General features: G+C 55.3%; 41 protein-coding genes and 1 riboswitch (2 of these 42 only partly in view). Of the genes, 15 read left to right on the top strand and 26 right to left on the bottom strand.

Translation table 11 applies throughout. From position 1 onward, the window contains the following. Positions 1-2,244: the 5' portion of a S8 family peptidase gene (locus OUO13_RS16235; protein ID WP_283174940.1), read on the bottom strand. 732 nt of this gene lie to the left of the window's left edge; 2,244 of the gene's 2,976 nt are visible here — the first part of the coding sequence; it begins with the start codon at positions 2,242-2,244; its stop codon lies beyond the left edge, outside the window. Between the two features lie 571 nt (positions 2,245-2,815). On the opposite strand from OUO13_RS16235, the gene OUO13_RS16230 reads away from it, so the two are divergent. Next, positions 2,816-3,877: a TRAP transporter substrate-binding protein gene (locus OUO13_RS16230; RefSeq protein WP_283174939.1), complete on the top strand. Its 1,062-nt coding sequence runs from the start codon at positions 2,816-2,818 to the stop codon at positions 3,875-3,877. A gap of 252 nt (positions 3,878-4,129) precedes the next feature. Here the strand turns inward: OUO13_RS16230 and OUO13_RS16225 are convergent, their stop codons facing one another. The 10 genes from OUO13_RS16225 to OUO13_RS16180 form a co-directional block, all read right to left on the bottom strand. After that, positions 4,130-5,044, bottom strand: a complete 915-nt coding sequence (locus OUO13_RS16225) for a cobalamin-binding protein (protein WP_283174938.1) — start codon at positions 5,042-5,044, stop codon at positions 4,130-4,132. Continuing rightward, positions 5,044-5,649 carry a cob(I)yrinic acid a,c-diamide adenosyltransferase gene (cobO, locus tag OUO13_RS16220; protein ID WP_283174937.1) on the bottom strand — a complete coding sequence of 202 codons (606 nt, stop codon included), beginning with the start codon at positions 5,647-5,649 and terminating at the stop codon, positions 5,044-5,046. Before cobO ends, OUO13_RS16225 begins: the two co-directional genes overlap by 1 nt. Beyond that, positions 5,646-7,142: a cobyric acid synthase gene (locus OUO13_RS16215; RefSeq protein WP_346429369.1), complete on the bottom strand. Its 1,497-nt coding sequence runs from the start codon at positions 7,140-7,142 to the stop codon at positions 5,646-5,648. The genes cobO and OUO13_RS16215 overlap by 4 nt, the downstream gene beginning before the upstream one ends. 84 nt (positions 7,143-7,226) lie before the next feature. Next, positions 7,227-7,886, bottom strand: a complete 660-nt coding sequence (locus OUO13_RS16210) for a histidine phosphatase family protein (protein WP_283174935.1) — start codon at positions 7,884-7,886, stop codon at positions 7,227-7,229. A gap of 4 nt (positions 7,887-7,890) precedes the next feature. Continuing rightward, entirely contained in the window at positions 7,891-8,436 is a 546-nt protein-coding gene (gene cobU, locus OUO13_RS16205) for a bifunctional adenosylcobinamide kinase/adenosylcobinamide-phosphate guanylyltransferase (RefSeq protein WP_283174934.1), read from the bottom strand. Beyond that, complete coding sequence (cobS, locus tag OUO13_RS16200) at positions 8,433-9,374, bottom strand: adenosylcobinamide-GDP ribazoletransferase (protein ID WP_283174933.1); 942 nt, start codon at positions 9,372-9,374, stop codon at positions 8,433-8,435. Before cobS ends, cobU begins: the two co-directional genes overlap by 4 nt. Before the next feature lies 1 nt (position 9,375). Next, positions 9,376-10,473, bottom strand: coding sequence for a nicotinate-nucleotide--dimethylbenzimidazole phosphoribosyltransferase (gene cobT, locus OUO13_RS16195; RefSeq protein ID WP_283174932.1), 1,098 nt, complete (start codon positions 10,471-10,473; stop codon positions 9,376-9,378). 14 nt (positions 10,474-10,487) lie between these two features. Next, positions 10,488-11,516: a FecCD family ABC transporter permease gene (locus OUO13_RS16190; RefSeq protein ID WP_283174931.1), complete on the bottom strand. Its 1,029-nt coding sequence runs from the start codon at positions 11,514-11,516 to the stop codon at positions 10,488-10,490. 4 nt (positions 11,517-11,520) lie between these two features. Further along, positions 11,521-12,375, bottom strand: coding sequence for an ABC transporter ATP-binding protein (locus OUO13_RS16185; protein WP_283174930.1), 855 nt, complete (start codon positions 12,373-12,375; stop codon positions 11,521-11,523). Positions 12,376-12,515: 140 nt separating this feature from the next. Further along, positions 12,516-12,654: riboswitch (cobalamin riboswitch) on the bottom strand. A gap of 81 nt (positions 12,655-12,735) precedes the next feature. Then, positions 12,736-14,427 (bottom strand): AMP-binding protein, encoded by a 1,692-nt coding sequence (locus tag OUO13_RS16180; protein ID WP_283174929.1) that lies wholly within the window; start codon positions 14,425-14,427, stop codon positions 12,736-12,738. 670 nt (positions 14,428-15,097) lie between these two features. Here OUO13_RS16180 and OUO13_RS16175 point away from each other — a divergent pair. Next, entirely contained in the window at positions 15,098-15,571 is a 474-nt protein-coding gene (locus OUO13_RS16175; RefSeq protein WP_283174928.1) for a MaoC/PaaZ C-terminal domain-containing protein, read from the top strand. A 101-nt stretch (positions 15,572-15,672) separates the two neighbouring features. Here the strand turns inward: OUO13_RS16175 and OUO13_RS16170 are convergent, their stop codons facing one another. Next, the gene (locus OUO13_RS16170) at positions 15,673-17,100 is read right to left on the bottom strand and encodes a hypothetical protein (RefSeq protein WP_283174927.1); all 1,428 of its coding nucleotides are present in this window, start codon (positions 17,098-17,100) and stop codon (positions 15,673-15,675) included. A gap of 723 nt (positions 17,101-17,823) precedes the next feature. Between OUO13_RS16170 and OUO13_RS16165 the strand changes: the two genes are divergently transcribed. Further along, complete coding sequence (locus tag OUO13_RS16165; RefSeq protein WP_283174926.1) at positions 17,824-19,917, top strand: TonB-dependent receptor plug domain-containing protein; 2,094 nt, start codon at positions 17,824-17,826, stop codon at positions 19,915-19,917. A 32-nt stretch (positions 19,918-19,949) separates the two neighbouring features. On the opposite strand, the gene cueR is transcribed toward OUO13_RS16165, so the two are convergent. The 4 genes from cueR to OUO13_RS16145 all read right to left on the bottom strand — a co-directional run bounded on the left by cueR (position 19,950) and on the right by OUO13_RS16145 (position 24,937). Continuing rightward, positions 19,950-20,372, bottom strand: a complete 423-nt coding sequence (cueR, locus tag OUO13_RS16160) for a Cu(I)-responsive transcriptional regulator (protein ID WP_283174925.1) — start codon at positions 20,370-20,372, stop codon at positions 19,950-19,952. A gap of 125 nt (positions 20,373-20,497) precedes the next feature. Beyond that, positions 20,498-23,743: a DUF3427 domain-containing protein gene (locus OUO13_RS16155; RefSeq protein ID WP_283174924.1), complete on the bottom strand. Its 3,246-nt coding sequence runs from the start codon at positions 23,741-23,743 to the stop codon at positions 20,498-20,500. Between the two features lie 109 nt (positions 23,744-23,852). After that, entirely contained in the window at positions 23,853-24,611 is a 759-nt protein-coding gene (locus OUO13_RS16150; protein ID WP_283174923.1) for an HNH endonuclease, read from the bottom strand. Between the two features lie 41 nt (positions 24,612-24,652). Beyond that, positions 24,653-24,937 carry a helix-turn-helix domain-containing protein gene (locus OUO13_RS16145; RefSeq protein WP_283174922.1) on the bottom strand — a complete coding sequence of 95 codons (285 nt, stop codon included), beginning with the start codon at positions 24,935-24,937 and terminating at the stop codon, positions 24,653-24,655. Positions 24,938-25,048: 111 nt separating this feature from the next. On the opposite strand from OUO13_RS16145, the gene OUO13_RS16140 reads away from it, so the two are divergent. Further along, positions 25,049-25,588: a YaeQ family protein gene (locus OUO13_RS16140; protein WP_283174921.1), complete on the top strand. Its 540-nt coding sequence runs from the start codon at positions 25,049-25,051 to the stop codon at positions 25,586-25,588. Positions 25,589-25,677: 89 nt separating this feature from the next. Here the strand turns inward: OUO13_RS16140 and OUO13_RS16135 are convergent, their stop codons facing one another. Next, positions 25,678-28,152, bottom strand: coding sequence for a heavy metal translocating P-type ATPase (locus OUO13_RS16135; protein WP_283174920.1), 2,475 nt, complete (start codon positions 28,150-28,152; stop codon positions 25,678-25,680). Between the two features lie 96 nt (positions 28,153-28,248). Next, on the bottom strand, positions 28,249-28,446 hold the full coding sequence (locus tag OUO13_RS16130; RefSeq protein ID WP_283174919.1) for a hypothetical protein: 198 nt from the start codon (positions 28,444-28,446) through the stop codon (positions 28,249-28,251). A 338-nt stretch (positions 28,447-28,784) separates the two neighbouring features. Between OUO13_RS16130 and OUO13_RS16125 the strand changes: the two genes are divergently transcribed. Continuing rightward, complete coding sequence (locus OUO13_RS16125; protein ID WP_346429365.1) at positions 28,785-29,144, top strand: DMT family protein; 360 nt, start codon at positions 28,785-28,787, stop codon at positions 29,142-29,144. Positions 29,145-29,241: 97 nt separating this feature from the next. On the opposite strand, the gene OUO13_RS16120 is transcribed toward OUO13_RS16125, so the two are convergent. From OUO13_RS16120 to OUO13_RS16110, 3 genes are all read right to left on the bottom strand, one after another. Beyond that, on the bottom strand, positions 29,242-29,442 hold the full coding sequence (locus OUO13_RS16120) for a heavy-metal-associated domain-containing protein (RefSeq protein WP_283174918.1): 201 nt from the start codon (positions 29,440-29,442) through the stop codon (positions 29,242-29,244). Positions 29,443-29,594: 152 nt separating this feature from the next. Further along, complete coding sequence (locus OUO13_RS16115) at positions 29,595-30,965, bottom strand: copper resistance protein B (protein WP_283174917.1); 1,371 nt, start codon at positions 30,963-30,965, stop codon at positions 29,595-29,597. Continuing rightward, positions 30,962-32,830, bottom strand: a complete 1,869-nt coding sequence (locus OUO13_RS16110; RefSeq protein WP_283174916.1) for a copper resistance system multicopper oxidase — start codon at positions 32,828-32,830, stop codon at positions 30,962-30,964. Before OUO13_RS16110 ends, OUO13_RS16115 begins: the two co-directional genes overlap by 4 nt. 200 nt (positions 32,831-33,030) lie before the next feature. Between OUO13_RS16110 and OUO13_RS16105 the strand changes: the two genes are divergently transcribed. The 3 genes from OUO13_RS16105 to OUO13_RS16095 all read left to right on the top strand — a co-directional run bounded on the left by OUO13_RS16105 (position 33,031) and on the right by OUO13_RS16095 (position 38,507). After that, positions 33,031-33,711 carry a heavy metal response regulator transcription factor gene (locus tag OUO13_RS16105; protein ID WP_283174915.1) on the top strand — a complete coding sequence of 227 codons (681 nt, stop codon included), beginning with the start codon at positions 33,031-33,033 and terminating at the stop codon, positions 33,709-33,711. Continuing rightward, entirely contained in the window at positions 33,701-35,185 is a 1,485-nt protein-coding gene (locus OUO13_RS16100) for a heavy metal sensor histidine kinase (RefSeq protein WP_283174914.1), read from the top strand. Before OUO13_RS16105 ends, OUO13_RS16100 begins: the two co-directional genes overlap by 11 nt. Before the next feature lie 376 nt (positions 35,186-35,561). Further along, the gene (locus OUO13_RS16095; RefSeq protein WP_283174913.1) at positions 35,562-38,507 is read left to right on the top strand and encodes a hypothetical protein; all 2,946 of its coding nucleotides are present in this window, start codon (positions 35,562-35,564) and stop codon (positions 38,505-38,507) included. Between the two features lie 369 nt (positions 38,508-38,876). Here the strand turns inward: OUO13_RS16095 and OUO13_RS16090 are convergent, their stop codons facing one another. Beyond that, entirely contained in the window at positions 38,877-39,929 is a 1,053-nt protein-coding gene (locus OUO13_RS16090) for a CAP domain-containing protein (RefSeq protein ID WP_283174912.1), read from the bottom strand. 58 nt (positions 39,930-39,987) lie between these two features. Continuing rightward, the gene (locus OUO13_RS16085) at positions 39,988-40,485 is read right to left on the bottom strand and encodes a protein tyrosine phosphatase family protein (RefSeq protein ID WP_283174911.1); all 498 of its coding nucleotides are present in this window, start codon (positions 40,483-40,485) and stop codon (positions 39,988-39,990) included. 478 nt (positions 40,486-40,963) lie between these two features. On the opposite strand from OUO13_RS16085, the gene OUO13_RS16080 reads away from it, so the two are divergent. Further along, positions 40,964-43,201: a DUF6351 family protein gene (locus OUO13_RS16080; RefSeq protein WP_283174910.1), complete on the top strand. Its 2,238-nt coding sequence runs from the start codon at positions 40,964-40,966 to the stop codon at positions 43,199-43,201. Between the two features lie 5 nt (positions 43,202-43,206). On the opposite strand, the gene OUO13_RS16075 is transcribed toward OUO13_RS16080, so the two are convergent. After that, positions 43,207-43,626: a group II truncated hemoglobin gene (locus tag OUO13_RS16075; protein WP_283174909.1), complete on the bottom strand. Its 420-nt coding sequence runs from the start codon at positions 43,624-43,626 to the stop codon at positions 43,207-43,209. A gap of 75 nt (positions 43,627-43,701) precedes the next feature. Next, positions 43,702-44,580 (bottom strand): pseudouridine synthase, encoded by an 879-nt coding sequence (locus tag OUO13_RS16070; RefSeq protein ID WP_283174908.1) that lies wholly within the window; start codon positions 44,578-44,580, stop codon positions 43,702-43,704. A gap of 797 nt (positions 44,581-45,377) precedes the next feature. Here OUO13_RS16070 and OUO13_RS16065 point away from each other — a divergent pair. After that, entirely contained in the window at positions 45,378-48,044 is a 2,667-nt protein-coding gene (locus OUO13_RS16065) for a glycoside hydrolase family 9 protein (protein WP_283174907.1), read from the top strand. 156 nt (positions 48,045-48,200) lie between these two features. Continuing rightward, positions 48,201-51,695: a glycoside hydrolase family 9 protein gene (locus OUO13_RS16060; protein WP_283174906.1), complete on the top strand. Its 3,495-nt coding sequence runs from the start codon at positions 48,201-48,203 to the stop codon at positions 51,693-51,695. 58 nt (positions 51,696-51,753) lie between these two features. On the opposite strand, the gene OUO13_RS16055 is transcribed toward OUO13_RS16060, so the two are convergent. After that, a complete protein-coding gene (locus OUO13_RS16055) occupies positions 51,754-52,380 on the bottom strand; it encodes a LysE family translocator (RefSeq protein WP_283174905.1) in 627 nt (208 codons plus the stop codon). 660 nt (positions 52,381-53,040) lie between these two features. Between OUO13_RS16055 and OUO13_RS16050 the strand changes: the two genes are divergently transcribed. The 4 genes from OUO13_RS16050 to OUO13_RS16035 all read left to right on the top strand — a co-directional run. After that, positions 53,041-54,201, top strand: a complete 1,161-nt coding sequence (locus tag OUO13_RS16050) for an FIST signal transduction protein (RefSeq protein WP_283174904.1) — start codon at positions 53,041-53,043, stop codon at positions 54,199-54,201. Next, positions 54,198-55,655, top strand: coding sequence for a sensor domain-containing diguanylate cyclase (locus OUO13_RS16045; protein ID WP_283174903.1), 1,458 nt, complete (start codon positions 54,198-54,200; stop codon positions 55,653-55,655). The genes OUO13_RS16050 and OUO13_RS16045 overlap by 4 nt, the downstream gene beginning before the upstream one ends. A 697-nt stretch (positions 55,656-56,352) precedes the next feature. Beyond that, positions 56,353-57,432, top strand: coding sequence for a TRAP transporter substrate-binding protein (locus OUO13_RS16040; RefSeq protein ID WP_283174902.1), 1,080 nt, complete (start codon positions 56,353-56,355; stop codon positions 57,430-57,432). Between the two features lie 92 nt (positions 57,433-57,524). Then, a protein-coding gene (locus OUO13_RS16035; protein WP_283174901.1) for a TRAP transporter small permease subunit crosses the window boundary here: on the top strand, positions 57,525-57,671 show its 5' portion. The gene runs 384 nt beyond the window's last position; 147 of the gene's 531 nt are visible here — the first part of the coding sequence; the start codon lies at positions 57,525-57,527; the stop codon falls past the right edge of the window.

The raw sequence follows: 57,671 nt of genomic DNA, 5'->3' as shown, positions 1-57,671 counted from the left end.
CGGAACATCAAGGGTAACGGTAACCGGATAGCCAACCCGCGCAATACCACTGGTCTCTACGCTGTAAATTTCCGGTGCCGTGTCGATCACGCCGGGCACCGCCACCATCAGACTCATGTTGTCGGATAAGGTAGCGCTGTTACGGCTCCAGGTTTCTCCATAACCATCGTGCTGGTAACCAACCGCCACGGTGGCACCACCACTGCGGTAGCTGTCAACGGTGACATCCTGATAGTTGAAATACACCACCGGCGAGTCTTCGCTGAACACCACCTGGAAGGTCACCGTGGCATCACCGGTATACACGCCGTAGAAGTAAACATTACTGAACTCCACTACCAGTTTGCGGCTGGGAGCACTGCCCACCACCCCATAACGATATTCCGTCCCGGTTGATGGCGTCAGGTCAGCCCAGAACGGCGAGTAAAACTCCTCGGACGAATCAAATGGCATCTGCAGGTTCTGATAGGCCCTGGTGACGTCGTTTGAGCCAAACACCAGACCATTGGAGCTGGCATACAGGGTGGTAATGGTGCCGTTCGGGCTTTGTAAATCGAAATCAAGCGGAATGGCGGCATAGCTGTCATCGGTTAACGCCAGCGCGGTAGTACTGACAGGGGTTTCCCAACGGTAAGAAACCTGGGTCACCACCGGCTGCACCAGACCATTGAGGTTAAAGGTCTCTTCCTCGTCACCCTCGGGCACAAATTCCCGAGAGCCGCTCCAGTCAACATGGATATAAATCGAGAAAATTCCGTCATTGGCAACAGCATCAGCGCCCTCACCGTCATCGGTCAGGGTCAGGGTTTCGCCATTGCTGGAATGTAATACCACCGGCGAACCTGCTTCACCACAACGGGAGCTGCTGAACCGCACCAGCACCGAGGTACCAATCGATACATCGGTATGGGCGTTCAAGGGCTCAATACGTGAAATCAGAATATCGGTGCCACAGGCAATGGCACCGGAACCATCGTTATTGGCAAGACGCAAACGGCCATAGTCGGTCTGACCGGAAAAATCTGTGCGATCCACACCGGCGTTGAGCAGCAGGCTGCGCAAACCCAGCGCGGTGCTGTCGGGGTACATTGCGCGTAACAAGGCAATAGCACCGGTTACATGCGGGGTCGCCATCGACGTACCGGAGTAATAAGCGTACTGATCATCCGGAACGGTGCTGTAGATGTCCTCGCCCGGCGCGGCGATATCCACCACGCCACTGCCATAGTTACTGAAGGAGCTGAGTTCACCCGTGCGGCCGTGTGACGCCACCGCAATGATATTCGCGTTGCTGTAAGACGCCGGATAGGACGAGTATTGATTATTATTGACGGCATCGTTACCGGCTGCAGCAATAAACAGAATGCCGTTATTGGCGTGGGACTGGATTGCGTCGTACAAGGGCTGGCTGAAGGAGTAACTGCCCCAGCTGTTGTTGGTGGCAATAATGTCCAGACCCTTGTCGGCCTTGAGGGTCAGCATGTAATCCAGACAGGCGATGGCGCCGGAGTCGTAACCGCCAAACTCGTCCATAAACTTGCAGGGGATGATTTTGGTATTCCAGGTTACCCCGGCCACACCAATGTCGTTGTTGCCCACCGCTGCAATTGTACCGGCCACATGGGTGCCGTGACCGACATCGTCCTCCGGTGTGCCATCGTAGTTGAGGGTATCAACACCATGCACATCATCGACCCAGCCATTGCCGTCGTCATCAATGCCGTTACCGGCAATTTCACCGGGGTTGGTCCAGATATTGGCCGCCAGGTCCTCGTGGCTGACATCCACACCGGTATCAATTACACCCACATAAACGGTGTCGCTGCCGGTTGAGCTATCCCACGCCAGCGGCGCGTTGATGTCTACATCGTTACTCTGACTCAAGCCCCACAATTCGTCGAATGAAGGATCGTTCGGCAGCTGAAAGGGCTCGATATGATTATCGGGATATACCGCTTCAACCCCATCCACCGCCTGCATGGCCGCCATGGCATCTTTCAGGGACTGACCCGATGATTTTTCGTAAACGCCAATGGAATCGAGATGTTTGAGAGGCTTTTCAGAATTGACCTGAAACGTACGGTTGGCAGTCGCTTTGGTTTTGGCGGTGGCGTTTTTCCACACCACAATAAAGCGGGACTCGTGCGCCGTGCTGGCAACCCCCGGCGGCGGAGCGGCATAAATGAATGGAGAGGCTACCGTGCCAGACAACGCCATTAGTAAACAAATGAGGTAGCGTTTCATATTTGTGTCATCCCTGGTTCAATATTTGAAAACCAGCGCAAGGTAAATTCCTCGGTAACCGCCGTCAACTGTTCTGAATTCAAAAAAAGTGTAGGACAATCATTTATTTTGACAAATCGCATTATTCTGGGCCTTTGAGCCTTGTCGGCCAGCCGAATCTGCCCTTTTTTTGCACGGTAAAAACCTGAAAACATCCGTCAAACCACGTCGTTACCGGGTTTATGCGACATCCAGCGTCGCTGGCAGTACACCATCATTGCGTAAACACTCAGTACAAAGCGAGCCTTCAGAACGGCCATTAACTGCAGATGTTTCGTGACAGATTTGCGTTGGGTGGGCTTGGCTTGGCTGAATCAGGATATAACGGCCCAGTATTCAACGGCACAACCCGGGTATAGGAAACGCCCATTCCTTGCCAGTACTGGCATTTTTCAAACACCAATTGGAACAATTTGGGACATTCGCGTCTGACATCCACCAAGGTCTAGCCCAAACATTTAATTCATATGTTAATTTCAGCCCAGCCTGATTGTTGGGCTTATAAACAATAACGATAAGACTGGTGACCATGATGCAATTCAAGAAACTGTTAGCCACTGTTGGCCTCACCCTGGCTGCTGTTCTGCCGGCCCAGGCAGCCGAGCCCGAATTCACCTTCAAGCTCCATCATTTCCTGCCACCAATGTCGATGGCGCATCAGAAATTCTTGCAGCCATGGGCCGAAAAGGTCATGAAGGAATCAAACGGTCGTATCAAAATTGATGTATTCCCAGCCATGCAGCTGGGTGGTACACCACCACAACTGTTCGACCAGGCCCGTACCGGTGTGGTCGATATGTCCTGGACCGTAGGTGGTTATACGCCGGGCCGTTTCCCGAAAGCCGGTGCCTTTGAACTGCCGTTTATCCCGGCCAATGCAGAAGCCACCAGTATGGCGCTGCAGGAGTATGCCGAAGAGGAAATGAAGGATGAATTGAGCGACGTCCATATTCTGGCCGTTCACACTCACGCCCCAGGCTCGCTGCACTCGCGTGACAAGGAAATCCGTACCGCCGAAGACCTCAACGGCATGAAAGTACGCGCACCGAACAAGGAAATCTCGGAAGCCTTCACCCTGCTGGGTGCCAGCCCGGTCTTTATGCCAGTCACCCAGATGCCATCCGCCCTGTCCAAAGGTGTGGTTGACGTTGCTGTACTGCCGTTTGAAGTGGTCAAGCCGATGAAAATTCATCAGCTGGCTGGCAAAAACACCGAAATCGTTGGCGACCGTGGCCTGTATGTAAACTTCTTCCTGTTCAGCATGAACAAGGATTCGTACAACAAGCTGCCAGCCGATCTCAAGAAAGTAATCGACGACAACTCTGGTATGGCACTGGCGCAACACATTGGCCAGCTGTTTGATGAGTCTGAAAAAGACGGTCGTGATGCCGCAGTGGCCGAAGGCAATACCTTCTACACCCTGACCCCGGACGAAACCGCCAAATGGAAGAAAGCCATGCAGCCAGTCACAGACTCATGGATTGCCGACATGACGGCCGATGGTGAAGACGGCAAGGCTCTGTACACCAAAGCCAGCAACCTGATCCAGAAATACATCGATCAGGTTGGCCAAAAGACTACCAGCAACGAATAAACGTTACGTTATCCCGACTTGGACGTCAGTTGCCGGGTAACAGGCGTCTGCGCCCGGGCTAAAAAGCCCGGGCTTTTTATTGAACGCTTTCCCATCCAGCCCGGTATTCCGATAGATCAATCGTCCCACTACGCTTCCCACACTCACACTGGCAGAGCAGACTTTATTAAGCGCCTACACCAGTGCCTACGGACGCCAGCCCATTAACTGAACTGACGGTCCGTCGAACGGATTTGGGTATTGGCGAGAGGGTTACTGCAGCTGCTGGCGGACCTGGTCAACCTCTTCGCAGAGGATTTCCATTTCGTCCAGCGTGCGCGGGGTCATACGGTGTGATTTGTCGGAATCCGGGTGGAAAATCGCACCCATTTTTACCGCCGGAATCAGCGGCCACACGCCCCAATCCACCGCATCCGGGCTGGCACGGCTGTGTTGGTCCGGCTGGATAATCACTTCCGGCATGGTCACCAGCACCTGTTCCAGACCCACTTGCGGGTAATCATCAACACCACCGGCAAATGGGTTGTCGACGCCACAGATTTCCAGCTGCTGCTGGGGCCAGGCATTGGCCGCCACGGTGGTTAACGGTCTTGACCATAATTCGTAGAAACCTTTAACCCGGCGTTTACCCGCATAACGGGCCTTGATCTCGGCCAGATGCTGTTCGTATTGGGCGGCTTCCCGTTCTGCAGCCTGCTGGTGGCCGGTCAGCTCACCCAGCATGCGAATTTCATCACCCACATCTTTCATGTGTTTGAGGTCGGAATACACCACGCGCAAGCCGTATTCCTCGATACGGGCCAGATCAGCGACCGAGTTACCGGTTTTCCAGGCCAGTACCAGATCGGGTTGCAACTCCAGAACCCGTTCCACTTGCACGCCCGCGTAGGAGCCGATACGCGGAATAGTCTTGGCGGCTTCCGGGTAATCGGCGTATTCGGTGGTGCCAACAATAGTATCCCCCGCTCCAATCGCGTACAGCAGTTCAACGATATGCGGAGCCAACGCCACAATCCGTTTGGCCGGAGGCTGCACCGGAGGTTTGTCCTGGCTGACCGGAGGAGCATCGGCCTGCACTGACCCCGATACCGATGCCATGGCAACACCAGCCGCGGCAACCAGCATCATCACCAGCAACAAACGTCGACTGGGGATAAAACGCAGCATTACCAGTCCACTCCGCGACGTGCTTTTACACCGGCTTCGAAGGCGTGTTTAACAGCTTTGATCTCGCTGACGGTGTCAGCAATATCGATCACTTCCTGCGGGCAGTTACGACCAGTGATGATCACAGTCTGCTCCACCGGACGTTCTTGCAGATAACGGAGCACTTCCTGGGTATCCAGGTAGCCATAGGTCAGCATGTAGGTCAGTTCGTCCAGCAGCACCAGATGAATAGACGGATCTTGCAGAAACTCCTTGCAGCCCGCCCACACGGTTTCAGCGGCGGCGATATCCAGGTCACGATCCTGGGTCACCCAGGTAAAACCGGTCGCCATCACATGGAACGGCACACCGAGCTTGGTCAGCAATTCACGTTCGCCACATGGCCATTTGCCCTTCACGAACTGGGCAACACCGGTTTTCAGACCATAACCCACCGAGCGCAGCACGGTACCAAAACCGGAGCTGCTTTTGCCTTTACCGTTACCGGTCAGAACAATGATGGTGCCGCGTTTTTCGCGGGCCTGGGCCACACGGGCATCCACTTCGGCCTTAGTGGCCTGCATTTTGGCTTTGTGATCCTGATGGTCCTGATTCTGGTCGGTCATGACACAGTTCCTGCGTTCGGGGCCTGACAGGCCGTAAATGACAAAATCCGGGCGAGGTCGAGATGATCCCGACAGGCCGCGGCAATACGATTGAGTGCAGTTTCCTGCTGGTCCTGATAACCCGCTTGCAGACTGGTGTCGGCACCAGCCCAGCGCAGGATGCGCTGCAAGGCGTCAGGGGAATCAAACAAACCGTGCAAATAGGTGCCCGCGACCTGATGATCGGCGCTAAAGCAGCCATCAAAGCCTTCACCATCCAGTTCGGCAAACGGCTGGATTTCGGTATTGGCGGGCATCAGTTCCGGCAACAGCTCGGAACGTCCGGCGTGAATCTGGTAACCCTTCACGGCCACCGGCTCACCACCAAAACAGAGCTGGCCCTGACTGTTCAGCAAGGCTTTTTGTGGGTACATACGGGTACGAATGGGCAAATATCCAAGACCGGCACTGGTGCCACCCTTGCCCTCGATGGCGTCCGGGTCGGCAATTTCCTGACCGAGAATCTGGTAACCACCACAAATCCCCAACACCTTGCCGCCATAACGCAGATGGCGCGCGATGTCGTCGGCCCAGCCGCAACGGCGCAGTAGATCGAGATCGGCCCGCACGTGTTTGCTGCCCGGCACAATAATGAGGTCGGCGTTGTCCAGGCGTTCGTTCTGGCCTACATAGGTCAGTTCCACCTGCGGATGCTGGCGCAACATATCGAAGTCGGTGTGATTGCTGATACGCGACAGCACCGGCACCTTGATACGCAAGCGAATATCGTTGCGATCAACATTCTGCTGCACGTCGATGGAGTCTTCTGCCGCCGCGCCGAGATTGTGCAGATACGGCAACACCCCCAACACCGGCTTGCCGGTACGCGCTTCGAGCCAGTCGAGGCCCGGCTGCAACAAACCGATGTCACCGCGGAAGCGATTGATCACAAAGCCCATCACCCGCGCCTGCTCCAGCGGCGACAGCAGTTCCAGAGTACCGACCAGCTGGGCAAACACCCCACCCCGGTCGATATCGGCCACGATAATCACCGGACAATCGACCGCTTCGGCAAAGCCCATATTGGCAATATCACGATCACGCAGATTGATTTCGGCCGGGCTGCCCGCCCCCTCGACCACCACCAGCTCATACGCCGCCGACAGGCGCTCATGCGACTGCAGCACCGCTTTCATGGCGGTGCGTTTGTAGTCGTGATAGGCCGCCGCTTCCATATCGGTAACGGCCTTGCCGTGAATAATCACCTGGGCACCGGTATCGGTGTTGGGCTTGAGCAGCACCGGGTTCATATCCACATGCGGCGCGACACGTGCCGCCACTGCCTGTAATGCCTGGGCACGGCCGATTTCGCCGCCTTCCGGTGTAACGGCACTGTTGAGTGCCATGTTCTGCGGTTTGAAGGGCGCAACGCGCATTCCCATGTCGTTAAAACAACGACACAGACCGGCCACCAGCAAACTTTTACCGGCATCCGACGTGGTGCCCTGCACCATCAGCGTGTTGGCTGCTTTCCAGCTATTCACCTGTTATTTCCTTGAACCATGTGGCCGGCGGGTAACCATAAACCCGTCAAACCGTTATTCCGTGCGAACACCAATACATTCAACCACCGGCACCGCACCGGGCCAGTGGCCAATACGAATACGGGTACGGCTGCCGTAGGCAATATCCAGTGCCGAAAACCAGCGCCCATCGCGCCAGTCCACCGGTAACAGCTGCGCCAGAATCATCCGGATCACCCCGGCATGACAGACCAGCAGCACCTGCTCGCCCCGATGTTCATTGACCAGCTGTTGCCAGCCAGATTCCACCCGCCGATAAAAATCGTACAGATGTTCAGCACCAGGAGGTGCAAATTCAGCCGGAGCACGGCCAAAATTTTCCAGCAACTGCCAGTCAGGGCTGTGCGGATCGTACTCGCCTAACAACTGATCGAACGGAATCCCGTCCCAATCGCCAAAATCGTATTCCTGCAGCAAGGGCAATAGCTGTAACGGCAACTGACGCTGCCCGGCCAACTCACGGGCAAAGTCAGCGCACCGACGTAATGGCGAACTCAGCACTCGCGTTGGCATTAACCCCGAACAGGCACCGCGCAATTGCCGCCAGCCCTGTTCCGACAACGCTACATCGGTATGGCCGTACAAGGCCGACGCGCCATCGGGGCGACCGTGGCGCACCAGATCAATCAAGGTGGCGGATTCATTCACACCAGCAACACCAGAGTGGTCGGCCATCCGCTCAGCCCTTCAGTGCCAGTGGCAAACCGGCCACCACCAGTGTCACCGTGTCGGCACCAGCGGCGAGGGTCTGGTTCAGACGCCCGGCTTCATCAACAAAACGGCGGGTGATTTCCCCCATGGGAATAATGCCCAGCCCCACTTCGTTGGACACCAGCCAGACATCCGCAACCGAACGCCGCAAGGCGTCGAGCAGATCGGCAAACAGCGCCGGAAAATCCTGATCCGGAAAGTGATACAACTGGTTGTTGAGCCACAGAGTCAGGCAATCGACCAGAATCACCCCCGGCTGCTGGCCGTGTTCACGCAGCCAGCCCACCAGATCCAGCGGCACTTCCGCGAGGGTCCAGCCAGCATCACGTTCCTGACGGTGACGTTCGATACGGGCGTTCATTTCGTCATCGAGAATGGTTGCCGTGGCCACGAAATAACGCGGCCATTCACCGGATTGTGGCAAACCAGCCCCTGCTTCATGCGCAGCCAATACGCGGTTCAACGCCAGACGTGATTTGCCCGAACGCGCACCACCCAATACCAGATGAATCACCAGGCACCTCCTGCTGGTAACCAGCCGGTCGTTGATGCGGCCAGCAACAGAGTCAGAATCATCAACTCCTGCAACTGCTGGGCTGCGCCCAGACTGTCACCGGTAAAACCACCGATGTGACGATACATCCAGCGCTTCAGGAACTGTCGCCACAAGGCCGATGCCACCAGCACAACCAGCAATACCGGCCACGGCAACAACAGCAAACCAATGGCGCCTAACCCCAGCAAATGCGCCAGCATGGGGCGCGTCATTGGCCGCGCCAGCGGATCACTTTTGCTGTTATGGGAGGAAACATAATGAAGGTCCTGGGCATGGGTAACCGCCAACGCCCGCGACCACGGACAGGCAACCAGCAGCGCCAGCAGCAATTGCCCCTGCGCCGCCAGCTCCAGCCACAAACAGAAACGCAACATCAGCGACATCAATAACGCGCCACTGCCGTAAGTACCGAGACGGCTGTCTTTCATAATGGTGAGTTTGCGTTCGGCGTCGAAGCCGCCGTAAAAACCGTCGAAACAGTCAGCCAGACCGTCTTCGTGCAGCGAGCCGGTTAACAGCAGACTGCTGATCAGCATCAGCACCAGCGTTACCGGTGTGCCCAGCAACGGCTGCAACAGCGCCCACAGGCTGATCAGCAACAACGCCTGCACCCAGCCCGCCAGCGGGAACCATGGCAAGGAGCGATGCATCAGATCAGGGCTGTAATCGAGTTGCTGACCCACCGGCAAGCGGGTCATAAAACCCAGCGCCAGACGGATACGGTTCAGCACCGCCGCCGCGCCCGAGCGGGAATTGGCCATAAACGCCAGCGTTGAACAGCGGCGCGCCAGCCAGTCGCGGCAATCGAACCAGAAGCCGGACAGCCCGGAGCCCGGCCGTTCCGGACCATCGAGCCAGCGATCACGCAGGGATTCCAGCCAGTAGCGCCAGTTCACGTCAGACTTCCACCCCGGTAACACCGGCACTGTCGAAGGTGGCCATTTCGTTATAGAAAATACAGGCGGCACGCAGCAGTGGCAGCGCCAGCGCCGCACCGGTGCCTTCTCCGAGGCGCAGGTCGAGGTCGAGCAAGGCGCGGGCTTGCATCAGTTCAAGCACCATCACATGAGCACGTTCGGCGGAACGATGTGCAAACACCATCCGGCTACGGGCCTGCGGGTTGATACAAACCGCCAGCAAAGCCGCAACACTGACGATAAAACCGTCGACCAGAATAACGCGGTTGCGCGCGGCCGCGCCCAGCATGGCTCCGGTGATCTGCGCCACTTCAAAGCCACCAACTTCGGTCAGTGCCGTCATCGCAGAAACCGGGTCCATGGAAGCACCCCGCACACGCTGCACCCCCTGAGTGATCAGATCGAGCTTCAGGCGATACTGCTGATCAGTAATACCGGTGCCACGACCCACCACATCGTCCACGGGCAAACCGGCCACCAGCGCCAGCAGCGCCGACGCCGAGCTGGTGTTGCCAATGCCCATTTCGCCAAAACCCAGCACGCCAGCACCGGCGTCGATTTCGTCATTGGCAATCCGCACACCGGCCATCAGGGCGGCACGGCACTGGTCTGCACTCATGGCAGGAGCGCGGGAGAAGTCTTCGGTTCCTGGCGCAATCCGCTGTACTCGCAGGTATTCGGAATTCACGCGCACAGGCTCCAGAATACCGGCGTCGACCACCCGGAAACGCATGGCCGAGCTTTGACACAGGCAGTTGATGGCAGCGCCACCACTAAGGAAGTTCAGCACCATCTGACGAGTAACCGCCTGCGGGGCAATACTCACCGCATTACGGGCAATACCGTGGTCGGCGGCAAACACCAGCATGATCGGCGCACGCAATTGCAGCAGCTCAGGTGAGCCCTGTAACAGCGCAATCTGTTCGGCCAGATCTTCCAGATAACCCAGCGAGCCAGGCGGCTTGGTCTTGTTCAGAATTCGGGCACGAATACCGGGTAACAGAGCCTCATCCAAAGGCAAAATTTCAGGAAGACCCGGCACCAGCTCCACGGCTGCCGGTTGAAAATCAGGATGCATCGAAACTCCGGTACTCAGGAACGTTGCTGGCGCATTACCAGCAAGAAAAACATGCTGCCAATCGCCGAGGTGATAATCCCGATTGGGATCTCCTGACCGGTGACGATAGAACGGGCAATCACATCCACCCACACCAGGAAAGTACCACCACACAACCAACAGCCAACAATCAGAGTACGACTGGTTACACCAAACCACTGTCGCACAATGTGCGGCACCATCAGGCCAACAAAGCCGATGCCACCACAATAGGTCACAATCACCGCGGTCAGACCGGCACACAACACAAGGGTCAGACTGCGCAAACTGGTGGCGTTAACCCCAAGGTTAAAGGCGTTGTCATCGCCCAGCAGCAAGGCATCCAGACGATGCCCCAACACCAGCAACACCGCACTGCCGATCATCACCACCGGCGCAATCACATAGAGATTCACCGGTTCTATGCGGCTCAGGCTACCCATCAGCCAGAACAGCACCTGGTTGGCGGCAAACGGCTCACCAATAAACAGGATCAGGTGGGTAAGAGCACCCAGCATCAGGGAAATGGCCACTCCGGCCAACAGCAGTTGTTCCGTACTGCGCGCCAGTGCACTCACCGCCAGCCCCTGCACCATCAGAACGGCCAGCAAGGCACCGGTAAACGCACCGACCGGCAAGGCCACCGAAGCCCGCACGCCCACATCCGGCCAATCGAGCATGATCGGCAACATGGTAACCACACTGGCACCCAGGCCAGCACCGGCAACCACACCAAACAGATACGGGTCAGCCAGACCGTTACGGGTAACGTTCTGCAAGGCCGAACCGGCAACGGCCAGCCCAGCACCCACCATAAAACCGGCAATCACCCGTGGCAGACGAATATCAAAGAAGATCATCTGTTGCAGTGGATCAGAACAGCTGCCAATCAGGCACGACCACACCTGCTCAATGTTGGCAGAACCAAACCCCAGCGATAAAAACACCGACACCAGGGCCAGCAGGCCCATCGCCCACCAGCGACGCTGGCCGCTCAGCAGAACCGATAATTGCGAAACCACCATTAACCTATTTCACCTGCCCATCGGCGCTGATCACCGATGGTTGAATCAGAATTTGACTAACACCCACTGAGGATGGACAAAAATCCACCCGCATCAGGCCATCATAAGCACGTACCACACAGGGCAAACGAAATACCCGTTGTAAAAGCTCGGGCACAAGAACTTCCCTGGCGCTGCCGAAAGCACGCAAATGCCCCTCGTGCAGAAGCGCGAGACGATCACAGTACATGGACGCCAGATTAAGATCGTGCAGACTCATAACCACCGTCAGGCCGGTTTCATGTGCCAGCGTGCGCAGCAGTGTCAGCACATCGTGCTGGTAATACACGTCCAGGTGATTGACCGGCTCATCCAGCACAATCAGACGTGCCTGTTGCACCAGCGCGCGGGCAATCAGGGCCCGTTGCTGTTCACCACCGGAAAGAGAGACAAACCGCTGATCGGCACGATCGGATAGCCCAACGCGGGCCAGAGCCTGTTCAACCCGCTGCAAATCATCCGGGCTGCGACGCCCCAGCAACGATAGATGCGGCAACAGGCCCATCTGAACGACCTGGCGCAAACTCAGCGCCAGAACCGGATCATTCAGCTGATTCACAATGGCGATCTGACGGGCACGTTCGGCCAACGGCATGGTCGCCAATGGACGGCCCATCCAGGCTACGCGGCCTTCACAGGGGAGTTGCCCGGTCAGGGCACGTAACAGAGTGGTTTTGCCCGCGCCATTCGGGCCGAGCAGACCTAATACCTGGCCCGCCGGCAACTGCAGACTGACCGCCTGCAAAATCGCACGACCATCTACCGAGAACGATACGCCTTCGGCGTTCAGACCCGGTTCAGAGCCAGATAACAACGACATGATAATTACCGATCAAGACTGCCACCGCTTCCAATGCTATGACCAGCCAACAACAACCGACGGGAACCGAACAAAATCCGGAGCCAGTGCTGATGACCGGCGATCAGGGATGATGTTATCCGTGTACTCCCGCACGAATAGAAATCCAGAAATTGCAGGCTGGTATCTGACTTGCCGCATTAGCAGCGGCTTACAGTTGCGGGTACAGTCCCGGATTTGCACCGGATTCCCATTCAAGCCACTCATGACCGGTATTACACCAGCACATCAGAAGGCACCTGACCGAATTCGGCGCGACTATAGCAGGATCGAGGCCAATCGGCGACCCGGCAGACGCCGGGTCGTTGATTTGAGAGGGGATTATTTGGCGGTATCGCGTAACTCGCGACGCAGAATCTTGCCAACGTTGGTTTTTGGCAGCTCCAGACGGAACTCAAATGTCTTCGGCACCTTGTAACTGGTGAGGCGTTCCTTGCACCAGGCACGTAAATCGTCCGACGTCACTGCAGAATCCTTGCGCACAACCACAAACACTTTGACCGCTTCGCCGCTTTTTTCATCTGGCACACCAATGGCCGCCGCCTCCATCACTTCCGGATGCGCCACCACAATGTCTTCGACTTCGTTTGGATACACATTAAAGCCCGACACAATAATCATGTCTTTTTTACGATCGACAATCTTCATATAACCGTCTTCCATGATCACCGCGACATCACCGGTTTTTAACCACTCACGACCCGGACCACCGTTACTCGCAGGCAGGAAGGCTTCGTCGGTCGCGGCTTCACGCTTCCAGTAACCTTTCATTACCTGCGGACCGCGCACACACAACTCGCCCGGCTCACCCATCGGCAGTTCCACACCGTTATCGTCGACCACTTTGCAGGCGGTGCTGGATACCGGCATACCAATGGTGCCCTGTTTGATGTAACCCGGCGGGTTAAATGACACCACCGGCGAGGTTTCGGTCATGCCGTAACCTTCGGCGATTTCACAACCGGTCACATCCTTCCAGCGTTGCGCCACCGGCGAGGTCAGCGCCATACCGCCAGAAATGGTCAACTTGAGATTACTGAAATCCAGCGCGCGGAAGTCTTCCTGCGCACACAGACCGGCAAACAGGGTGTTCAGACCAACAAAACCACTGAACGGCACACCCTGCAGGGTTTTGATAAAACCCGGAATATCACGCGGATTCGGAATCAGCAGCGAGCAATTACCGGTTTCCAGCAACACCATGCAGTGCACGGTAAAGGCATAAATATGGTACAGCGGCAGCGGTGCTATGACGGTTTCCTGTCCTTCTTTCAGCACCATGTTGAACAGGCCGTGACATTGCATCATGTTGGCAACCAGATTGCGGTGGGTCAGCATGGCACCCTTGGCAATCCCGGTCGTACCACCGGTGTATTGCAACACCGCCACGTCATCGGCCTGCATAGCCACTGGCTTGAGGGTGCGTTTTTCACCGGCCGCCAGTGCCGCACGGAAAGAAATGGCGTTTGGCAGGTTATAGGCTGGCACCTGCTTCTTCACATGGCGAACCACGTTGTTGATCAGCAGACGTTTGAACAGCGGATGCAAATCGGCAATTTCAGTCACAATCACATGACGAATACCGGTACGTGGCAACACGTTCTCGGCCTTGGCAGCCATGTTGGCCAGCACCACCAGCGCCACCGCGCCGGAATCGTTGAACTGGTGTTCCATCTCACGCTCGGTATAGAGCGGATTGGTGTTCACCACAATCAGACCAGCTCGCAGGGCACCAAACAGCACCACCGGATATTGCAGGATATTGGGCAGCTGCACGGCGATACGTTCACCCGGCTTGAGGCCAAGGTCCTGCTGCAACCAGGCAGCAAACTGCATACTCAGGCGATCGAGTTCAGCAAACGACATGGTTTGCCCCAGGCACATAAAAGCCGGGCGCGAGGCAAACTTACTGAGAAACTTGTCGATCAGTTCGACCAGGGAGTTGTACTTGTTGGTATCAATCGTACCCGGATACTCCTTCGGATAACGCTCCTGAAAAAACTGCTCGTTCATCGATGACTCCTGTGTATTCCTGCTTCTTCTTGTTATTCAAAAGCAGACCCTGATTGCGAAAACCCCGGATTCTGGCATGGGATTAGCAACAAGTCTGCATCAGGCTTGCCAAGGCAGTGTAACTTTATAATGAATTAAAGGAAAAGATGCCTTTCCGAAAATCCCTTAAAAAGCCATTTACTGCCGAAAATGGCGACTAAATAACCACTCGTGTCCTAACATTAACAACCTGTCGGCACGAATCAGCCATCCAACACACTCGTGACAGAGCACCTCACACTCACAACACACGTACAATCGACTCATACTTCTCTGTCGACCCGTTAAACAAATCCGCGCTCCAGGCTGATTTCAGCAAGCGCGCATGACCACCGGGTTACGATCACATAAATCAGTATAGAAGTTGCCAACCGTTACAGCCGATCAACCGACCACGAACTGACCGTTTACCGAACAAGCGTCCAGCGCGACCAGCCAATACGAGTGAAGTTCGAAGCCTGAGAAGCAGGCAAAACAACTTGCCATCCCAACCTGCCACAGGACAAGTTTCCGTGGGTATTGCTGCCATAACGGGCAAACTGACATACCAATGCAGGGAAAAGTGGGTAAACTTCGCGCCATTCTCCGGGGAAGGACCCGGTTTTGCACCCACGTCAGAGGACAAGACTCCATGGAAACCATTACCAACCGTACCTACGACGAACTGGCCATCGGCGACAGCTGCGAGCGTACTCACCAGATTGTGGAACGTGATCTGCAACTGTTTGCGGCCGTATCCGGCGACCACAACCCGCTGCACTTGAACCCTGAATACGCTGCCACCACCCAATTCAAGGGCCAGATTGCTCACGGCATGTATTCCGGCGCCCTGATCTCTGCAGGTCTGGCGATGGAGCTGCCAGGACCAGGCACTGTTTATATGGGACAGAATCTGGCGTTCAAACGCCCGATCATGATTGGCGACACCATTACCGTGAAGCTGACCGTCAAAGAAAAGATCGACAAAAAAGGCCTGGTGATTTTTGACACCACCCTGACCAACCAGAGCGGCAAAGTAGTTGTGACCGGCGAAGCGACCGTGATTGCCCCAACCGAAAAAATGACCATCGACATGCCAGAACTGCCACCGATTACGTTCGGTTAAGCACTGCCCGTTTTCGATGTAACACACTCGTGTACGCCTGACTGAAGCGGGAACTTTCCCCTCACAGGAGCACACGAGCGTGCCATTTGCGAGTTATCAGCTCAACGCAGAGCCCACACGCCCATTCGAGCTTGTGAGCGCACCTGTCGCCCAAACCCGCCCAGATGCTGACGACGCTCCGCCAGCCCCAGCAAAATCTGCGCGACCAGCGCATCACGCTGCTGTACTTCCATAATATCCACATGCTCAGCCATCGCCTGCGACAAGCGATTCAGCTCCGATAACGGATATTCGCGCTCACCTCGCTCAAGCCCTACGCTGAAATCCTGATGATCATCGCTACCGAGCAGATCAAACGAGCTATCGGAATCAAACAAACTGGCCGACTGATCCCGGATCAAGGCTTCCAGCTCCGTATGCGTATCGGCCAGATCATCACTGGCCTGGGCAATATCATTAAACGCCGACAAGGCATCGCGCACCGAACGAGTGGCAAACACCGGGAACAGATACTCCAGCGCCAGACCGGAACACCGCAGCACCGCACTTCCACCCTCACAACCCACAAACTGCTGGAACGCCAGATCAGGCTCGTTGCCATCCGGAATCAGCAAACGACCGCGCCACAACAACGTGGTTTCTTTCAACACCCGAGGCGACTGCCAGGCACGTACCGCCAGCATGTGGTCACGAATCGACGCCACCCACTCGGCCCGCTCGTTCTGGATCAGCTGATCACTACCCAACGCCCGCAGGGTATCCACCATAGCCAGACGCACATCGCGCAACAGCGGCGTCCACACCAGATTGGTGTTGCTATCGGGCCATGGCACCCCCAGCCACGACACCGAATCACGCAGCGGACTCATGGCAACCTGCACCAACGCCGCGGCATACGGACTGAAACGCACATCAAGCTCGGCCACCATAGAAATCGCCAATGCCGAATCACCCGACTCCATCAGACGCCGGATCACCAGCAAACGCAGACTGTCGGCCAATGGCTGCAACTCCGGACTCGGACGGACCGCCAGCGAATCCGCCATGCGCTGCATCAGGAACGCCAGCAAGTCAGGTTTCATCTGCTGCTGATCGGCCGCCAGAATCAGACCGGCATAAGCCAGAAGGGTTAACGGATCGCCTGCCGTCATACGCCCCAGCAAATCATTCACCGCCAGCAGGTCATCGGCACCACCGCGCCGCAACAAGGCACGCGCCTGCCAGTACCAGGCAAATTGGCGCGCCGACGGCGCAAGACGTTTTTCAAGGGAAATCAGCTCAGACGCCAGCGGCAGCAAAGCAGCATCATCGGCCTGCAGCCAGGCTTCCAGCCCAGCATCCAGCAAACCGGGAATCTTGCGAGGATCGGCCGGACGAACCACATCCGACGCGGCCAGTTCGGCCTGAGTACTGGCCTTGACCGCCGGGGTCTTGACCAATTTTGCAGACTGGTTAGCCGCCAGAGCAGGCAAGGCCACCAGCATCATCAGCGCCGCACCCAAACCGGCACGCGCGCAGAAACGTTCCATATTCACCCCTCCGCGGGCCATCAGACGACCACGGACAAAAACAGACAGACTTCCCGATCACAGCAGCCCATTGGGCACCCACATACAGCCTGAACACACCCTGTTGCAGAGACTTTGCAGCGCTCGGAGCGGCAAGCCAAAAGACGCGGCATTGTGCAACAGCGCCCCTTTGGCAGCAATCACACAACGCACAAACACACCGCTAGAAACACCGATATCAGCAACGTCGTGCGGGCTTTCTTACGCTTCGTTCCAGCGTCGGATGTTCACGATCTGCTCGGCTTGTTAATTGGCACCACCGCATGCCCTCATGGGGGACCTTGTCCCCCGGCCGGGCGGGCCTCCCCCTGCTTTTGCCCGGCTGGGCTCGTGTTTCCGGTTTTCACCGACAACGGCTTTTCGACCCCGGCCAGACGGCACATCCATGTGCCGACTGGTCTGGCGGGGCATCCATGCCCCGGCCGGGTCGGCCGTTGCGGTGAATCCCGGCTCGCCCAGATGGGCATTCGGTAGCCAGCTGCGCTGGGTAAATTCAGCAATCAATATTCAGGCTTATTAATAAGCCCTTAACCGATCGACACTCCCCGTAGGGTGGGCATTTATGCCCACCAGCCCCTCACCATACCCAGACAATCAAACTGCTCATATTCCATTCGATATATTGCCTTTACAATGCCAGCCAATCGCCGCTGGCGACCGAACTATCAACAAGGAAGAACGATCATGTCGATCCCAGAATCCTGGCGTGCAGCCATGACTTGCCGCCCCCTGATACCAACACTGCTACTGGCGTTAAACCTGCCCGCGGCACAGGCCGAAGAGACCGCCCAAGCCGAAGACGCCGCAGCCACCAGCCCATCACCCGTTATCGAAGAAGTGTACGTACTGGGCGAAGTGGAACAGCCACAAGTGATCCAGACCCAACGCCTGGTCAAAGTCGCCGGAGCCGGTAACGACCCGCTCAAAGCCATTGGCAGCCTGCCCGGCGTCACCTTCGCCAACAACAACCCGGAACCCGCCGTACGCGGCTCGTCCCCGGAAGACAACCTTTATATTGTTGATTTCCTGCCGGTGGGATACGTCTTCCACAACGACGGCAGCAGCATTCTTAACGACAACACCCTCGACACCTTCAACCTCGACAGCGCCGCCTTCCCCGCCAACTACAACAACGCCAACGGCGCGATTATTGAAGCCAGCTCCCGCGACGTGATGGACACCCAACAAGGCATTATTGACCTCAGCCTGCTACGCGCCGGGTTGTTTGTAGAATCGGGCACCAACACCGAATACGGCAGCCGTGGCGGATTTTTCTCCGCGCGCCAGAGCCTGTTCCAGTACTACATCGAAAACTTCCTCGACGACGAAGAATTTGAATTCACCGTTGTACCCGAGTTTTACGACTACCAGGGTCGCTACCAGTGGCAACTCGACCACGACCAGATCAGCCTGCAAATGCTTGGCGCCCGCGACAAGGCAGGCCTGCTGTTTGATGAAGACTCCGACGAAGTCAAAAAAGACCCGGAACTGGCCGGTGGCATCGACGTTAACCAGCAATTCCACAGCCTCGGCGTAGTATGGGATCACCAGTTTGAATCCGGCCTCAGCAGCCGGGTGGGCACCTACAACCTGCAACAGAAATTGCGCCTCAAACTCGGCAACAGCAACCACATCAACATTCACTCCGACGACATTGGCCTGCGCAGCGAATTCAGCCACGCCATCAGCCCCGAGCACGAACTCGGCTGGGGCCTGCAAACCGAACACCGTACCGTCACCTCGACCGGTGTTCTCAGCCTCAACCCCTGTGACGAATACCAGCCCGACTGCAAACTCAGCGGCGGCGCGGAAGAAATCCTGCTGCAAGACGAATTCATCATTCGCAGCCTCAACCTGTTTATCAGCGACCGCTGGCAAGCCACCGAACAGCTCACCCTCACCCCCGGCCTGCTGTACGCCAGCGACGACTTCACCGACCAGCGTTACCTCGAACCCAAATTGCAAAGCAGCTATCAGGCAACCGACGCCTGGGAGTTCCACGCCAACTACGGCCGTTACCACAAACTGCCCGACAACCTGTACCCCTACTCGCCCAGCGCCGGTAACCCCGACCTGGTACAACCGCAATCCACCCATTACGAACTGGGCAGCCAGCACCAGCTCACCGACCTCTGGGACATCAACCTCGACGTCTACTACAAAGACATGAAAAACCTCGTCATCGCCCGCCCCAGCGACGACTACTATCCCGACCTCAACGAAGCCGAATACCTGCAACTGCCACGTTTCAGCAACAACGCCAACGGCCGTGCCTTTGGTGCCGAACTGCTGATCAACAAAAACAGCGGTGAACGCTGGGATGGCTGGATGTCATTGGCCTGGTCGCGCACCTTCCGCTACAACGAACTCACCAACACCCACTTCCGCTACAGCTACGACCAGCCCGTCATCCTGAACCTCGTCGCCAACTACCAATGGAACGAACACTGGACACTGGGCCTTAAATGGCGCGCCCAGAGCGGCCAGCTGATCACCCCGGTTACCGGCGCCACCTACGACGACAGCCTCGGCGCATGGGAACCCAGCTACGGCGACCTCAACTCGCAACGCCTGCCGTTCCAGCACAACCTCGACCTGCGCGCCGAACGCAGCATCCGGCTGCTGAACCGACCCGCCGACTTCTACATCGACCTGATCAACGTCTACGGCCAGAACAACGTCGTGGGATACGACTACAACGCCGACTACAGCGATTACGACGAAGTCACCGGCTTGCCAACCCTGTTCTCGGTTGGCCTCAAAATGTACCTGTTATAACCACAGCCCACTGGCCGCCCCGGCGGCCAGTGTTAATCACCCTCTCCCGCCTCACAGCACGAACGCCCCAGGCCCGCCATATCCTCCAGAATCGGACAGTCCGGACGCTGATCACCGGCACAGCACGACACCAGATGGTTGAGGGTATTCACCATCGACTGCAACTCACCAATACGCTGCTGCAAACCATCAATATGCTGCTGCGCCAACGCCTTCACATCCTGACTCTGCCGCCCTGAATCGCCCCACAACGCCAGCAAATCGGCCACCTGCTCCATTGAAAAACCGAGATCCCGCGCCCGCCGGATAAACCGCAACGTATGCACATCACGCTCGGAATAACGCCGATAGCCCGACGCCGACCGCCCCGCAGGCGTAATCAGCCCGATACTCTCGTAATAACGGATCATCTTCGCCGAAATGCCCGAAGCCTCCGACGCCGCACCAATGTTCATAGCCTGAAAATCTCCCGCAACCCATCAGAAACAGAAAACCATGATCCGCAGAAAACACCGGCAGCGCAAAAACAAAGGCCGCCAAACGGCGGCCTGAGGGTGGAACGGTGGGTTTCAGAAACGGCTTACTGAGCGTTGTACGTGGTATCGAGCAAACGCCAGTTCACATCAATTGGCTGACTGCCAGAATGACTGATGTAATCCACTTCGCCGTAAAACACGAACGGGGCCGCTTTGCCGTTTTTCTGAAGTCGGTTTTCACGTACAAACAAATACATGTTCACGCCAACCGCCCGCGGAGTCGTAACTTCCTTCCCACGTTTTGAATCCGGCGTTGTGGAGTTCTGCGACTGCCAATGAAAGACATGCTGATCAACAAAATAGTTAGCGTAGGTATCCTGCCCACCACGATTCGAGTTGATGGTTACCAGCATCACCCGTTTATTGGTCCCCGTGATTGGCACGTAACCGCTGGCCCAAGACCCCGCCTGATACTCAACGCCAAATAACGCCGGAATTTCCTCGCGCATAAAGGCTTGGCCAACGAACATTTTTAATGGATCGACCTTGGACTTCAGGCGCGCAAAGGTCACCATTTCGTCCGTGGCAATCATGTCCGCATAGTCCGGATTATTCGCTCGTAACAGATAGCTACCATCAGGCTGCTTTAACACCCGACGCAGCAAATATTGGTCATCACCGGATACGTCCTGTCGCTCAATCGCGACCACTTGATCACTGATTTTCCCGGCGGTTTCCGGAGTGATGTACTCAAACAGCAGATAGTCACCATCGTAGATAGGCGACTTACCACCATTCATTGAGTTGCCTTTTGCACGGGCCACAAACAACCGATCCAGATTCGTACCCTTAAGAAACTCCGGAGTACGGACAAACTGCTCATCACCCGCATGACCGTTACGGAAATGACCGCAAGCCATTTGAATGTGTGGGAAGTACAAAAGCTCGGATTTGTCAGTAATCACCGGCAAAGTTGGCTCAGGCTCAGGCAATAATTCGCGAGCTTTGACTGCCAAGCGCCAGCCTAAAATATCGCTGCTCATCGTCCGGAATTGCGCCCATAGTTCAGACGCAATTTCGACGTTCAAATACAGCAGACCTTCGTCTTCCACCAGCAGAGGAACACCACTGGCCGTCGGTGATAACAAGGTGGTTAAGGCAGCCCGACGCAGATACGTCTGCCAGCGTTCTGCCGAATAAGACGTCGCCTCAGAATCCGTCAACGCCGCCACCCACTGACTCTGCCCCGACAGCCAGCCTTTCACATCCGCTGCACTTCTATTTTCAGCAACACCGGCTTCGGATATACCAAACTCCATCAAAGCACTTAATTGCATGAGCGGTTCCAGTGCCTTGGGCTCATCGGTCAAATCGCGAAACCACTGAGTGGCTGGCTCTAAAACGGCGAGTTCTTCGTCTCGAAGTTCTTCCAAGTGATCAAGAAATTCCCACCAGCTGCCGTACTGCTTGCCCAAGCTGCTCATGGAAACACCTGAACGCCACATTTCCAGCAAGGTTGGACGCCGCTCATACCGCGTCTTCAGCTCCCAGTATTTTTCCACCAACACGGAGGATTCTTTGGAGGCAACAAACTCGATGAATTCGAGATCATAGTTTGCAAAGCACCCCTCAGGCAGAAACTTATTGGGCTCCCGCATGGCGGCCAGCATATCGGCCTGCGTTGGCTTTTTCGGAAAATCGAATACCAAACCAGGGCGATTTTTAAAGCTGTGGTGATTACCAACAAAATCGAGAACCGTTAAAAACGGCTTGCCTTCCGCCGTTCGTAAACCACGCCCAAGCTGCTGCAAAAACAACACGCTCGACTCCGTCGGGCGCAGCATCATCACGGTATCAATCGACGGCAAATCCACGCCTTCGTTAAACAAATCCACCGAGAACAGTACCGTTAATTCGCCCGTTTTTAGCTGATCAAGCGCCTCCGAGCGACTCAACCCAGAATCGGTATGAACACTGGCCGCTTTGATGCCCTCTTTGCGGAAATAATCTGCCATGTAGTCCGCGTGCTTTTTCGACACACAGAAAGCCAAGGTTTTGAGCTTGCCGCGACTACGCCATTCCTTGAGTACATGCTTGGCGCGACCAACCGTTGCCAACTTATTCGCCAGTTTGTTGGGATCAAAGCGGCCGTTGCGCCAAGGAATATGGTCGTAATCAACCTCCGTGTCCAAAATGCCGTAGTAATGAAATGGGCAGAGTTTTTTGGCTCGAATGCCATCAAACAGGTCGAACCGAAACACCAAGTTTTGATCGCAAAAACGCAAAATATCGAGACGATCAGAACGGTCTGGAGTGGCGGTCAATCCCAGCATAAATTTGGGTTTGAAATGCTTGAGCAACGCTTGATATTGCCCGGCGGCGGCATGGTGAAATTCGTCGATCACGATGTAATCAAAGTGATCGGGGGCGAAATGCTGCAAGTGCTGTGCACGGCCAATCGTTTGCACAGAAGCAAACAGCAGATCGGCATCTCGATCCTTCTGAGTACCGCTGTAACGACCAATCCGCTTATGGCTTAAAACGGCTAAAAAGCTACGCTCAGCCTGAGTCAGAATTTCCTCACGATGGGCAATAAACAGCACACGATTGGCTCCGACTTGTTCAGCATCAAACGCCGCCAAATAGGTTTTACCAAGGCCTGTCGCCAATACGACTAAACCTTTCTGATAGCCGCGCAAACGGGTAGCCGCTAATGCCTGTAGTGCCTCATCTTGATGAGGATGTGGCTCTGGCTTTTCGATCTCGTTAGGTTTAACCGTCGCGACGACCAACTCTTTTTCTTCATTTTTAACGATAGCTGTCTGGGCAGCTGACCAACGCGACTTATACGACTCAAGCCACTCCGGAGTCAGCGCCACAACACGCTCATCGGCAAATAACCCCTCGAACGCTGCTTGAACTTCTTCGATTCGAGCCTTAGCGGAGAGATCAAGGGAATTCGGATAGTCGATGTGGTAGTTCCACTCCAAACCATCCAACAACGCAGGCCGACTGATGTTACTCGAACCAACAAAAGCATCCGCCGAAACCACAACATCGTGCTCACGCCGGATAAACAAATACGACTTCAGGTGAAAACTTTGTCGCTCGCATTGATAAATACGAACATCGGCACCCGCTTCGACCAAGAACAACAGACTGCTTAACGCTGGCGGCTGAGTAACCAGCAAATAATCACTGGTCAATAAACGCAGCCGTACTTTACGTTCAGAATCGAGCGCCGCTTTAAGGTCATCAAAGATGAGGTTTATCCCACTGACCATCACAAACGAGACGGCAATATCCACTTCGGTTGCCGTGGCCAACACCGTACGCAGATGCGACCACAATCCATCTCCTTCCCCACCCACAATTAACGACTTCAACTCAAATCCCTTACTCAAAAAACCACGTCTTTAACGACGTTACATCATGCCCAACGAACCCCGTTGGCCATCATCAATCAACAAATACTTTTTCACGGTGATACGCCAACAAATCACGCTCCGGCTGAAATTTCTTCGGTAGGTAAATCTCTTTGCCTTCGTACGCAACCACGGCTGACTGCCAAAACGGATCATCCCAATGACGCCAGCGGTTGGCGATTCTAAGAGTGAAATCATCGTTCACACAGACCAACCCACGATCAAATGCCTTGTCATGCAGGGTTGAGAGGCACAAACCATTTGCCGGATTGCGCCGATTCTCCGGGCTGGCGCTCCAAGGCTTAATATGACTGGCAACCAAAAGTTCTGGAATCGCTAACCCACTGATACAACAACGGTTTTCGTAGGCACTTAACACAGCACCACGAAACAGCGATTGACCAACGCGAACCTTAGTCAGTACCTCGCGATTCTCACCGGTAAAGTCGGGTTGTGGAGGCTCCGGTGGTAAAAATGACGACAACTGGAAACCGATAAGCGCCTGATTTACTGCTTCCGCGAAGGTATCCCAGTCCTGCGACATTTCCTGCCACATCGCCTTGTCGGCGATTGATGCACCTTCTAAACCTTTGCGCCCACTTTCTCGAAAAGAAGGATCGAGACTAGCGATATTGGAAAGCTTCATCGCCAACGCTGAAGGCGTCCTGCCGATGTGGGAAGCGTATTCAATCAACTCTGGATTAGAGCTGTGAAAACGTCCAAATGGGATTTTGCAGTACAAATAAAATGCAACGAGCAGCTGCTCGCGAGTCCAACCATTGGATTTGGCCAATGTTATCGTCCTTGTGGTTTCGGGTAGGTTTCCCGGAATTACTACGCCCCACTACTTCGCGGTTTGGATGCCCGCTGTTTGGCGCCTTTGTGTTCCGGCAGGGATTCAATAAAGGGGTTTACCTGATCCAGCACTTGCAGCACGGTCAGCAGGTTGCCGAGGCTGATGCTGTCGCCGCCGGATTCGAGGCGTTTGATGGTGGAACGACTGACGGCGGATGCGCGGGCCAGTTCTTCCTGACTGAGGTTTTTGGCCAACCGGGCGGCACGAACACGATGCCCAACTTCGGCGATCAGGGCACTGACACTGAGTTGCTGGTAGCTCATGGCGATTTTCCTTTCGGTCTTCCATTAATGAAATGGGTGGTCGCGTCGGCATCGTAGTGGTTCTACAATGCCGGGCTTCCGGCCTCTGGGCCATTAGATGACGTTTAAAACATGGCCCTTAAAGCAACTATCTGCAAGGCGGAGCTGGCGATTTCGGATATGGATCGCCACGTGTATGAAACTTTTAACCTGACGCTGGCTCAGCATCCGTCAGAAACGACTGAGCGTATCATGGTGCGTTTATTGGCCTTTGCCTTCAATGCCCAAGAGCGTCTGGAGTTTACTCGCGGCCTAAGTACCGATGACGAACCTGACCTTTGGCTGCGCAATTACTCCGACGAGATCGAACTCTGGATTGAATTGGGCCAACCCGATGACAAACGCATTCGCAAGGCCTGCAATAAGGCCAAACAGGTGATCATTTACGGTTACCACGGCCGCCCGGCGGCATTGTGGTGGGACAGCGTGAAATCCGAGTGTGCCCGTCACGATAATTTGCGCGTAGTGAACCTGGACGCCGCGGCCGTCAGCCAGCTGGAGCAATTGCACCAGCGTACCATGAGACTGCAGGCCACGATTCAGGATGGCCTGCTGTGGCTGGGTGATGAAAACCACAGCATCGAGGTTGCCAGCGAGGTGTGGCAGGGCTGAAACCTTCGCCCTGCCCTGCTCACGCCTGCTGTTCCCCCCCCCGCTCAGGAATGCCCCGCTCAGGAATGCCCCGCTCAGGAATGCCCCGCTCAGGAATGCCCCGGCAGTGGCAAACGCCGCAGCCGCAGGGCGTTCGTAACCACAAACACCGATGACAGCGCCATGGCTCCGGCGGCCACCGCCGGTGACAAACTCCAGCCGCTAAACGGGTAAAACACCCCGGCCGCCAGCGGAATCAGGGCGCTGTTATAGGCAAACGCCCAGAACAGGTTCTGACGAATATTGGCCAGGGTTGCCTTGCTGAGCTGGATGGCGTTGGCCACCGCCAGCAGGTTGCCCGACATCAGCACCACATCGGCGGCTTCAATGGCGATGTCGGTGCCCGTTCCAATCGCCAGACCAGCATCTGCGGCGGCCAGTGCCGGGGCGTCGTTGATGCCATCCCCCACAAAAGCGACTGCGCCGTATTGATGTTGCAGTTCCTTGAGGGTGGCGACTTTGCCATCCGGTAACACTTCCGCCACCACATGATCAATGCCGAGTTTTATGGCGATGGCTTCGGCGGTGGCGCGATGATCACCACTGATCATGGCGACTTTCAGGCCCAGGTCGTGCAGACGTTTGAGGGCGGCCGGGGTGTCGACCTTGATGGGGTCCGCCACGGCAAATACAGCCGCCGGTTCGCCGTTAATCACCACGTACACCGGGGTTTTGCCTTCACTCGCCAGTTGATGCGCCAGATCGGCAAACTGTTTGAGCGGATAACCGAGGCTGCGAATCCAGTGTTCAGAACCCAGCTCCACGTTGAGACTGTGGCCGTCGTCGTCACAACGGGCACGAATGCCTTTACCGGTGAGGGCTTCAAAGGTGATCAGGGCTGGTAATGGCAGTTGTTCGGCTTGTGCGGCGGCCACCAGCGCCCGAGCAATCGGGTGTTCGGAGCGGGACTCAATCGCCGCCAGCAGGGCCAGCACCATTTTGCGCGGATAACGCGAGCTGGTGTGCAAATCAGTCAGGGATGGTTTGCCTTCGGTGAGGGTGCCGGTTTTATCAAACGCCACCATACGGATGGATTGCAGCTGCTGCAGGGCGTCACCCTTGCGGAACAGGATACCGGCTTCAGCACCGCGCCCGGTGCCGACCATAATCGAGGTTGGAGTCGCAAGGCCCATGGCGCATGGGCACGCCACAATCAGCACCGCAACGGCATATACCAGTGCCTGACCAAAACCAACACCGGGCACCAGTGCCCACCACACCAGCAGGGTCAGCAGTGCCAGCCCCATCACCACCGGCACAAACCACAGGGTGACCCGATCGACCATGGCCTGAATCGGCAGTTTGCTGCCTTGTGCCTGTTCGACCATTCGCACAATGCGCGCCAGTACGCTCTGTTCGCCCAGATGGGTGGCGCGTACCAGCAGGATGCCGTTCTGGTTGAGGGTGCCACCCACTACCGCTTGTCCAGCGGTTCGGGCAACGGGCAGAGGTTCGCCAGTGATCATGGACTCATCGACGTAGCTGTCGCCAGCCACCACGTCGCCATCTACCGGAATACGTTCGCCGGGCCGAATCTCAACCAGATCACCGGGGTTCAGCAGGCGGATTTCAATGTCTTCAACGCGGCCATCGGCGCGCTGTACCCGTGCGGTACGTGGCTGCATCCCCAGCAGATGCTGGATGGCGGCGGAGGTCTGGCCTTTGGCGCGGGCTTCGAGCCAGCGCCCAAGCAGAATCAGGGTGACGATAACCGCAGCGGCTTCGAAGTAGATATGGGCCGAGCCACTCGGCAGGCTGCCCGGTAATAACACCGATACCCAGGAGTAACTCCAGGCCGACAGGGTGCCAACGGCCACCAGCGAGTTCATGTCCGGGCCTCCGCGCAGCAGTGCCGGTATGCCGTGGCGTAAAAATCGTTGACCGGGAAGCAGCAGTACCAGGGTGGTCAGAATGCCCTGAATCCAGCCGTTGGCGGTGCCGAGGTTCTGCATCACCCAATGATGCAGCGCCGGAATCATGTGGCTGCCCATTTCCAGCACAAATACTGGCAGGGTCAACAGCAGTGCAGTCAGCAGGTCGCGCTTGAGGGTCTGTTGTTCGGCGAGTTTCTGGTCACGTTGCTGGTGGTTGTTATCGGCGGCAACGGTATGGGCGTCGTATCCGGCCTTGCGAATGGCCTTGATCAGGGTCTCGGTGGCAACACCGGGTTCTATGGCTACCAGCGCCCGTTCGGTGGCAAGGTTGACCTCGGCATTCAGTACGCCGGGCTGGGCTTTTAACACCCGTTCGACACGACCAACACAGGACGCGCAGGTCATGCCTTCAACGGCCAGTTGCACCGGCTGCGGCGGCACCACACCAAAGCCGGTACGTTCAACCGCACGCACCAGATCGGCAACCGGGGTCGAGGCCAGCAGGTCGGCACGTTCAGTCGCGAGGTTAACGCTGACCTGTTCAACACCGGGGACATTTTTCAATACGCGCTCGACCCGACCAACGCAGGAGGCGCAGGTCATGCCTTCGATATTCAGTTGAATCGAACGTGTGGGGAGTTGTTCACTCATAACGCTCTCCTTGTTACTACCCGGTCAGTATCAACCTTCCCACTATGGCAAGGTAAAGTCCGTTTATAGGCCGCGAAGTATTAAAGAGCAGTGAATTCAGCCGCGCAATTGTCGCCAGACCAGCGCAATACGATCTTTTACCGTTAATGGCCCGCGTTGCAGGTTGTCGCCATGGCAATGCCAGCATTGGGCTGGGTTTTCCCAGGCCATGATGGTGTCGGATTTGGGAGCGCAGATACGCCGCCAGCCGCAATCCGGGCAATAAATAATCCAGGGATCGGGACGAAACGCCATATTGCGGGTGCTCCTGAGCGAGGGTTGGGTAACGGGTTTAATGCCCGCTGAAAATGGAAGAACGCACTATCACCAAAAGCCGACCTGACACACAACCGACAATCCATCCAACCTTGCGCTGGATCGGTATCGAGGGTGGATTCCTGACAAAATGATGGGCTGATGTTGGAAACGACAGGGGGAATTGGCAACGCTTCGGGGCTGACAGCCCCTCCTACAGGGCAATTTTTTGATCCACGCAGGGCAATTTTTTGTTCACCGGCTTTTTTGCGGCCGCCGCTGCAGGTAATGTAGCGCCCCCCTTTTCGCTCACACCTTATAACAGGCGTTCGACCAACATGATGGCCAGCAACCCGATTCTGTTTACTACCCTGCTGTTGCTGCTGAGCAACGTGTTTATGACGTTTGCCTGGTATGCGCATTTGAAGGAGCTGGGCACCAAACCGCTGATCATTGCGATTGTGGTGAGCTGGGGTATCGCCTTTTTTGAATACTGTCTGCAGGTTCCGGCCAATCGTCTTGGCAATACGGTGTTAACCGTTGGACAGCTGAAGATGCTGCAAGAGGTGCTGAGTCTGGCGGTGTTTGTGCCGTTTTCGATTTATTACCTGAAAGAGCCGCTGAAGCTGGATTATTTGTGGGCGGCGCTGTGTTTGCTGGGCGCGGTGTTTTTTGTGTTCCGCAGCAAGTTCGCCTGAACAATCACTGACTAACGCCTGCTATAGAAACGCATTCGGAATCAGGAATGCAGCAACACGAATGGCCGCGTTGGCCATTCGCATTTGATCAATCGGGTTAACCCGCCAGCACTTCTGGCGGGAAACCGGCTTCGTTCAGGGCCTGGGTAACGGCGTCGTTGCTGGCGCTGGACTGCACTTCGACCAGACGAGTGGCGACGTCGATATTCACCACGGCGTTTTCGTCGATTTCACGAATGGCAGCGGTGACGGCACGGGCACAGCCGCCGCAGGTCATGTCTTCTACTTTCAATTTCATGATGCACTCCTTCTGGAGAGGTCCGTTGGATGGGAAGACTGTAAACCTTCCCATCGTGACAAGGTCAAGCGACGAATAGCGGTTTGTGGGCATTGGATGATATGGCGCAATGCCAGCTCCGGCAGCAATATCTACAGGAGCGGACGTTGCATTCAGAACCAGAATTTAACCCCGGCCATCCAGCGGTTTACCGCGCGCTCCCCAACCAGATCGGCACTGCCGCCAAACCAGTGTTCCCGCTCGACACCCACGTATGGGGCGAACTGGCGGGTAAACTCATAACGCAGACGCCCCCCCAGGGTGCTGTTCGACAGACCGGCGTCAAACTGCCCTTTGGGGTCCTGTTTGTTGTGGAAACTGGCTTGTAACGATGGTTGCAGAACCAGACGCTGGCTCAGCAGCAGGTCGTAATCGCTGTGCAGGGCCAGTTCGGCCACACCTTCTTCGCCCACAAACAACATGGCTTCGGATTCAAACCAGTACGGTGCCAGCCCTTCAAAACCAGCACCCAGCCAGGTGCGTTTTACCTCGGGCGAGATGTCCTGACGGACGCCCAGCCGGGTGTTCCAGAAGGCGGTGTAGGCATGTTGCCAGTAAGCACCCAGCTCGGCGTCGGTTGCTCCGTTGTCGCGTTCGGCATCAAATTCCAGTACGGCGCGATCCCAGGTGGTGCCATACCAGAACTCGCCGCTGACTCGGGCGATGCCGTTGTCACCTTCGTTCACCTGCTCCAGTTCATTAACCTTCAGCGATGAGAAGCTGTGGCTGTCCATGGTGTGCAGGTGGCCGACATTTTGTGGTACGTACGGGCCGGTGAAACGCTGATAGCCATCGGACCAGGCATGAGGATCACGGGCTTTGGCCGGGGCTTTGCCGCCCTGCATACCGCTCATATCGTGGTTCATGGAACCGTGATCCATCCCCTCATGATTCATAGCTCCGTGATTCATGGAGCCGTGATCCATTGGCATGGAACCGGCGTCTTTCATCATGTCGCAGTGTTCCATTTTGCTATGGTCCATCGGCATGGAATCACCGTCCATTTTCATGGCGCTGTGGTCCATTTTGCTGTGGTCCATTTTGCTGTGATCCATACCCTCATGATTCATGGCACTGTGGTCCATTTTGCTATGGTCCATCGGCATGGAATCACCGTCCATTTTCATGGCGCTGTGGTCCATTTTGCTGTGGTCCATACCCTCATGATTCATGGCACTGTGGCCCATTTTGCTATGGTCCATCGGCATGGAATCACCGTCCATTTTCATGGAGCTGTGATCCATCTTGCTATGGTCCATACCCTCATGATTCATGGCGCTGTGATCCATATTGCCATGGTCCATCGTGCTGTGATCCATGGTTTTATCGGTGCAGTCAGCAGCAGTTGCGGCAGTACAGTCGTTATCATCAGCCTGCGCCAGCCCGCTACCGGCCAGCATCAGGGCCAGTACCAGCGGTTTGAAGGCGGTGGCGTTTACGGTGAATTCACTCATACGGAAATGTCCTTGCGCTGTACGTTTCATGCCACCAACACCTCACGGAACATGCCGGAGTCCATATGGAACATCAGGTGGCAGTGCCAGGCCCAACGCCCCAGCGCGTCGGCGGTTACCTGAAAGCTGATGCGTTGCGCCGGTTGCACGGGAATGGTGTGCAGGCGCGCCATAAATTCACCGCGGTCGTTTTCCAGTTCGCTCCACAGGCCGTGCATGTGCATCGGGTGGGTCATCATGGTGTCGTTTTGCAGTATCACCCGCACGCGCTCGCCATGACGGAAGTGCACCGGGGTGGATTGGCCAAATTCGAGGCCGTCGAACGACCAGCTGTAACGCTCCATGTTGCCGGTGAGGTGCAGTTCGATTTCACGTTCTGGCAGGCGTTTATCCATGCTGCCGCCAATGGTGTGCAGGTCGTTAAGCGTCAGCACACGGCGGCCGTTGTTACGCAGCCCGATGCCCGGATCATCGAGGTTGGTGCGCGGTGTATCCACCCGCATATCCACCGATGGGCCGTATTCAGTGCTGGCGTGGCTGACGGTCTGGCTCGGTACAGCAATACCGGGCTTGCCCTGGCTGCCGTGGTTCATGCCCGCCATACCTGAATGATCCATACCGGCCATGCTCGAATGATCCATACCGGCCATGCTCGAATGGTCCATACCGGCCATGCTCGAATGATCCATGGCTGGCTGGCCAGAATGAGCGCTGTGATCCAGCGACTGGCCACCATGCCCAGCGTGTCCGCTCTGCCCGCCGCCGTGGTTCATGTTGCCCATCATATCGGCCATCGACAGCCATTCCGGTTTATCCAGTGCAGGCACCGGAGCGGTCAGGCCAGCCGCCACGGCGAGCGTGCCACGGGCATAACCGGAACGATCCATGTTCTGGGCGAACAAGGTATAGGCGTCGTCTTTGGGGCGTACCAGCAGATCGCAGGTCTGACCTGGGCCCATACGCAATTCATCAACGGTAACCGGCTCAACATCCTGGCCATCCGCTTGCACCACGGTGAGTGGCAGGCCCGGAATACGGAAATCGTAGAAGGTGTTACCGGCCGAGTTGATCAGCCGCAGGCGCACGGTTTCACCCGGCCTGAACAGGCCAGTCCAGTTGGATGACGGGGTCTGGCCATTCAGCAGATAGGTGTAGGTTTCGGCAGACACGTCAGCCAGATCCGTCGGGCTCATCCGCATGTCGTTCCACATATCACGCTTGCTGAGGGCCTGCTGCAAACCGTACTGGCGCACGTCGCTGAAGAAGTCGGGCGCAGTCGGTTTGATGTAGTTGTAATAACCGGCGTTGGATTTCAGCTTTTGCAGAATCCGCATCGGGTTTTCATCACTCCAGTCGGCCATCTGGATCACGTAATCACGGTCGGCACGAATACGCTCGCCGTCGCGCGGCAGAATCACAATCGCGCCGTACAGGCCCTGCAATTCCTGAAAACCGCTGTGCGAGTGATACCAGTAAGTGCCGCTCTGACGCACCTTGAACTGGTAGGTAAAGGTTGCTCCGGCTGCGATACCACCAAAACTCAGGCCCGGCACACCGTCCATTTCATAGGGCAGCAGAATGCCGTGCCAGTGAATGGCAGTCGGCTCCGACAGGCGATTGTGGACACGAATGGTCACGGTTTCGCCTTCGCGCCAGACCAGGGTTGGCGCTGGCAGTGAGCCGTTAACGGTATAGGCCAGACGGCGACTGCCGGTGAAGTTCACCGGGGTCTGGTCAATGTACAGATCGAACTCGGTCCCGGTCAGTGGGCTGGCGGCCGCATTGGCAACAGCATCCTGCGCCCAGGAACGGCTGCCACCTCCAAGCAGGGCTGCAGCACCGATACCTTGCACAAAACGCCGACGGGAACATTGGGGAGTCCAGATGGCTGACATGTAGGGTTTTCTCCTGATCACCGAAAAGGGCGGTGTTACACAACACCTCAATGCTTTCAGGTTAGCGCCACGCGCCTGTCACCAACATGACCTGAAGATGACAAAACGGTAATCTTGCCGTCATCTGGCGGTGCGCCCACAGGGGTATAAACCGGCTACATCGGGCTGCACGCCCTCTCTGGATTACAGGACTGCTGTTCATGCGCATTCTGATTGTGGAAGACGAAATCAAGATCGGTGATTACCTGAAACAAGGCTTGTCGGAAGCCGGGTTTCGGGTCGATCTGGCCCGTAATGGTCTGGATGGCCATCATCTGGCGATGACCGAATCGTTCGATCTGATCATTCTCGATGTGATGCTGCCCGATGTGGATGGCTGGAAGATTTGCCAGTCGATTCGTGATGCGCGCAACCAGACGCCCATCCTGTTTCTGACCGCCCGTGATCAGGTGGCCGATCGTGTGAAGGGGTTAGAACTGGGGGCCGATGATTATCTGGTCAAACCCTTTGCTTTTGCCGAGTTGCTGGCACGGGTGCGCAGCCTGTTGCGCCGTGGCAGCCGCCCAGTGCAAGACGAGCTGGTGGTGGATGATCTGGTGCTGGATTTACCCAAGCGTCAGGCCTGGCGTGGAGGCCAGAAAATCGCCCTGACCAGCCGCGAGTTCAGCCTGCTGGAACTGCTGGTGAACCGTCGAGGCGAGGTGCTGACCCGCTCGTTAATCGCTTCACAAGTGTGGGACATGAACTTCGACAGTGATACCAACGTGATCGATGTGGCGATCCGGCGTTTGCGCAGCAAAATCGACGATCCATTCGAGCGCAAACTGATCCAGACCATTCGCGGCATGGGTTACAAGCTGGATGCCGACGATGGCCAATAATCGTCCGTTATCCCTGCAGTGGCGCGTCACCCTGCTGGTGGGGCTGGTGATCAGCCTGGGGCTGGCCCTGCTGGGCTGGTCGGTGCAACAGGCCATTGCCATGCACTTTGTTGAACAGGATTCCCATGAGCTGGGCGTCGTGGTTGCGGCGGTTAATCGCATCATGAACCCCGACAGCGCCACTGCACTGGCGCCGCGAGCCAGCAACGAACATTCGATTCATATTCATCCGTACGCCGATCCGGTGATCGCCCCCTGGTTACCGCAACAGCAAGCGCTGCAGCAGGCGGCCCTTGGTCATCACGGCATTTATTGGCAACTGCTCGATAACAACGGCAAACCGCTGTTTGTTACCGCAGGTCCGGATGTATTAACCGCCGCCAGCACCGAGGCGGTTCAGCCCTATTCCACCACTCCGGTGTTGGCCGCCGCGATGGCTGACACGACCGAAGTGCGGCTGGCGCGGGTGCAACTGGGTGAATATCAGCTGGTGCTGGCCAGCGACCAGACCTTCCACCGCCACTTTCTCGATGAGTTTGCCGTACGCCTGTTGCTGCTGACCCTGCTGATTGGCCTGCTGACCCTGCTGGCGGTGTGGTTCAGCATTCATCGTGGCCATGCACCGCTGCGTCAGCTGAGCCAGCAAATCGGTGCCATCGGCTCCCAACACCTGCATCAACGTCTCGACCCCAATGCCAGTCCGGCCGAGTTGCAGGCACTGATTGAATCCTTCAACGCCATGCTGGCGCGTCTGGAACAGGGCTTTGAGCGGCTTTCCAACTTCAGCGCCGATATCGCCCACGAGCTGCGCACGCCACTGGCGGCGCTGATTACCCAAACCCAGGTGGCGCTGGCGCAGAACCGCTCGGCCGACGAATATCAGGAGCTGTTGTACTCAAGCCTTGAGGAAGAAGAACGTCTGTCGCGCATGGTGGCCGATATGTTATGGCTGGCCAAAACCGATAACGGCCTGTTGAGCTTGCGGCTGCAACCGCTGGCGCTGGATCAGGAAGTGGCGGATCTGATGGAGTTTTTTGAAGCCTGGGCCGATGAACAAAACGTAACCCTGAGCTGTGAAGGCGCAACACCCTTGGTCGCCGCCGACCGCGATACCCTGCGGCGGGCGATCAGTAACCTGCTCTCCAATGCCATTCGCCACACGGCCGCCGGTCAGTCGGTGCGAATCGAGTTACATGAGCAGCGGCTGGTGGTTAACCATGGCGAGCAGACGTTTGCCTGTATCAGTGTGGTGAACCCCGGTGCGCCGATTCCGCCTGAACATCTGCCGCATCTGTTCGAGCGCTTTTACCGGGTCGATGGTTCGCGCCAGCGGATTACCGACGGCACCGGGCTGGGGCTGGCCATCACCCGTTCCATCGCCCAGTTACATGGCGGGTTTGTGAACGTCAGCTCCGACGCTCACGAAACCCGCTTTAACCTGCTGCTGCCGCTTTTGCCAGAGCAAAACCACTGATAATCCAATCCGATATCAATCTTCGCCAACGGTGTGCCCAGAGCTCTGCAGTTTTTACAGGGTCTCTGGCAGGCATATCAATTCGATCGTTTGAAATACCCGCTTTTTGCCAAGTTGACACTACCTGACAACGAGACGTAGGATTCAATACTGATATATTTATTTAAAATTATTTCTAACAGCTGGTAGCAGCACGACGCTACTCAGAGACCAGGATGGTCACACGCCAGCAAACCCAAGCTGGATGTGAGCAAACCACATGTCGGACAATCCAAAAATCCCTCTTGGCAACAACCCTGCTAACCAACAATCCTACCACCGCCAGCTTCCTGTTTTATCTGCATATACTTGGCTCAATTTTTTCTGCTGTCTGCTGATGCTGGTATTTATGACACCCGCGCGCGCCGGTGAAAACGTGGTTCTGCGTGACAGCTTTGCGGGGAATATTTCGTTCGAATTGGGCGGCAACTCATTGCGTGATGCCAATAACGAATGTAATCGCATCAACAGCTCCAGCGACACCATCTCATTGCCAACTGGATCAACAGTACAGGCCGCTTATCTATACTGGGCCGGTTCCGGCCCAAACCCCGATAACCAGGTAACGTTTAACGGTACGACGGTTAACGCCAATCATCTGTACACAGAGTCTTTTTTTTACAATAACGTCACCCACAACTTTTTTGGTGCCAAGGCGGATGTGACCTCACTGGTGAGCGGTTCCGGTACTTATACCGTCTCGGGTCTCGACACCACGTACGTACAGGCCGACTGTGATGTTGCAGTAATTTTTGCTGGCTGGGCACTGGCTGTGATTTACCAAAACCCGAGCGAAGCACAACGCGTTGTCAATCTGTATGACGGTTTCAGGGCATTTCAAAGCTCTTCAATTACAATTAATCCCAGCAACTTTATTGTCGACAGCAATCCTGCCGCCAAAGGTGGTAAACACGCACACATTACTTGGGAGGGCGATGCTGGCAACTCTCAGGATGCTGGCGGTTATTCGGAGCGTCTGGCTTTTAATGGCAATACTCTTACCGATGCAGGCAACCCGAACAATAACCAGTTCAACTCGTATTCCAATGTCAAGGGCAATACCAGTGGCGTGGACATCGACGAGTACAACATTGGCAGTTATATGGCCGCTGGCGCCACCAGCGTAACCACTCAATACTCTTCAGGCCAGGATCTGGTACTACTGACTGCAGAGCTGATCAGTATTCCAAACGTGGATACCGCCGATGTGCAATTAGTCAGCACAGGCTACCAGGGGGTACCACGAGGTACTAATACCACGTACACATTGTCGGTGACCAACAATGGTCCGAAAGCCGCTACGTCTGGCACTCAGATAAATATTCCATTGAGTGATAACCTGACTCTGGCTTCTTACAGCGGTACAGGCTGGAGCTGCGCAGTAGCAAGCAATAACTTGCACTGTACCTATAGTCCTGTTATCGCGATAAATGGAACTGCCACCCCGTTGGAGATCAATTTTGGTACGGCGTTGACCACCCAATCAGGACTGACGTTGACCGCTACAGTAACCGGTGTGTTATTCGATAACCGTGACTGGAACAATACCGCAACCCTTGAGATGGCTTTTGGGTATCCAATCTTGTCTACCTCGGTAAAGTCAGTAGAAGATATAAATGGTGGTATGGTGACCGCCGGTGATACCTTGCGCTACACCATCACTCTTAACAACACAGGCACTGCCAGCACCAGCACCGCAACTCTGACAGACCAGATTCCGGCCAATATCAGCAGCTTCAGCGTAGTAAGCCATCCTGCCGGTTCGATATTAACCATTACGCCATCCCCGGCGGGCCAATACGGCACCGGCAGCATCAGCCTGACCAATATTACCGTTAATGCCGGCAGCAATGCTGTGTTGGTCATTGATGCCGAAATTGCTGCCGGAACCGCGTTAAATACCAGTATTACCAACGTGGCAACCATTAACGATGGCTTTGGCACCGACACCACAGTCACCTCCCCCACGGTTACCACAGATCAGGCATATGCCCCATCCAGTGGCAACAAGCCACTGTACCTGCAACAAGATCAAACCATGACCCGAGTGGTTGCCAGCAACAGCACAACGACTTATGTCACGGTCAGTAACAACGCTACATCTACGTGGACATTGACGCCTGCATTGGCAAAGAATCTACTGCTCAACATCAGTAACGGCATTCCCTTGCAGCTGGTGGTCAACAACTCGTCAAACAGCAACCGCAACCAGACAATCACTGCCACCCTGAAAACAGGTGCGACAGTTGTAGCAACAGCATCCAATTCTTTTAGCGTTCCAAACCGAAATGCCGCCAGTAACACCATTACCCTGAATATGGCTGGCAGTATCAATTACCTCCCCGCTGGAACACCTCTGACGCTGGAGATTTCATCGTCATGCAATGGCTGTTCATCAAGTCTGAGGGTATTTCCTGCCCAATCGTCCACGGCGATCAGCATGCTCAAGCTGTCTTCCTATTCGGTCATCAATATCGATAGTCTTGCGCCTTACAGTGCGGCCTACCCAGGTGGTACTGTAGTGCCGTTTGTGATGGAAGGCTCCAATGTGTACTTGCGGGCGGTTGTTTCCGATCCTTTTGGTTATGCCGATATTACCAACACAACCATCACCGTGATTGATCCAAACGGTAACTATCTGCTCAACAATACCGCCATGAGTCCAACCTATAGCAGTGGTGCTATCAGCGTGTTTGAAATGGCAACTCCAGTGCAAACCGGAACCACCAAAGGCATCTGGAAAGTCATTTTTAATACCAGGGAAGGTTACGAAAATATCGTCACAGCCAGTAACACACTGAATATCCGAGTAACTGGACGTCCGATAATGAGCGTCCAGAAAACCAACGTTGTGCTGAACGACCCAATCAACGGCACCAATAACCCGAAAGCCATTCCGGGTGCTGAGGTGCTATATACCCTGAATGTTCGCAATGTCGGAGAAGGCACCATTGATACCAACTCAGTAACACTGAGTGATACCATTCCACTGCTGACACCATTTTTTGTCGGCAACCTCACTAATGGCAGCCCAATCGAGTTTATAGAAGGAGCATCGCCAAGTTATCTGACGCTGACTTTTATCAGCCTCGATTCCACCACAGACGATGTGGAGTTCTCGAACGATAACGGCAACAGTTTTGGTTACGTACCAACGCCAGATGCCGATGGTTATGACTATGCCCTCACCCATTTCAGGGTAAAGCCAAAAGGCACAATGCCAGAGGCGGTGAACGGTGTAACACCAGGCTTCCTGTTGCGTTACAAGGTGCGGGTGCCGTAAGCGGCTAAAAAACACGCGGGAGCGTGGGAACGAAAAATCCAGATAGGCACTTGCGCGCGGCTTGTTAATTGGCCCCACTGTTTGCCCTCATGGGGGACCTTGTCCCCCGGCCGGGCGGGCCTCCCCCTGCTTTTGCCCGACTGGGCTCGTTTACCCGGTTTTCACCGACAACGGCTTTCGACCCCGGCCCGATGGCACATCCCTGTGCCAACGGGCCTGGCGGGGCATCCATGCCCCGGCCGGGTCGGCCGTTGCGGTGAATCCCGGCTCGCCCAGATGGGCATTGAGTAGCCAGCTGCGCTGGTCCAACTTTGAGATCGATGTTTAGCCCAGTAGGGGAATCAGGCATTCAGCCTTAACGACGCCAGCTTACTCTTTGACTTCTTCCGTCCACTCCTGAGTGGTTTCCACCGTGGTTTCTTCCTCCTCGGTGCCATCCGAATAACGACGGGTTTCGACGGTGGTAACCACGGTGTAATTCACGCCGTCGCGTTCGTACTTTTCTTCGGTCGAATGGGAGTTGGAATCCACCAGTGTACGGCCATCATTGTCTGTGCTACCCGCTTGCTGCTCTTCTGGCACTGGCTTGGCAGGCCGTTTTTTTTCCGGCTGGTTTTTCTCTGGTTGAGTTTTGCCCGGCGCCGTAACGGGAGCCGGTGCAGGCGTTGCCACCGGGGCGGTTACCGGGCCAGTCACCGGCATACTGCTGTCGTCTGGAGCCTCGTAATCGTGGCCGTTGTTGTTGGCGATGCTGTTCATACACAGCAGCATCACATCCACACCTGTGTATTCCGGGTGGCTGCCATGGCCAAACCCGACGGTCAGATAACGTTCATCAAACAGATTGGTGCGATGACCACGATTAGGAACACCGTCGTCTACCGCCAGCTGCATCACCACCTCAAACGGTGTGTGATCGCCGTAGGCAATGTTCTCGCCACAATAGGCTTTGCCACTCAGATAACGGCCAGCTCGTGCTGATGGGTCTGAGCCGTCGGAGCCAGTGTGACCAATACCACCACGATGCGACTGGTCACTGGCATGATCACCGGCGGCTGCCGACAAGCAAGTCGCCAGATCAACAGGAGGCACCGGACTGACGCGCATCAGATATGCCAACGCTTCGTCCACCGCCGGGCGGCCTTCGCTCATTTGTATGCGCACGCCGTTACGAACGTATTCACGGCCATTGGTCAGGCCCGCGTAATAACGACGAACATCGGCCGCAAAGCCTACCGGGTCGGTACGAATACGATTCAGCTCGGCCACCATGGCCTTGTCATAGTCGGTTACCGCGGGAGCATGCTGACAACTGACGGCCAGATCACTGGCATGCGCCTGACCCGCTGTGATTGCCGCCAACACCATGCCCGAACACACCAATGGACGTTTGAGTCCAGCCCACCACAAGGTCGTTTTCAACACGTTCTTCCTGGTTCCGCCCAGCGGAAACACTACTGATAAACTCTGGCCAACCCACTCAGAAACGGACACCCAACAGGCGGCGTGCCAATGTGAACCGAACGGGCGGTTCCTCAATTCCCCGATACTTGCGCACCACTTCATGCATAAAACGCGTCCAGCAATTGTTGGGTTGCCACACGGCCGTGACCAGATTAAAGGCGGTATTTTCGTCTTCCTGCAGAATCAGCAGCCGGTATAAAAACATAAAACAGGATGCCCGCATATTCAGGGCACAATGCACCCATACACGCTCATGTTCAAGCACCTGCAACAGTCGTGCGAACTGCTCGAACTGCTCCAGTCGTGGCGCTTCCCAGATTACCGGGATACGAATGTAGGTAAGCCCCAGTCGGCCCGCAATATCAGCCTCAGCGGCCAGTACGTTTCGGGAGTCTGGTGTTGATAGATCAATAATGGTGGTATAGCCCCGAGCACGGATTTCTTCCAGCTGGGTTGCGGTGGGTTGCCCGGATGTTACCAGGCCATCCCGAACGGAAATCTCATTCAGAATCATCACAAAATCCTTCTTGAACACAGCGGCCATCGTCTATATACGGCTACGTGCAGGTTCCTTTGCTCAAGGGACCCTCTGAATAACTCGGTGCCCGCTCTGGCTTATCGGGATGGTGATGAGTCACGAAGCCGATTTGATGGCTAAATACTGGGGCTACGTCAAAACCTGCGACACAAAGTCATCGCCATCCCGAAAGCCCCGAAGGGCGCGGGCTGCAGCCAGAGCAGAGAGCTGTGCAGAGTTATTCAGAGTGTCTCAAGGTTGCAATATCAAAATTCACACGAACTATACGTAATTTCGCTGACAATTCGGCAACTTTTAATCACCGTAAACGTTTTATGCGACCGAAGGTGAATTTTGCACAAACATCCACGGATCAACTCCCGGTTATAGAGGTTATCGACAAATCACGGATGTAATCCGGCATGACAGTCGTTATCCTCGTGGGATTGGTATCCAGTGGAAGGTAACGTTCGTCATGCAAGTCCCACGTTGGTTAAAATGGACAGGAAGTGTTGTACTGATTCTCGGACTCGCCCTGGTTGGCGGTTACTGGTATCTGGTCAGCTATCTTTCAGACCAACTAGCCGTCGACACCAATCTGCCGGTGGTGAACGCTACCCCGCCCGGTGCAGTCATTGCCAATCTGCCATCCTGGCGAGGTCCGCAGCCAGGCTCTGAGCCACGCCCACACGACACCTTCGACTTTCCCATCCAGTGGGGAAAATCCGGTCCGGTTGAACCGCTGTTCGCCGGTGCTCTGCAGTATCCATTCCTGTGCCAGACGGTGGATTCCGGGCTGGGCCAGAGCCTGATTGATAATCAGGCCGGATATGGCGTGCCGGTTTTTGCTGAAAACTCCGATGGTTCTCTTGGCAACCAGATTGAGGGTTACAGTCAGGATTGCAGCCTGCCAACCCGCCTGCATTATTTCCGCCGCGATCCGGCTACCGCCAGCAATAGCAAACCGGTGTTTAACCGCTTCGATGATGAGTTACCGGCCAGCGAACGCTCAGTCACAATCGAGAATGATCTGCTGGTACGGGTCGAGACCGGCACCATCAACCGCTTTATTTACGTTCTGCTGATTCCCACCACCACGCAGGACCAACGCGATCAGCCCGACCTCAGCCACTGGAATGGCAAAGCGGTTTATCACTTTAAGGGCGCCGTTGGCATTGGCTTCCAGCAGGGTGAAGCCCGTTTACAGCGCCTGCTACGCGATATGCAGCCAGCATTACAACAAGGTTTTGCGGTGATGTATTCCACCGGCACCGAAACCGATTACCTCTATAACGCCACCCTTCAGGAAGACACCGCATTGCGGGTCAAACAGCAATTCAGTCAGCGTTATGGCCAGCCGCAATACACCATAGGTTTTGGTGACTCAGGCGGTGGCCTGCAGCAGTATCTGATGGCACAGAACCATCCGGGGCTGATCGACGGTGGTGTGGCCATTATTGCCTACCCCGACATGATCACCCAGGTCACCTACGGCCTTGATTGCGAATTGCTGGAGTACTATTTCGATCGCCTCGCGCCAGACCCGGAGTTCTGGCGTAACCCACTACATCGCAGCTGGATTGAAGGCCTCGGGTACAACGAAAACGCCAGCCCCGCCACGCTGGATTATCTGACCAGTGTCGTCAGCCTGTTAAACGGCCGTTTGCCACCGGCCAAAGATGGCGCCACCGAATGTAATCGCAACTGGCGTGGCATTTCCGCCAACGCCAACAACCCGCACTTCAACAGCCATTTCGCCCGTTACAGTACCGAAGTGAACAAAACCAACTTCTGGAGTCACTGGCAGGACAACCGCCATGCCTACGGCACCGACCGTTACGGCCGGGCGCTGGTGCCAACCGGCAATATTGGCGTGCAATATGGACTGGCCGCCTGGCGCGATGGTCGTATTAATGCCGGACAGTTTTTTGACATCAACCGTCAGGTCGGCGGCTGGAAACCACAGGAACAGATGCAACAGGAACACTTCTGGCTGGCCAGTCAGGATGATGGTTTCGGTGGTTTGCTGCGCTTCTCCCCTTGGGGCGAACACAATATGACCCACAACGGCGAACGGGTTACGCTGGCTCCGCGTAGCGCCGGTTCACGCGCCGCCGAACTGGGCGCATGGCGCTCGGGCCAGGTATTCCGGGGTGAGATCGGTATTCCGCTGATTGATGTCCGTCCCTATCTCGACCGCACACCCAACATGCACCACAGCTGGGCTTCGTTAGCCAGTCGCGCACGTATTCTGAAGCAACAGGGCCAGAATCCATGGCAACAAATCTGGACCAGCGCGCCCGATTACAAAGCCCAATGGGACGCCTTTGCGGCGATGACCCGCTGGCTGGATGAACGTGCAGAAGGACAATGGCAGAACCAGGTTCCCGACTGGGCCAACGACCGCTGCCTGGATTCCAGTGGTGGTGTGATCGCGCACGGTGATGACGTCTGGAACGGTGCCTGGAACCAGCAAGACGACGGTGCCTGTACACGCCAATACCCGTTTTTTATGAGTAGCCGTCAGGTGGCGGGTGATGACTCGCGCGCCACCAGCCTGATTTGCCCACTCATGAGTGTGGATGCCGCGATTGCGGCCGGTGTATACGCACCTCTCGACATCACTCCTGCTCTGCGAGAACAGCTACAAGCAACGTTCCCGCAAGGCGTTTGTGATTACCGTGCAACCACAAGCGACGGCACAGGGATGTGAGTGCTTCAGTCCAGCGAGCGGCTACGCTCAGCTGGCACAAACAGGGCTTTCAGCAGGTAGTCGCGGAATTCAGGCTCCCACGGCTGTAAGGCAGCGGCTTCTCGCATACAGAGCAACCAGGCATCCCGCTCAGCCGGACCAATCGGGAACTGCCGATGAAACGCAGGGATTACGATCGGGCCATAACGTTCGCCAAACAACTTCGGACCACCCAACCAACCACACAGGAAACGGGTCAGTTTGTCGTGGATCAGCGTCATGTCTTCAACGTTATGCATGGCCAGAATGCCCTTGGCCTCGGGCAAGGTTTGCATCATCCGATAAAAATCATCAACCAGGCGTTTGAGACCATCATAACCGCCTGCGGCCTGATAAGAGGCATCACCCTCGCCATACACTGGCCGAGGGCTCAATTGTGTATTCATCACCATCTCCAACACCGTGGTTTGCGGCGGATTCAGAGTGCTCCTTAGTGCATTGTGCGTTAACCAGTGATCGACTCAGACCAGCGGCAATAGCTGCAATTCACTGCGAAATTCAAAAGACTCACCGCTAACGGGATCAACAAACGCCAGCTCCCGCGCCAGTAGTTGCAACGGCCGCGTGTAATCCGCCGCCAGTTTGTCATCCACTCGCGGATACAGGGGATCATGCAAAATCGGTGCGCCCAGCGCTGACATGTGCAACCGCAGCTGGTGTTTTTTACCCGACACCGGCTCCAGACGGTAACGCCAATAGTGCTCACCACGCTCCAGCACATCAATACGGGATACAGAGTTCACCTCACCTGCTACTTCCTGCGACAAGAAGAACTGCTCCCCACGCACAATACGACTTGCCCGATCATGAGGAAATTCAAGATCCGGCAATGCGGGCGCAATGGCTTCATATGACTTGCTGATCTGGCGATCACGGAACAACCCCTGATACAAACTACGGGTTTCCGGCTGCAGAGAAAACAACACAAGCCCGGCGGTGTGACGATCAATACGGTGCACAGGTTGCAACTGATAGTTGCCTAACTGTGTCATCAAGCGACTTTGCAACGTCTGACTAACGTAACCACCTCCCGGTGTTACCGGCAAAAAATGCGGTTTGTCGGCAACCAGAAAATGTTCCGTCTGAAACAGAATACGTTCATAAAAGGGGATTTCGACTTCATTACGAATTTCACGGAAGTACAACACCCGCTGACCACGCACAACCGGGCTATTGGCTGACAGAGATTGATGGTTGGCATCCTGGACCATCCCGCGTTCAAAACGGTCAAGCCAGGTAGTCCGGTCAATGTTAGGGAATTGCTCACACAAACAGTCGAGCAGACAGTCCCAACGATCCGCAGGAACCACAAACACACTGGGGCGGCAAAAAGCAATCACAGTACCATTCTCAGCAATAAATCAACCATCCGCATAAATTTCCATAGCGACTACCGAATTGCAAACAATCCGAACATTCTGACGCCAGAACATGAGAGCAAGCCTTAAAGCCCCTCTGAATAACCCGATAAGCCAGAACTGTTCAAAGTTATTCAGAGCCCCACTTGTTACTGATTGTAAAAGCACAGCACCAATCATTGATGCCACGGGACCAGATAAAGACCATTATGATGATTTTTTTATCAATAGTAGTCACTATACGCCCAATAATGCCTTGAAATGTCAAATCACGTCATGATCCTGAGATTCAAAACAGCCAAAACACAAAAACAAAGGGGCTTTGCATTCTGGAAAACTTATTTGAAAAAGACCACATTGCTACCTGATTATGAAACAGAATTTTCCACATCATTGCCTGCCTTCATTGTCACAGATTGACCTAAATCACCAATACTAACCCCATACCATCTAACAAAGTGATTGATTTTAAAGGAGAATACCGATCGTCTTACAATCCTATTATTAGGTTGCCTCTCGATGGTCTATAGTGACAAAATCTTGCTACGCCAACTGACACACGATGCCATCTTCGTGCTAAGTGCGATGACATCGCGCACCTTCGATGTCAGGAAATGAATAGGGACAGCAATATGATCGGAGCAAAGGAACTGTTCTCCTTTATTACTGGTCGGTTATATTTAAATTGCCAGACTCAGGTCTCTGGACCACTTTTATTGTTCGTACTATTGGAGTTAATCGTACCAGCAGCTGTCGCTGCCAGTTCGATAACGCCTGTCGTGAATTATGCAGAAGCGCTGCAAAAATCCATTTACTTCTATGAAGTCCAGCAGTCTGGAGTATTACCCCCATGGAATCGCGTACCATGGCGTGCAGATGCTACGGTTAATGACGGCAAAGATGCCGGTCTGGATCTGTCTGGCGGTTGGTACGATGCCGGGGACTACGTCAAATTCGGTTTCCCAATGGCGTCAGCCGCCACCATGCTGGCATGGGGGGTTGTTGAGTACCCTCAGGCCTATCACAACAGCGGCCAATGGCCACACATTCGCAACAACCTGAAGTTTGTTGCTGACTATCTCATGGCTGCACATCCACAACCCAATCTTCTTTATGTACAGGTTGGGCTGGCAGAACAGGATCATGCCTGGTGGGGGCCTGCAGAAGTCATAGAACAATCCGGCGCCAAAGCAAGCCGCCGTCCAGCGCAATCCATCTCGCCACAATGCCCTGGTTCTGATGTTGCCGGAGAAACCTCGGCAGCACTGGCTGCCATCTCGATGGTATTTGCAGACGAACCAGACTATGCCAGAGAGTTACTACGCCATAGTCGTGAGCTATATGAATTTGCCAATCGTTATAAAGGGAGTTATAGCAATTGTATTTCCGATGCGTTCCAACACTACCGCTCATGGAGTGGATTTCAGGACGAGCTGGTGTGGTCATCCATCTGGTTATACCGCGCGACAGGCCAACGCAATTATCTGCAAGCTGCTGAAAGTCTCTATGACGGACTCAGCGATGGCGCCAGTGAAAAAGCTTTCAGCTGGACCCAATCCTGGGACGACAAGAGTTATGGCAGTTATCTGCTGCTGGCTCGCCTGACCGGAAAGCCACGCTATCGCCAGGATGTTGAACACTGGCTCGATTTCTGGACGACTGGTTATAACGGCAATCGTGTGCATTACACCCGTGGCGGTATGGCACAACTGGATGCCTGGGGTTCGAACCGATACGCTGCCAACACCGCATGGGGAGCACTGCTCTACAGTGACTACCTCAATGACCAGAAGCAGGATCCTGCTCGCTGCGATCGTTACTACCTGTTCGCAGTGCGTCAGATGAACTACCTGCTGGGTGATAACCCGCTGGGTATGAGTTACCAGATTGGTATGGGCAACAAGAGCCCGCAGAACCCGCATCATCGCGGTAGCCATGCCAGCTGGAACAACAATATTGAGGAACCGAAAACCAATCGTCACCCACTGATTGGCGCCCTGGTCGGTGGGCCCTATAAAGAAGACCAGTTTGACGACAACCGCACGGACTACATCGGCAATGAGATCAGCATCAACTACAACGCCGGTTTTACCAATGCTCTCGCCCGCCTGTATCTGGACTTTGGGGGACAGCCAATTGCCGACAGCCAGTTCCCACCGGCGGAAAATGTTTACAACGAATACGTGGTAAGTGCCATCCTGAAATCATCTCGTCAGGATCAGGTTGAACTGCAAGCCAGTATTGAAAACCGCACAGCCTGGCCAGCACGCTCCAGCCGCGACCTGACACTGCGTTACTGGATCGATCCAAAATTATCGGAAGGCAAGCCCGTCGCCGCCAAAGATTTGAAGATATCCAGCAGTAACAAAACTCTGAAACTGTCTTCGTGGGGAAAAAGTGGTTTGTATTACATCGACATTCCGGTTCCCAAAGTCAGCGTGCCAAGTGGGATATACGGCAGTCACAGCTCCGTCAATCTGAGTATTCGTCAGTCCGGTAACACTAGCGGCCTGACTAATACTATTGACAAGAACTGGAGCCGATACAATACGCAGCCACAGCTCAGCCCGGCGTTCGCTGTGTATGAAAATGGCCAGCTGATGTGGGGCGATGAACCCTGTGAGAATAAAACCGGGATTTGTGCTTCGGTAACCAGCAACCAGATTATGGGAACAACTCGCAATTTCGGCCCCTTGCTGGCACGTCTGATGACCCGCATGCCAGCCACTGCCACTGGCTTAAAACGTAACAGCACAACAGCACCAGAACCCAGGCCGAAACCAGACAATCCGGATATGCCGAAGAAGCCTTCATTGCAAGACCCGGACAGCTCATTCTTTGGGGAAAACGATACAGCGCCACTGTCAAATATTCGTGATAGCAAGGCAGCCACCACCTTTGCAAGCGTTCGCGCACAAACACCGGACATACCGATTCCAGAAACCGGTAACCCTGGCCATCTGACAACTCGCGGGTCCACAGCGTTCACAGACACCACAACCAACTTCTCGACACCCGCCCGCCCGCATCAGCCATCGGTAACGTCCTCGGACCAAACACCCCCACAGTCCAGCCATCGCTCCGTCACTGTTACCGATAACACACCATTGCAAGCCAACATGGGCAAAACCCCAAAGCTGCAATGCCGCTATATTATTCGAGATCAATGGCCGGGCGGTTTTACTGCCGAAATCGAGGTATCCAACCGCAACCCGTTTACCGTGCACGACTGGCAGGTGCGTTGGCGTTATGCCGATGGCTCAAAGCCACTGCAAACCTGGAACGCCAACCTGCGTAGCCGGGATAGTCATATCGCCACTCCGACTGACTGGAACCGGGATATTCCGCCAGGAGGCTCTCTAGTCATTCGTCTGGAAGGTGTAACGGCGTCAGTAAACCGTAAATCGCGGCCTCCGATTTTCGAGGACGACTGCCTGAAAAGCTGACACGAAACTGTAAATGCTGACGCTATCTACAACCTTAATTGTAAGTTTGTGAGACAATCCACACAAAGTAATGACAGAAGTCACAGACACTATGTGCATTCATAGGCAATCCTAGTCACAACAAGATCACAACTTGCGACAAGGATTCAAAGGATTATGAAACAGTCCACATTTCACGTGAAGCGCACTTCCATATCGCTAGCGCTGGCTAGTGTTTTTGCACTTCCCGGCATTGCCAATGCCACCCCGAACTACGGGGAAGCGCTGCAAAAATCCATTTATTTCTACGAAGCCCAACAGGCGGGTGAACTTCCTTCGTGGAACCGGGTTGAATGGCGTGGTGACGCCACTGTCAACGATGGCAGCGATGTCGGACTGGATCTTTCAGGCGGCTGGTATGATGCTGGCGACCACGTCAAATTCGGCTTTCCGATGGCTGCCTCAGCCACCATGCTGGCCTGGGGTGTGGTCGAAAATCCACAAGCCTATGAAGCCTCCGGGCAGATGCAACACATCCGCAACAACCTGCGCTTTGTAGCGGACTACTTTGTGGCAGCTCATCCGGACGACAACACCTTTTACGGTCAGGTTGGCACTGGCTCATCCGATCACGCCTGGTGGGGCCCGGTTGAAGTTCTGGAAGCCACCGGCAAGGCAACCGCCACCCGTCCTTCCTATGCGATCTCCCCTACCTGTCCGGGAACAGATCTGGCCGGTGAAACTGCCGCTGCACTGGCGGCCATTGCCATGGTGTTTGCAGAAGACGATCCGGCCTATTCCAGCAAACTGCTGACTCATGCTGAATCCCTGTACCATCTCGCTGTGACCTACAAGGGCAAATACTCCGACTGCATCACCGATGCCTCCGGTTTTTACAATTCATGGAGTGGTTACCAGGACGAACTGGTGTGGTCTGCCGCCTGGCTGTATCGTGCCACCGGTAACAGCAGTTACCTGAGCGCAGCGACCAGTGCCTACAACAACCTGGGCACCACCTCTGGTGGCGTAAAATCCTATACCTGGACCCAGGCCTGGGATGACAAGTCCTATGGCTCTTACGTGCTGATGGCAAAACTGACTGGCAACAGCAGCTACCGCGCCGATGCCGAACGCTGGCTCGACTACTGGACCACCGGCTACAACGGCCAGCGTGTTTCCTATACCAGTGGCGGCCTCGCCCAGCTGGATCAATGGGGGGCCAACCGTTACGCTGCCAATACCGCCTGGATTGCCCTGGTGTATTCGGATTATCTGAAATCAGTAGACCCAACCAACAGCCGCGTTGACACCTACTACAACTTTGCCGTCAGCCAGCTGCAATACCTGCTGGGTGACAACCCGATGGGTATTCCGTACCAGATTGGCCTGACTGAAGACGGTCCGAAAAACCCGCACCACCGCACTTCCCATGGCAGCTGGTCTGACAGCATCAACAGCCCGACCGACAACCGTCACCTGCTGATTGGTGCACTGGTCGGCGGCCCGGGTTCCGGTGACAGCTATACCGACGACCGCAGTGACTACGTCGCCAACGAAGTCGCCACCGACTATAACGCCGGTTTCACCTCGGCACTGGCACGCCTGTATCTGGATTTTGGTGGTTCACCGATTGCGGAAGACCAGTTCCCGCCCGCCGAAACCCGTGATGATGAGTTTTACGTAGAAGCTGCGGTCAATTCTTCCGGCCCACGTTATGTAGAACTCAAGACCGTTGTGTACAACCACAGCGCTTGGCCTGCTCGCGTCAGCGACCATCTGACCATGCGTTACTGGGTCGATCTCAGTGCCGAAATAGCCGCCGGTTATGATGTTTCGGACGTCACCATCAGCAGCGGTTACAGCCAGGCCACCAGCATCAGCGCCCTGCAAAGCTGGGGCAACCCGGATGATCATATTTACTACATCGACATCTCGTTTGCCGGGGTAAATATTTTCCCGGGTGGCCAATCCGATTCGCAAAAAGAAGTGCAATTCCGTCTGTCGTTGCCAACCAACACGAACAGCAGCGATTGGGACAACAGTGCCGATCCATCATGGGACAACTACAGCAGCAGCCTGACCCAGACCAGCCGCATCGCCCTGTATGACAACGGCGAACTGGTATGGGGCGAAGAACCAAGCGCTGCCTGCGGTGCCGACACCGGCGTTAACTGTGCACCGGAAGCCGAGTCTCTGACCGTCACTGGCAGCTACAACACCACCCTCGGCATGACTCTGACAGGGACCGACAGCGACGGCTCCGTGACTGATTTTGTGATTGTCGATCAGCCACAGCACGGCACCATTGAATTCATCGTACCGGCCACCGGAACAGCATCTGCCTGGTATACCCCGGCATCCGGCTTCTTCGGCACCGACAGCTTCACCTATCAGGTGGTGGATGATCAGGGTGCCAGTTCAGCTGTGGCGACTGTCAACATCACCATTGAAGCACCTGTAGTTCCAGCCGTGACCATTCAGTCACCGACCGCAGGCACAGAAATTGAAGCGGGTAGCAACTTCACCCTGCAGCTTGCTTACAGCAATGCCGCCAGCGTCGAGATACAGATCAATGGCACCACGGTGGCCACTGAAGTCACCAGCAATCAGATCAACCTGCAGGCACCGGCCAGCACCGGCAACTTCACCCTGACCCTGATTGCACTCGATGACGAAGGCAACGAACTGGATGCCAGCAGCACTGTCACGCTGGTCGCCGTAGAACCACAACCCAACCAGGCTCCAGACGCTGCGTTTATCATCAGCAGCCAGTTCCTGGTGGTGGGTTTTGATGCCTCCGGCAGCAGTGATGCCAACGGCGATAGCCTGACCTACCAGTGGGACTTTGGTGACAACAGCAGCGCCACCGGTGTGACCACCAGCCACACCTACAGCAGTGCTGGCACCTATACCGTGACCCTGACCGTCAGCGACGGCGAAGACAGCACCAGTATCAGTCGTGAGATCAGCGTCGAAGCCGCCGTGAGTGGTGCGGTCAGCTGTGAAAACGGTAGCGGTGACATCTGGAATACCGGTGCGGTACTGAACAACATCAAGGTGACCAACCTGGGTGATACCAGCACCGACTGGAGTGTTGAGATTCCAGTAAATGGCGCTACTGCAATTCAACAAGCCTGGGGAGCAACGGTGGTATTAAGTGGCAATCGCCTGATTGCGACCGGTACAGGCCTGGCCGCTGGAGGCAGCCAGTTGTTTGGCATCCAGCTAGAGCACAGCGGTAACTTCAGTTACTCTGCTTGCATCAGTAACACCGACGACTCCGGTAGTGATGACTCAGGCACTGGTGGTTCTGATGACAACGGTGGTTCTAATGATGGTTCCGGCACAGGCAATACCCCTCAGGCGACCTGCAGCTTCGACGTCACAAGCGAATGGAACAGTGGATTTACTGGCCAGGTTACGATTACAAACACCAGTTCCACCACGATTAACGGCTGGAATACGTATTGGGTATTCAATGATGGCAGCACTTTTGCCAATGGCTGGAGTGCAAACTACTCCAGTAATGGCAATAGCGTCAGCGCCTCAGCCATGAGCTGGAACAGCAGTATCGCGCCAGGAGCGAGTGTTATCTTCGGCTTTAATGGTAATAAAGCTACTAACAGTAGCGCCGCTCCAAGTGTCGAAATTCTGGGCGATATTTGTAATTGACCAGTACGCATTGAGTTTTACCCTCGCACCCTTAACCCTTGGGTGCGAGGGCTTTTGCTTACGAGTTAACCTCTCCTGCCAACAAATTGGCCGCCAGCCCCACAAACACCAGCGCAGCCACCCGATTCAACCCCTTCTGGACATCAGGATTATGCACAAAACGGTCGTGTAACCTGCCCGCCAGCACCGCCAGCAAACCAAACGTCAGCAACGACACCAGAATAAACACCGCGCCCAGTACCAGTGTCTGGCTTGCCACCGAGCCCGCTTCGACATCGACAAATTGTGGCAAAAACGCCAGGAAAAAAATCGTCACCTTGGGATTGGTGATGTTCATCAGAATGCCACGCCGGTACAAACGTCCGAAACGCTCGCTCTGTGTAAACCCGGCCCCGGTATGACCTGCCCGCCAGCTGTTAACCGCCAGCCACAGCAGATACAAGGCACCCGCCACTTTCAACGTCGTAAAGGCAATGTGTGATGCCTGAATCAGCGCCGCTACTCCCACTACCACCAGCGACGTATGCACCAGCAACCCGGTGCACAGTCCCAGGGTAATCGCCCAACCACTGCGCCGCCCGGCCATGGCCGACTGGGCAACCACAAACAGATTGTCAGGGCCTGGTGCCAATGCCAACGCCAATGAGGTAAGGGCAAACAGTCCAATACTTTCTGGAACCACCATGTTGAGTTCATCCTGAGTTCAAATTCGGGCGTGAGCTTAAACAATCACCCGCAATTCAGCACTAACGTTGTGCTCCTGACAGGCAGATACACCCGACACTACCGTTCAGTTCAGCGAGATACCTGCCTTGTGTTAGTCTGATAGAGCTGGGGGATTGCCAATAGTCCTCCGGCATGACCATTTGCAGTACAGGAGCACAAACTGTGTTGAAGAACCAACCCCACCGTTCCCAACGCATCCTGCATATGGCAGCTCCCCGTTTTGAGCCTCGCCGCCCACCGGTTAAAGCTGCCACTCTGCCTGAAACAGAGACTTCAGGATCAGTTAACCGTAAGACCCCGACCTCCGCGTCACCCATAAAAACAACAACCTGAGCACATCAGAACCCAGCAGGACTCAAGAATCAGAGCCGTGTTAACACGGCCAACCCCGGCCAGTGCCCAATCAGGGCGCTGGCTTTTTGATATACGGATCCAGAAACGCCTGATTTCGCGGCCAGGCTAACCAAAATCGATATATGGCTATCGACCAATTTCCCGAATGTGGCACACTTTACCTATCGTTTTTGGGATAAAAGAGCGTCAAATTCTGGATATAACGATACTTCAACCGGATAGACACAGGATGTGACACGCAGCCGACGTACCGGCGAGGACTTACATGCAACTGGACAAACTGCAGTATGGCGCAGACGGCTGGTCCATGATCCGTCAGGCAATCGGCAATCCAGATAACGCATCCTTGATATTGGTCTTTGGTGACTCAGATCTATCCAATCCCAGACGTCTGTTAGACGAACTGCATCAACGCTATCCCAATGCATGGATCGCCGGAGCCTCGACCTGCGGCAATATTCTCGGCGACGAAATCAACCGCCACGAAGCTGTTGCCACTGCGATTCAGCTCCAGCAAGGATCTGTTCACTGCACCAGCCTGCCATTTGTCGCGGGTGACAATATCGAACGACTGGCCCAACGTCTGCACGACCAGTTACCCACCCCCCACCTGAAACACGTTTTGGTGTTCTCCGATGGCCTGCAGGTGAATGGTTCAGAGTTGGCCAGAGGCTTTAATCACTGCCCCCATCCCGTTACTGGCGGTCTGGCAGGTGATTCCACCCGTTTTGAAAAAACCTGGGTAATGGCCAACGACATGCCCGCAGCTGGGCAAATCGTGGCCATCGGACTGTACGGTGACAATATTCAGGTCGAGTGTGGCAGTTATGCTGGCTGGAGTGCCTTTGGCGCCAACCGCCGTGTTACCCGTTCGCAGGGCAACTGCCTGTATGAGCTGGATCATGAACCCGCCCTCGCCCTCTACAAACGCTACCTTGGTGATTTTGCCAACGAGCTGCCAGACAGCGGCATGCGCTTTCCGCTCTGTATCGAAACCGGACTCGAAGAAGAAGGGATTATTCGCACCCTGCTGGGCATTAACGAGGCCGAACAAAGCATCACTTTCGCCGGTGATATTCCAGAAGGCTGCACCGTACGGCTGATGCACCCGAACTTCAATCGTCTGATCGAAGGGGTCGCCAATACGGTTCAGGGCATGGCCAATCACAACCCGGAACAGCAACTGGGAACGGGGCTGGCGCTGGTGGTCAGCTGTGGCGGTCGTCGCAGCGTGCTGGGCGTTCAGACCGATGAAGAATTGGGGATTATCCGTGACCACCTGCCAGCCGATTTCTGGATCACTGGTTTTTATTCTTATGGCGAGCTGGGCCCACTGAAGTCCACCGGATCACATTGTCATCTGCACAACCAGACCGTTACGGTAACCTGCATTCATGAACACGGTCGGGAGGATTCACCGGCATGAGCATGCATCCATTACTGAAACGCCAGCTCAAACGTTATCTGAAAGAAAAAGCCGATGGCGAACTGCCTGATGATCTGCAGGCCCTGCTGGATCGAGTCAGTGACACCTACCAGCAAATGGACCGGGAACGACGTTTTTTCGAACACGTAATCAGTATGAATTCGCGCGAGCTGAACGACAAAAATCGCCAGCTTCGCCGCACATTGATGTGCCTGAACACTGCCCAGCGTATTGCCTCCACCGGCAGCTGGGCCATGGATCTGGGCACCGGCAAACTCACCGCCTCCAGCCAGTTACACCGCATTCTCAATCTGGCCTCCGGTCAGGATGTCAGCATCGGCTTGTTGCAACGCCTGATACATCCGGCCGATACCCACCTGGCCGACGCCTGCTTCACTGAAACCCTCAGTCATGGGCACTTCGACGCAGTGTACCGTTTGATAATTGATGACGAAATCCGCTTTGTCCACGAACATCGAGAGCTGGAATATGACCATCACCAGCGGCCGCTGCAGATTCATGCCACCCTGCAGGATGTCACCAACCAGAAAAAAGCCGAGCAGGAACTGAACCTCTACGCCGACGTGTTTCACAAAAGCGGCGAGGGTATTGCCCTGCTTAATGAACGGCAACAACTGGTTGCCGCCAACGACTCCTGGTTACGAATGACCGGCTTCTGTGCGAGCGACCTGCCGCTGAACTATGCTGGCATTCTGCTCAGCGAAGATAATCCTGCCGACCTGACTGGAGAAATCAGCCGAGCAATACGCCATCGCGGTTTCTGGCAAGGCGAGCTGCTGGGCCGCCGCAAGGACGGCAGCAGTTTCCCGCAACTGGTGTCGGTATCAGCCAGCAGTCTGGATGCCAGTTCACCGCATCATTACATCGTCAACGTAATCGATATCACCGAACGCAAGGAAGTTGAGAAGCGCATCCATCATCTTGCTCACCACGACGCACTGACTGGCTTGGTGAACCGCATCAGTCTTGATGAACGTCTGACATTTGCTATCAGTACGGCACGTCGTCATAACCATATGCTGGCGCTGATGTTTATCGACATGGATCGTTTCAAGATCATCAATGACACCCTCGGCCACGCCGCCGGTGATAACCTGCTCATAGAAGTTGGAAAACGCCTGCGTGATGCCGTCCGTGAGTGCGACATCGTCGCACGCATTGGTGGTGACGAGTTTGTGGTGGTCTTTACCGGCATCCAAAGCCGCAGTGCTGCGGCACCACTGGCGCGATTCCTGATTGAAAGCCTGAGTTTTCCCTACCGGTTTGAAGGGGCACCCATGATCAGCAGCCCAAGTATTGGCATCAGTTTGTATCCAAACGATGGTGATAACCTCGATGCCTTGCTGCGTGCTGCCGACACGGCCATGTACTTCGCCAAACAATCCGGCCGTAATCAGTACCGTTTCTTCAGTGACTGCCCGCCTAATCCCTGAGCCTGTTCTGATGGCTGAGGTCAGATACAACAAAAGCGGACATCTGGTTCAAGCATCCCTTTCGTCCACGCACATGTACACACTTGATTACAAAACATTCATCCATGGGTGTAATACCGATCAGTTAAGCACCCGTCGACATTCTTACACCTGGTTACCGCGTCGAATGGTCACGATCTGCTCGGCTTGTTAATTGGTTCTGCCGTATGAACTCATGGGTGCGCTTATCCACATTTTCTGTTGATAACTGCAGGAATAACTATTGCGTTACCAGATCATGCCTGCCTTCGAGCGAATAGATCAAAAAACATCCAACTGGATATTTGGCAGTCCTCTTATCGTCGGCATCAATACATCTTTTCGTGACAAACCCGCCATCACCTACCAAAGTCTTATACGTAGTCCGCGGGTCGGATTCCACCCAAATCCGCCATAACGAGCGGCTTGCAAAGCCGCATGGTTCGCGAGCCTTGCAATCATATTCGACCAACTACCTAGGTATTTTTACCAGGTATTTTTACCTATTACCGCAATCACACTACGTAGTTCACCCATAGGTGGTCGCAGTCACCCGTATAGCCTGAAAAAGTTCCAGACAGCACCATAAAAAAACCTGATGACCCGGGGATGCACCTGTTGCCTAAACAGAAGCCCCAAACCGGGTCCGACTGGAACCAACAAACAGGATAAGAACAAGATGCTGAAACTCGCTCAACTCAAGCGTGCAGTTGTAGCTGCCGTGTGCGGCTTGCTGCTGGCCAATGGCGCCCAGGCTGATGAAAAAGTCTACAAGCTGAAGCTGGCTGAAACCTGGCAGGCTGACTTCCCTATTTTCGGTGATGCGCCACGTAACATGGCAGCCATGGCTGAAAAAATGTCCAACGGCCGTCTGAAAATCACCATCGACTCCGCTAACAAGCACAAGTCTCCGTTTGGTGTGTTCGACATGGTCAAGGGCGGCCAGTACGACATGGGCCACTCTGCTTCCTACTACTGGAAAGGCAAAGTACCTAACACCCTGTACTTCACTACCATGCCATTCGGTATGACCGCGCCAGAACAGTACTCCTGGTTCTACTACGGCGGCGGTATGCAGCTGATGGAAAAAGTGTACGAGCCATTCGGCATCCTGAGCTTCCCAGGCGGCAACACCGGCAACCAGATGGGCGGTTGGTTCCAGAAAGAAATCAACAGCGTTGCTGACCTGCAAGGTCTGAAAATGCGTATTCCAGGCTTCGCAGGTGAAGTTCTGGCCAAACTGGGCGTGAGCCCTGTGAACATTGCTCCGGGCGAGCTGTACACCTCTCTGGAACGTCGCACCATTGACGCTCTGGAATGGGTTGGTCCTTCCCTCGACCTGCGTATGGGCTTCCACAAGATTGCTCCGTACTACTACACCGGCTGGCACGAACCTGCTACCGAACTGCAGTTCATGATCAACAAGAAGTCCTGGGACAAACTGCCAGCTGACCTGCAGGAAATCCTGCGTGTCGCCATGCGTACCGCTGCTTACGACATGTACATCCAGTCTTACCACGAATCTTCTGAAAACATGGCCGTTCTGGATACTGAATATCCAAACGTGAAGATCAAGACTTTCCCAGCTGACGTAATGGCGGCTATCGAAAAAGCCAACTCCGAACTGCTGGCCGAGAAAGCCAAAGAAGATCCACAAGCCAAGGAAATCCTCGATTCCCAGGCTGCTTACATGAAAAAAGCCCGTCGCTGGACCGACATCTCCGACAAGGCTTACCTGAACAGTATTTCTGCTCAGTAATCACCTCCTGACTCCCGCCGGATAGCCGCCCCCATAAGGATCGCGTGCTACCCGGTCGGGTTGCTGTACTACCCCCACCCGGGAGAAAACCCATGCTGCTTCGGGCTGAGCGTCTTATCAATCGCTTTTCCGACCTGCTCGGCAACATTTCGGCCGTGCTGTTTCTGCTGATGATGGTGAACGTGTTTGTTAACGTGGTTCTGCGTTACACCATGAACGTATCGTCGATTGCTTCCCAG

Origin of the sequence: Parathalassolituus penaei (genome assembly GCF_026626885.1) — a bacterium.
GTDB lineage: Bacteria > Pseudomonadota > Gammaproteobacteria > Pseudomonadales > Oceanobacteraceae > Oceanobacter > Oceanobacter penaei.
This window is presented reverse-complemented; position numbering and strand designations above follow the sequence as displayed.

What these genes read in the sequence shown, in the direction of transcription:
- OUO13_RS16170 (WP_283174927.1), bottom strand. Translation starts at nt 17,100, where the DNA reads ATGGAACGTTTCTGCGCGCGTGCCGGTTTGGGTGCGGCGCTGATGATG.
- OUO13_RS16215 (WP_346429369.1), bottom strand. Translation starts at nt 7,142, where the DNA reads ATGGTGCAGGGCACCACGTCGGATGCCGGTAAAAGTTTGCTGGTGGCC.
- OUO13_RS16045 (WP_283174903.1), top strand. Translation starts at nt 54,198, where the DNA reads ATGAGCATGCATCCATTACTGAAACGCCAGCTCAAACGTTATCTGAAA.
- OUO13_RS16140 (WP_283174921.1), top strand. Translation starts at nt 25,049, where the DNA reads ATGGCCCTTAAAGCAACTATCTGCAAGGCGGAGCTGGCGATTTCGGAT.
- cobT (WP_283174932.1), bottom strand. Translation starts at nt 10,473, where the DNA reads ATGCATCCTGATTTTCAACCGGCAGCCGTGGAGCTGGTGCCGGGTCTT.
- OUO13_RS16050 (WP_283174904.1), top strand. Translation starts at nt 53,041, where the DNA reads ATGCAACTGGACAAACTGCAGTATGGCGCAGACGGCTGGTCCATGATC.
- OUO13_RS16110 (WP_283174916.1), bottom strand. Translation starts at nt 32,830, where the DNA reads ATGTCAGCCATCTGGACTCCCCAATGTTCCCGTCGGCGTTTTGTGCAA.
- OUO13_RS16060 (WP_283174906.1), top strand. Translation starts at nt 48,201, where the DNA reads ATGAAACAGTCCACATTTCACGTGAAGCGCACTTCCATATCGCTAGCG.
- OUO13_RS16085 (WP_283174911.1), bottom strand. Translation starts at nt 40,485, where the DNA reads ATGATTCTGAATGAGATTTCCGTTCGGGATGGCCTGGTAACATCCGGG.
- OUO13_RS16125 (WP_346429365.1), top strand. Translation starts at nt 28,785, where the DNA reads ATGATGGCCAGCAACCCGATTCTGTTTACTACCCTGCTGTTGCTGCTG.
- OUO13_RS16080 (WP_283174910.1), top strand. Translation starts at nt 40,964, where the DNA reads ATGCAAGTCCCACGTTGGTTAAAATGGACAGGAAGTGTTGTACTGATT.
- OUO13_RS16145 (WP_283174922.1), bottom strand. Translation starts at nt 24,937, where the DNA reads ATGAGCTACCAGCAACTCAGTGTCAGTGCCCTGATCGCCGAAGTTGGG.
- OUO13_RS16115 (WP_283174917.1), bottom strand. Translation starts at nt 30,965, where the DNA reads ATGAAACGTACAGCGCAAGGACATTTCCGTATGAGTGAATTCACCGTA.
- OUO13_RS16230 (WP_283174939.1), top strand. Translation starts at nt 2,816, where the DNA reads ATGCAATTCAAGAAACTGTTAGCCACTGTTGGCCTCACCCTGGCTGCT.
- OUO13_RS16105 (WP_283174915.1), top strand. Translation starts at nt 33,031, where the DNA reads ATGCGCATTCTGATTGTGGAAGACGAAATCAAGATCGGTGATTACCTG.
- OUO13_RS16120 (WP_283174918.1), bottom strand. Translation starts at nt 29,442, where the DNA reads ATGAAATTGAAAGTAGAAGACATGACCTGCGGCGGCTGTGCCCGTGCC.
- OUO13_RS16190 (WP_283174931.1), bottom strand. Translation starts at nt 11,516, where the DNA reads ATGGTGGTTTCGCAATTATCGGTTCTGCTGAGCGGCCAGCGTCGCTGG.
- OUO13_RS16135 (WP_283174920.1), bottom strand. Translation starts at nt 28,152, where the DNA reads ATGAGTGAACAACTCCCCACACGTTCGATTCAACTGAATATCGAAGGC.
- OUO13_RS16165 (WP_283174926.1), top strand. Translation starts at nt 17,824, where the DNA reads ATGTCGATCCCAGAATCCTGGCGTGCAGCCATGACTTGCCGCCCCCTG.
- OUO13_RS16100 (WP_283174914.1), top strand. Translation starts at nt 33,701, where the DNA reads ATGGCCAATAATCGTCCGTTATCCCTGCAGTGGCGCGTCACCCTGCTG.
- OUO13_RS16095 (WP_283174913.1), top strand. Translation starts at nt 35,562, where the DNA reads ATGCTGGTATTTATGACACCCGCGCGCGCCGGTGAAAACGTGGTTCTG.
- OUO13_RS16225 (WP_283174938.1), bottom strand. Translation starts at nt 5,044, where the DNA reads ATGCTGCGTTTTATCCCCAGTCGACGTTTGTTGCTGGTGATGATGCTG.
- OUO13_RS16040 (WP_283174902.1), top strand. Translation starts at nt 56,353, where the DNA reads ATGCTGAAACTCGCTCAACTCAAGCGTGCAGTTGTAGCTGCCGTGTGC.
- OUO13_RS16175 (WP_283174928.1), top strand. Translation starts at nt 15,098, where the DNA reads ATGGAAACCATTACCAACCGTACCTACGACGAACTGGCCATCGGCGAC.
- cobO (WP_283174937.1), bottom strand. Translation starts at nt 5,649, where the DNA reads ATGACCGACCAGAATCAGGACCATCAGGATCACAAAGCCAAAATGCAG.
- OUO13_RS16075 (WP_283174909.1), bottom strand. Translation starts at nt 43,626, where the DNA reads ATGAATACACAATTGAGCCCTCGGCCAGTGTATGGCGAGGGTGATGCC.
- OUO13_RS16130 (WP_283174919.1), bottom strand. Translation starts at nt 28,446, where the DNA reads ATGGCGTTTCGTCCCGATCCCTGGATTATTTATTGCCCGGATTGCGGC.
- OUO13_RS16055 (WP_283174905.1), bottom strand. Translation starts at nt 52,380, where the DNA reads ATGGTGGTTCCAGAAAGTATTGGACTGTTTGCCCTTACCTCATTGGCG.
- OUO13_RS16210 (WP_283174935.1), bottom strand. Translation starts at nt 7,886, where the DNA reads ATGGCCGACCACTCTGGTGTTGCTGGTGTGAATGAATCCGCCACCTTG.
- OUO13_RS16180 (WP_283174929.1), bottom strand. Translation starts at nt 14,427, where the DNA reads ATGAACGAGCAGTTTTTTCAGGAGCGTTATCCGAAGGAGTATCCGGGT.
- OUO13_RS16185 (WP_283174930.1), bottom strand. Translation starts at nt 12,375, where the DNA reads ATGTCGTTGTTATCTGGCTCTGAACCGGGTCTGAACGCCGAAGGCGTA.
- cueR (WP_283174925.1), bottom strand. Translation starts at nt 20,372, where the DNA reads ATGAACATTGGTGCGGCGTCGGAGGCTTCGGGCATTTCGGCGAAGATG.